We start from the raw sequence: 49,992 nt of genomic DNA, 5'->3' as shown, positions 1-49,992 counted from the left end.
GACGCTTCCCGGCATCCGCGGCTTTTATATCCGCCTCTATCTGACCGAGTCGTTGCGGGTGCTGGGGCTGTCGCTCAGTCACGGTGTGCCTCTGGTTACCGCGCTGGACGCCACCCGCGATGTGGTCGGCAACCGACAGTTTCAACAGTTTATCGGCCAGCTGCAGCAGAATGTCACCGAAGGCAAGGGCTTGTCCTACGGCTTTGAAAAGGCCGCCTGGATACCCTCTCTGGCGCGTCAGCTGCTGCGTACCGGCGAAGACACGGGCAACCTGCCCAAGGTCATGCTGCGCCTGACCGAACATTATGAAAGGGAACTGCGCAAGCACCTGAACACCCTGACCAAGCTCGCTGAGCCGCTGATGTTGCTGGTGATGGGGCTGGTCGTCGGGGTATTGGTCAGCTCGCTGATCCTGCCAATCTTCAAGCTGTCCCGGGTCGCACACTGAGTGGCCCGCCCGAACAGGTATGAAACAGATATGAAAACGGAGGGCCGTCAATGCATCAATAACCCTGTCCTTTAATGGAGATTTTCAGGCCTTTGACTACAGTGAAAACAAAAGACCCATATGCACACCTTCATGCGCTAATGTTAATAAAAAGAGGCTGTACCATGAACATAAAAAAGAAGCTAGTACAAGGCTTTACCCTGATTGAACTCTTGATTGTGGTAATCATACTGTCGATTCTGGCCGCCATCGTCATACCGCAGTTCAGTGCCTCCACCGACGATGCCAAAACCGCGTCTGCCCAGAGCAGCCTGTCCAACCTGCGCTCGGTTATCGACCTCTATTACCAGCAGCACGGGGAATATCCAGGTGCCAAATTAGCCACGGGCTGTGGTAATGGTAGTACGGCCGGCACAGGCGCTGCCCATTCAGCCTCTGCAGCCATCTCACAGCTGACTCTTTATACCGATGGCGAGGGTGTGGCCTGTTCAAAAAGTGGCGGCGGTTATGATTTCGGGCCCTATTACAAGAAAACAACGCTGCCCGGTGATCCATTCACCAATAATAACGTACTGGTTGTGCTTGACGCCGCAACGAGTGGCGACCTCAACATGAACGCAACCGGTACAACTGCAGGTGGATGGAAGCTAGACCCGTTAACAGGCAAGATCCTCATCAATCATGAAGATCATGACGACCTGTGATTGGTGATTGGTGATAGCCATGTCGGTGGTGCCGGTGCGGCTTCGGGGCAAGAGCCTGGCCGAGCTGCTGCTGGTGGTCACCCTGCTTGGCGCCCTGGCGCTGGTGGTGATGCCCTCGCTGACGGCGCTGGGGCCGGAGCGGGTGGAGCTGGCCGCGGTCGAGGTGGCTGGCGCCATCCGCTTTGCCCAGAGCGAAGCGCGGCGCAGCGGGGCCGAGCACGGTGTTCTGCTGAACACCGCCACCCAGCGGCTGCGGGTGTACCGCATCGACGATTCCGGCCCCTCGCCGGTGGTGGTGTTCGATGTCTATCATCCGCTCGACAAGCAGCTCTATGATGTCAGCTTCGCCACCGATGCCCGCTACCAGCCAGTCCGGCTCGACGAGGCGACCTTCGTCTATCAGGGCGTCGCCGGCAGCCAGCAGGACATCGGCTTTCTGGCCAGCGGCGAACCCCGCTATCTGGATGGCATCACGCCGCGGTTGCTGGTCAGCGGCACCGTCACACTGAGCGACGGCAACCATCAACAGCAGCTGAATGTCGCCCCCATAACCGGTCGGATCACCCGGCAGTGATCCCCATGGCAAGAACAAACACAAGAACAACAAAAACAAAACAACAACAAAGAGTGCGCGCATGGACAGCAGAACAGGATACACAAGGTCGTCGTCCCAACGAGGGTTTTCCTATCTCGAGGCCCTGATCGCGACCTTTATCATCGGCCTGAGCCTGGTGCCGGCCATGGAGGCCCTGCAATCCGGCAGCCAGGGGGCCGCCATCAACAAACAACAGAACATAGACAGGCCCTTGCTGGCCGGCAAGATGGAGCAGCTACTGGCCAGCGACTACGGCCAGCTCGGTGCCGCCGTGGCCGGCACCACAACGCCCAGCAGCCTGTCCGACAGCGTGGTCAGCAGCGATGGCCGCAGTCTGCAACGTCAGGTGTATCTGGCCTTTTATGACGGAGAAACCGGCGATCTCTTTGCCAGCGCCGACACCGGTCTGTTGTGGCTCAGGGTCGAACTGGCAGGCACAGCCCAGTCCCTGGAAACCCTGGTCAGCCAATGAAGCCGCTCGCAGTTGCCTCTCGTCTGCGCCAGCAGGGTCTGACCCTGCCCGAGCTGCTCGGTGCCGTGGCGATACTCTCGCTGCTGATGGCCGGGCTCGGCGGCCTGGTCGGCTCCGCTCTCGAACTGCAGAGCGAAGGCCAGACAAAAAATACCCTGGCTCATGAGGCCCGCTTTGCACTGGCACGCATGGCCGAGTCGGTGCAGAACAGCCGTCGTCTGCTGTTGCCGCTGGCCGACAACCCCGGCACCAGCTGGTCCGAGCATATTCGCGTAGAGACGGTGCCTGCCTTGCCCCCCGAAGGCAGCAGCACCCTGGCCACAGCGCTGCTGGCGGTGACCCTGAGCCCGCGTCAGGATCTCGATGGCGATGGCTGGGCCGACGCCAACAACGACAAGGACTTTCTCGACCGCAACAATAACGGGCAGCGCGACCCGGGCGAAGCCGAGCGCATCGACGAAGATCTCGATGCCGATAATACGCTCGACGGCGCCCCCGGCATCATCGGCATCGACGACGATGGCGATGGCAGCGTCGACGAGTCCTCGGCCATCAATCCGGCCAGAGACAACGACGAGCAGGGCAGCGACGGTGATGACCCCCAGGGGAACGGCGATCAGGATGGCGACGGCAGCATCGACGAGGATATGCCGGCCGATATGAACAATGATCAGAAGCCAGGCCTGGCCGGCATCGACGACGACTTCGATGGCCTTATCGATGAAGGAATCATCAATCATGACGATGACGAAGACGGGCTGGCCGGGGAAGACAACTTCGAGCCGGTGGTCTATTACCTCAACGGCAGCCAGCTGATCGAACGCTGGCCGGCCTTCAGCGACCAGAACGGCGACAGCCAAGTGGATGGTCGCGACTTTACCGAAAGCGTGCTTACCGAAGGCGTGACCCTGCTGAGAATCGAGCGGGTGCCCCTGGGTGGCGGTCGCGCCCAGCTGGTGGATATCACCCTGACGCTGACCCATGATGCCGATAACAGCATCAGCCTGCAGCGCCGGGTGCGGCTGGGAGGTGGACTGTGAATCGCAACTATCGGCACCGGCACCGGCGTCACCAGCGCGGCTACCTGCTGCTGCCGGTGGTGATCACCCTGGCCTTGCTGGCCAGTATCTCCTATCTGCTCAGCCACGACACAGCTCTGCATCTGGCCGGTAGCCGCGGCGAGGCAAACAGAACCGAGGCGCGTTATGTGGCCGAAGCCGGCCTCAACCATGCCTTTTGGCAGGCACAGCAGGCCAACTGCACCGCCTATCCCAGCCTCGGCAATCAAGCGTTCGGCAGCCACAGCTACAGCACGGTGATCAGCCCCACCGGTGGCTCACCCGTCAGCATCACCGCCAGCGCCCTGCTGGCCGACGGCAGCCGCTACAGTATCAGTCGTGACGCGGTCGATACCTACGAGTCACCGATCACCCAGACCCTGGTGCTGGGCACGGACCCGGGGGGCGACGTCCTGCTCGACAAGTTCTACCAAAACCAGAATTTCGGCAACTACGAGCTGCAACTCAGCGGCCTGTTGAGCTGGACCCGCCGCAGCCTGCTGAACTTCGACCTCTCGGCCCTGCCCAGCGGGGTTCGTCTGATCGGCGCCGAACTGCAGCTCTATCAGCTCAATACGCTCAGTCTCGGCGGTAGCCTGACGGCACACAGGGTCACCCGCAGCTGGGTGGAAGGCACCGGCCAGGGCACAGGCAGCCCGAACGGCGCCACCTGGAATACCCATGATGGCAACAATGGCTGGAGCAGCCCGGGTGGCGATCATCAGGCCACGCCCATTGCCAGCGCGTCGGCCCGCCTGGCCCCCGGCTGGGTCAGCTGGAATATTGCCCCCCAGGTCTCACGCTGGCTCGACGGCACCGACGTCAACTACGGCCTGCTGTTGAAAACCGGCCTACTCTCAGCCCCGCGCTTCGCCTCGAAAGAGCACACCGACGCCAGCCTGCGCCCACGAATGGTGCTGACCTACGCCTGCCCCTGCGACGCCGGCGCGACCGGTACCAGCCTGGTGCTGCAGCCTGCCGCCGCCGCCGGCAAAGACACCTATCTCGATGACGGCTCCCCCGGCACCAACTGGGGGGCCGTGCCCGAAATGCGTATCAGCAACAAGACCAACGTTCAGAAACGTGGCCTGCTGAACTTTGACCTTTCCGGCATCCCGACTGCCGCACTGATCACCTCTGCGACCCTGGAGATGAACCTCGAAGGCATAGGGTCAGGTAGCATCGCCGCCATCGATCTGCACCGGGTCACCCGTGACTGGCATCAGACCCAGGCCAACTGGAACCAGGCCCGAACGTCGGTCAACTGGACCAGCCCCGGTGGCGATGTCGACCCCACGGCAATCACCAGCGCCGTGATTGACCCGCTCGCCCCGGGAGCCACCCAATGGGACATCACCGCCCTGGTCGGCGACTGGGTCGCGGGCACTCAGAACAACTACGGCCTGATGCTGCTGGGCAGCCCCGGCGTCAACCATGCGGACTTCAGCAGCAGCAACCACGCCACGGCCGCCCTGCGGCCGAAACTGACCATCCGCTATCACTGCCCCTGCGGCGCCCAATGCACGGCGCCCGAACCCCAGTCCTGCAGTGCCTTGTTCATTCCCGACAGCGTTGCCGGCGAATTCAGCACAACGGGGCAGGCCTACCGCTACAACACCGGCATCACCCCGGTGCCGGAAGGCATGCCGTTCAATGGCACAACAGTACCGGCCAGTGGCGGCTGGGTCGCGGTGGGCGGCTCCGGCCGGCTGGTGCTGCTCGACCACGCAGGCCAACTGCTCGACGATACCTTCACCACCGGCCTGTCCGGCCTCGAGGGCGTGGCCTATGTACCCTCGGGAGAGCTGGCCGGTAAGCTGCTGGCGGTCAAGGCTGGCAGGATCTACCTGATTGACCCGACCCTGCCGCCAGGCAGCAGCTATAGAACTGTGTCGGTCGACTTTGCATCCGATCTGCGCGGCGCCAGCTACATCAAGGGCGGCAGTCATGACGGCCATATCGCGCTTGTCGATAAAGCCACAAACCGGCTTTTCATCATCGCGCAGGATTTCACTCTGGTACAGAGTCGCGACCTCATCGTCAAGCCGGGGGCACCCTCAAACTACAGCGGCAGCATGGAAGGTATCGCCCACCTGCCCGACACCGACCAGTTCTGGGTCACCGACATCACCCTCGGTTACGCGCACCTTTACTCGGCACAGGGCGCCTGGCTGGATGGCTACCCGATAGGCGGGTTCGGTATCTCCAAACCCACCTCGGCGGCCATCGACCCGCAGACCTGCGCCCATGTGTTTGGCAGCCACCCCGACGATCGATACTGGCTGCTTACCCGCACGAACCAGGACGACACCCGACAAATCATCCTGCCCCCCGCCGGCGACACCTTCATCCTCGAAAGCAACCAGACCAACAATATGGGCAGCGAGCCCGGCCTCCAGGTTGCCATGGATAACAAGGGCTATCGGCGGGCGACCCTGCTGCGCTTCGACCTCGGCGACCTGCCGGCCGATGCCCTGGTCGACAGCGCCAAGCTACGCCTGTACGCCCACACCCGCGTCGGCAACCAGAGCTGGAACCTGCAGGTACACCGCATCATGGAAAGCTGGACCGAACAGGGCGCCAGCTGGCTCAGCCGCGACGGCAGCCACAACTGGAGCGCGGGGCCAGGCGGCAGCTACGATCCGACGGTGGTGGCCTCTCTGCCCATTGCCGATACCGGCTGGTATGAATTCGATGTCACAGGGCTGGTGAAGGAGTGGCCGGGCGGCGTTTCCCCCAATCACGGCGTGCAGATCATCGCCGATGTTCCGAACAAAAATGGCCTCGAATTCTACTCCCGGGAGGGCACTCATGCACCACAGCTGGTTATTGTCTATGGCCAGTGACACGCGGCTCTGCCTCCCGTCCGGCGCTTGCCCCGGCACCGGCCTCTTTGGCCTCTGCTCGGGTCGTGCCCATGTTTGACAACAGGAAGTATGACTATGTCTATGGCTATGCCCATGTTTGACGAGAGGAAGTATGGCTATGGCTATACCCAAATCCATGGCATTTAACATGCCGGTTGCCACCTGGTTCAGGCGACCCCGTACCCATACCATCGGGCTTGAACTGTCACTGAACCGCCTCAACCTGGCCCAGTTCAAGTCGCAGACCCCTGGCGCGTCGCCTATTCTGCAGGCGGCCTGCTCGCTCCCCTACCCAGCCGACCGGGATACCCTGCTGGCCTCGCCACAGAGCCTGAAAGCCATGTTGGCCAACGCGTTCAAACAGCATCCCTTTCGCGGCCGGCGCGTCAGCACACTGCTGCCCGCAGACAAGGTCAAAACCCTGTCGCTGAGCTATCAGCTCAAGCCCGGCCAGGATGAAACCGACATCATACTGACCACCCTGGCCCAGCGGCTGAACGAACGACTCGAGGATCTGATCGTCGACTATGTACCGATCCGCACCACCGATGACAGGCCCGAACGACTGGTACTAATCGCCATGGCCCGCCGCAGCGAGGTGATCGACTACCTGGAGCTGCTGCGCCGGGCCGGGCTGGACGTGGCCTCGGTTGAAATCGGTCAAACCGCCATCAGCCGTCTGATCCTCTGGCTCAATGGCCATGTTCCGGACCGTAACAGCCTGGTGATCAATTTTGGCAACGACAACAGCTACCTGACCATGATTGCGGGCCGGCGTCTGGTGATTGACCACAGCATCGGTTTCGGCGAAGCCGCTCTGCTCAAGCGATTGGCCTCGGAGCTGGATATCTCCAGCCTGCAGGCCCGGGCCCTGATGTGTTCGGCCGATACCGATGGTCAGTCGGAACACTGGTCTACCGCCCGGCCCTGCAACGACAAGGCTCGGGCACTGGCCCTGGACATACTGCTGCCCGACCTGATGCAGCTCAAGGACGAGATCCACCGAACCCTGATCTATGCCGCCTCGGAGCTGCATGGTCAGCCGGTGCACAACCTTTATCTGTTCGGCAGCCTGGCCCGCTGGAACGGCCTGCGCGAGCACCTGCAGGGCCTGATCGAGATTCCGGCACACTATCCGGACCCGCTGGGCGCATTTCAGGGGGAGCGGTGGCACACACCGGATGGCCAGCAGGATCTCTGTATTGCCACCGGCCTGGCACTGAAGGAGCTGACACCCCATGCATGAACTGGATCTCATTCCGCCGGACTACCGCGCCGGCCGGCTGATGATACGTCGATGCTTTTTCGGCTTCGCGATACTGGCGGCGACCATACTGCTGCTGATGCTTGCCGTATTGCTGCTGTCACGTCATAACGACCGGCAAGAAAACCGGATCTTCGCCATGCAGCAGCAGCAGAACGACATTCGCTACCAGCAAAACCAGCTGCAGGAACTGATCAAGGCCAAGGGCTCCCTGCAGCGAGAATTGCGTTTTCTCGAAGGCCTGCGCAGCGGTGTGGCTGTGTCCGATCTGTTTGATGCCGTCGACAAGGCGCTGGGTGACAACCCGGTCTGGTTTCAGGAATGGAGCTTTCGGCGGGCCAGCAGCCTGGTCGACAAGCCACCGGGTACCTCGACTCAGGGGTATTTCATCCTGATAAAGGCCGAAGACAGTTCCGCCACCCGGCAGGAAGCGCTGAAGCTGGACATGAACATGACGCTTCGCGGTCAGTCGGACGATCACCGGGCGCTGTCTCATTTTTTGCGCCAGCTGTCCGAACAGCCCCAGGTTGCCGAGGTCAATCTGAGCCGTACCAGTCTGCGCCGCTACACCAGTGGCGAGGTGCTGGACTTTGAATTAACCGCACGACTCAGCTCGGGGGAGGCACCATGAAACCGGACATAAAGTTCGATGGGAATCCATCAAGAACCTTGCTGCTGACGCTGGCCGGGGGCGGTCTCTTGCTGCTGGTTGCGCTGGTCACCTACCTGCTGCTGCCGGAGCTGAAACGTTACGGTGTGGCGAGAGACACCCTGATGCTGCACCAGGGGTCGCTGCCGGAGGGGCAACAGCTCGGCAGCCAGCTCGACCAACTCCGCACCGAGGTGGAAACCCTGCGGCGCACCATTCACGGCGACATGGCTCAGCGCCCGGCCAAGCAGCTTGGCAGCCATATTATCGAGTCGCTGCAGAATCTTTCCTGGAAAAACCGGATGCAGCTGACCAGTCTGGTGCCTCGCACGGGCAGCCGTATCGACGTATTTCAGGAGCTGATTTTCGATATCGAGCTCAGTGGCAGCTACATGGACTTTTATCGCTGGAACCGTGAACTGAACGACCAACTCGGTTTTGTGGTCATCTCCGCCTTCGACATGAGGCCGGTCCGTACCCAGAACGATGACACCCGCATCGATATCAAGCTCACCATAGTGGCCTACAAGGCGGAATCATGAACATGAAGCCTCTCTACCCACTCAGCCTCTGGCTGCTCGCGACCACCGCCCTGGCAGACACCGGCATGCCATTGCGGGATCCTTTTGTCAGGCCACAGACCGAGTCGCCGGCCCGCGCCACGACGACGCAGGCCGAGCCGGCCCCCAGCTTCACGCTGCGCGCCCTGCTGGTGGCCGGTGATACCTCGCTGGCCAATATCGACGGCACCATACTGGCACTCGGTGACGAATTCGACGGATATCGATTGATTTCAGTCACTCAGGAAGAAACCCTGTTCGAAAAAGGCTCAAACAGATATCGTATCTCTCTCAAGGAACGGACGTCCCGATAACGCAATAGAGAAGCAGGAGCTTCAATCACTATGCCTATGATTCATCTTTCTCCGGCCATCAAGCGCCTGATCCCCTTTCTTATTCCCATTCTCGTTTTCATCAGCCCGGCCGCGCTGGCCAAAACGGTGTCTCTCAACGTCAACAATGTCGACATTGCCGAAGTCATGGACATGCTCTCGCGTCAGCAGAAATTGAATATCATGCTGGCGACCGGGGTATCGGGTGAGGTATCGGTCAACCTCTACGAGGTCGAAGTATCCAATGCCATTCAGATGATCGCCGAGTCGGCAAACTTCGTGGTGGAGCGTCGCCATGGGAGTTATTTCATTCGCAAGCGCGAAGATGTCGGCAAATACAGCTACAACAACCTGACCAGGCTGAAAACATTCAAGGTCCAGTATTCGGACCCGGTCGCCATTATGGATATTCTGAGCAAGTATATTTCCAGCTACGGCAATATCACCGCCCTGCCGGAGCGCGGCCTGCTGGTGGTGGAAGACAAGCCGGAATTTCTCGAACGCATCGGCGAACTGCTCGCGGAAATCGACCGTCAGCCACGACAGATACTGATTGAAGCCAAAATTTTCGACGTTACCCTGACCGACTCCGATGTCTTCGGCATCGACTGGGCCAAGCTCTTTAAAGGTGGCGAGGGTATCGTCGGCACCTCCGGGCTGGTGCCGGGTACCGACGGCATTTTCATCGATCTGGTCACGCCGAACCTGGAGGTTTTCTTCAACGCCCTGCAAACCAAGAACCGGCTGCATACCGTCTCGACGCCCAAGATACTGGCACTGGAAGACCGGGAAGCCAGCACTGTCATCGGCGACCGCCAGGGGTTCAAGGTCACCACCACCATCAACCAGATCACCACCGAAAGCATCGATTTTCTTGAGTCCGGCGTGATCCTCAAGGTCAAACCGGCGGTCGACGAAGCCAACCGGATCCTGCTGCAGATCCACCCCGAGGTCAGCACCGGAACCGTCAATCAGCAGGGAATTCCCTCTCAGAGTACCACCGAGGTCACCACCCAGATGCTGGTCAACAGCGGTCAGACGGTATTTATCGGTGGGCTGATCCGACAAACCACCGAAGAAGGGGTCAAGGGCGTGCCTATCCTGATGCATATCCCCTTGCTGGGACGCTTGTTCAAGCAGTCAACCTATACGGACGTGCAGACCGAAACCGTGGTGCTGATCACCCCTTATCTGGTTCAGGATGGCATGCCGCCACCCGCCTCTGCGACGAAGCTGTCGATGAGCATCTCACCCTGATACATTCAGACCGGGAGAGTTGAAGAGATGAGTACCGCTGTTCTCGTGAGTCTGATCATCCTGTGTGGCCTGCTGCTAGGCTGGATACTGCATGGCCGGGCAACACGCCACATAACCCCCATGCTGAAACGGCTGGCCGCAGAAACCAATGGCGTTGTGACCTCGAACAGTCCGTTTCTGATGCCGCAACTCCTGTATTCCCATTCCGGCATCGAGGTGGAAGTGTCCAGCGCGTCCACGGGCATCGACGGTCAGTCCATCGAGTACACATACGTGTTGTTCAAGGGCCTGCCGCCACATGATTTCGATTTTCGCATCCGGCCGCGAACCATCACCACCCGGGTGGATGAATGGATTGGCTTCCGGCAAGCCAGCACCCTCGACACGGGTCGGCTGAAAAACCGCCTTGTCATACGCACCAATGACGATGAACGGATGCACCGGCTTCTGGCCGACCACATAGCGGTCGATTTGTTATTCTGGGCGGAGCAGAAAACAAACCGGCTGAGCGACATCCGCACCTATGACGACAAGCTGATATATTCCATCATCGGCCTGCCGGATGACGTCCACGAGTTCAAACGGCTGCTGCACAGCGCCAGCCGCTTTATGGATGCGCTTGCCAGGGTGTTGCCCCGGGAGAAACAGGGCCGCAGATAAACCCGGAGCGGCATGCCAACAAGGTTGCCGCGCAGGCGGCAAAAACAGCGGCCGGACGGCTTAGGAAACACGTAATTTTCACACTTTTGGGCACTTTTAAAGGATAACCAATGCAGAACGTCAACATCATCGCCTACGACAACGAACACCAGCCACACATTCGCGCCATCCGCGAGGCGGTATTCATGCAGGAACAGGGGGTCTCTCCCGAGCTGGAGTTCGATGGCCTGGATGCGTCGGCCATGCAGGTGCTGGTGGCGGTAGATGGTAAATATGTAGGTACCGGCCGCATGCTGGACGATGGTCATATCGGTCGCATCGCGATTTTGCGGGACTATCGGGGCCTGGGGCTGGGCGGCCGCGTGGTGCAGGCGCTGGTGGACGAAGCGGCACGCCGGGGTTATCCGAGGGTGTATCTGGGCGCCCAGACACACGCCGTCGACTTCTATACCAAGCTGGGCTTTACGCCTTATGGTGACGAGTTTATGGATGCAGGGATCCCGCATCTGGCCATGGAAAAGTCGTTAGTCTGAACAGCCCCTGGCGCAGCGGCCATGAAGCGACATCGTTTTCGATGCCGCCTGTGCGATAATGGCGCTCTTTGTTGCCAACGTGACCTGCCATGCGCCTCGATAAATTCATCTGCAAGAGTACCGAGCTGAGCCGAACCGAGGCCAGACGGGTCATCCATGCCGGCGAGATCTTCGTCAACGGGGCAGCGGTAACCGATGAGGCGACCCAGGTACATGAAAACAACTGCATTACCCTTGCCGGACAGCGTCTGGTCGCTCGCCCCTCCCGTTACCTCATGATGCACAAACCGGCCGGCACCCTGTGCTCGAACGTGGACGGTGTCTATCCGTCGCTGTTTCATCGGCTGGATATCGATCGGGCCTGTGATCTGCACATCGTCGGCCGGCTGGATGCGGACACCACGGGTCTGGTGCTGCTCACCGACGACGGCCGCTGGTCGTTCAATATCATACGGCCGCAGCAACAATGTGAAAAAACGTACCGGGTCGGCCTGCGGGACCCGCTGGCAGAAGAAGTGGCCACCAGCTTTGCCCAGGGCCTGCTGTTGCAGGGCGAAACCTCCCCCACCCTGCCGGCCAGACTGGAATCCGTCGGCCCCAGAGAGGTGCTGCTCACCATTACCGAAGGCCGCTTTCATCAGGTCAAACGCATGTTTGCGGCGGTCGGCAACCGGGTGGTCAGCCTGCACCGGGAGCAGATAGGGGGTGTTCGCCTGGATATTCCGTCGGGTCACTGGCGTCACCTGATAACAGATGAAGTCGGCTGTTTTGAACCAAATCCAAGCCCAAGCCCCGCAAACCCATCAGAAGGAGGAGCCCATGCTGTTCCCCGTTATCTTGGCCGGCGGCCATGGCTCCCGCCTCTGGCCCCTGTCGCGCCAGCAGCACCCCAAGCAGTTCCTGCCACTGATAGAAGAATCGCTGTCGATGCTGCAGGCCACCCTCAAGCGGCTGGACGGACTGAGTTCGGCACCGCCCCTGCTGCTCTGCAACGAACAACATCGCTTTCTGGCCGCCGAACAGGTGCGACAGATGAAGGGGCTGCAGGCGCAAATCATGCTGGAGCCGGTGGGCCGCAACACGGCGCCGGCCATCGCCCTGGCGGCGCTATTTTCCAGTGAACAGACTGCCGGTGAACAAGCGGAAGACGCCGTGTTGCTGGCGCTGCCCGCCGACCATGCCATCGAGGATGTGGCTGCCTTTCATGCCGCCGTGAATGCGGCCCTGCCCCTGGCTCGGGCGGGCAAGCTGGTGACTTTCGGCATTCCGCCTACCCGTGCGGAAACCGGTTATGGCTATCTGCACAGGGGCACGGCCATCGGCCAAAGCGGCAGCTTCGAGGTGGCGCAGTTTGTCGAAAAACCGGATCGGGCAAGGGCCGAGGCTTATCTGGCCGCCGGCGATTATGACTGGAACAGCGGCATCTTCCTGTTTCAGGCCAAACGTTATTTGCAGGAGCTGGCGCGCTTTCAGCCCGAGGTGTTGGCCGCCTGCCAGGCGGCACTGGCCGGCAGCGAGCGGGATCTCGACTTTATCCGGCTCGACGCCGAGGCCTTTGCCACCTGCCCGGATATTTCGGTCGACTATGGGGTGATGGAGCACACTACTTCCGCCGCCATGGTGCCGCTGGAGGCGGGCTGGAGCGACGTTGGCTCCTGGTCGGCGCTGGCCGGGGTGCTGGGCCGGGACGAACAGGGCAACACCCTCTGCGGCGACGTGCTGACCGAAGGGGTCGACAACTGCCTGATCCATGCCGAAAGCCGCCTGGTCGCCGCACTGGGGGTAGAGAATCTGGTGATAGTCGAAACCAAGGATGCGGTGCTGGTCGCTCACAAGGGCAAAGAGCAGGACGTAAAGCGGCTGGTGGAGCAACTCGAGGCACAGGGCCGCAAAGAGCACATCATCCACCGCGAGTGTTATCGTCCCTGGGGAAAGTTCGATGCCATCGACAGCGGCAAACGTTATCAGGTGAAGCGCATTACCGTTAATCCCGGTGCCCGCCTGTCGTTGCAGATGCATCATCACAGGGCCGAGCACTGGGTGGTGGTCAGCGGCACCGCCCGGGTTACTCAGGGCGATCAGACCCGGCTGCTCACCGAAAATCAGTCGGTGTACATTCCTCTGGGGCAGCAGCACGCGCTGGAGAATCCGGGCAAAATACCGCTGGAGCTGATAGAGGTGCAGTCCGGCACCTATCTGGGCGAAGACGACATAGTCCGCTTTGAAGACCACTACGGTAGGGGCTGAGCTGGAGTGCAAAGAGACAACAGGGGTCATCTCCCCCGACACGCTCAAGCACATCCATGTGACGCTCGACAAATGCCATCTGACCGCCAGGGATGGCGGGAATGCCGGAACGGCAGGAGCATTTTCCGGCCCTGGCATTTCGCGGTCGTGGGAGGCAATCTCTGTTTCCTCTTCTGATACACCGAGTTGCCTGCAGACAGTGCCAACAGGCGACTCTGCTGCATCAAGGAGGACAAAGGGATCTGCTCCGCCGACCATCACATGACAGGGATGTCATGTGCTGAGCGTCACAGGGAGGTGCTTGAGCGGGTCGGCGGAGCGGGCCCTTTGTTCGGGATTGGTAAGTGACATTTCACCGAAGCTTGTCGGAGGAGGCAACCCTGTTTCCTCTTTGACTACAGCAGAACACAGCAGAACACAGCAGAACACAGCAGAACACAGCAGAACACAGCACAGTGATAAATCCGAACACCTTCATCAGGTGACGACAGGAAAACAATGACATGAAAAAAGTACTGGTGATTGGCTATGTCTGGCCCGAGCCCAATTCTTCCGCCGCCGGCAGCCACATGTTGTCTATTTTGCGGCTGTATAAACAGCAGGGCTGGCAGGTGGAGTTCGCCACCCCGGCTCAACGTACCGAGCACATGGTCGACCTGGCCGCCGAGGGTATTTCCAGCCGGAGCATAGCGCTCAATTGCGACAGTTTCGATGCCTATGTCGCCGAATACGGGCCGGATATCGTTATGTTCGATCGTTTCATGATGGAAGAACAGTTCGGCTGGCGGGTCGAGAAAAACTGCCCCCGGGCGCTCAGAATACTGGATACCGAAGACTTGCAGTGCCTGCGTCATGCGCGCCATCAGGCGCACAAGGCGGGCCAGGCCATGACCACCGCCGACCTGTTCAATGACATCGCCCGACGGGAAATCGCCGCCATTTTGCGCTGCGACCTGTCGCTGATTATTTCGGACTTTGAAATGGCGCTGCTGCAAGAGCGCTTCAAAGTAGATAGCCGCCTGCTGCATCATCTGCCCTTCATGGTCAATCTGGAGCGCCTTCCCGCTCAGACCGCCGATTATGCGAGCCGTCGGCACTTCATGACCATCGGCAACTTCCGTCACGCCCCCAACTGGGATGCGGTGCTCTACCTGCAACAGATCTGGCCGCTGATCCGCAAGCAGCTGCCCGAGGCCGAACTGCACATTTACGGCTCTTACCCGCCACCCAAGGCCACGGCGCTGCACAACCCCAAAACCGGCTTTCTGATCAAGGGCTGGGCGATTGATGCCTTTGTGGTGATCGAACAGGCGCGCATCTGCCTGGCACCGCTGCGTTTCGGCGCCGGCATCAAGGGCAAACTGCTGGATGCCATGATGATGCAGACACCGAGCATCACCACACCAATTGGCAGCGAAGGCATGCACGGCGATGCGCCTTGGCCCGGCATGATCGCCGATGATGCCGACTCGTTCGCTGCGGCGGCAGTGGCGTTATACAAGGATGAGCAAGCCTGGCAGGTCGCGCAGCGGCAGGGTACCGAGCTGCTACACAGCCGTTATGACGGGAAGATGCTGGGTGCGCGACTGATCGAACGCATTCAGGACACGGCGGCCAGTCTGGACGAGCACCGGCTGCACAACTTCACCGGCAGCATGCTCCGCCACCACAGCATGATGAGCACCAAATACATGTCCCAGTGGATTGCCGCCAAGAACGCCGGGGCCCTCAGGGGCTGAGTCCGTTACGACCAGGGCACCGCTCAACCCGGTTTATGCCATATCATCCGTATCTTTCGACACCGAGAGTGCCGGCACCACTAAGAACCCCTGCTTGCCGGACTGTTTGACTTTATACATGGCGCTGTCGGCTGCGGCCAGTGCCTGATCGTGGTGACGGACCCCCTGGTGCAACAGGGTAATACCGATACTGACGCCCAGCTGACACCGCTGACCGGCAACCTCGACGGGCGGCACAAAGGCGTCCAGGATGCGCCTGGCCAGGGTGTCGATATCCCCCGATCTGAGCGGGCCGGACGCCAGAATGGCAAATTCGTCACCGCCCATGCGAGCCACCGTATCGTAAGGTCGCACACTGTGCTGCAACCGTCGCGCAACTTCTTTCAGTGCGGTATCGCCGGCGTCATGGCCAAGCCTGTCATTAATCGGCTTGAAGTTATCCAGATCCATATAAAACAGCGCCGCGTCGACACCGCTGCGCCGGCTGCGCTGCAGTTCCCCGTCCAGGGTACGAGTGAACAGAGCCCGATTCGCCAGCCCGGTGAGAAAGTCGAAATTTGCCTGCTGATGCAGCTTGCGCTCCGCCTCTATCCGCTTGTTCAGGGTGTGGCAGAACAACAGAATACCGATGGCGGTCAGCACGGCAAAGAACAGCGAAATCACCAACAGCAGATTGCGGATCCTGGCCATGTCCTGTGCGAAGACGCTGCTGTCGACAACGGAGATCAGCCACCACTGAGGCGGCTGCAGCCCGGCCTCGTCGGACGCCATGGCGCCGAGCCCCGAGTGATCGCGCGCAGTCAGCTTCTGGTAGGCATAAAGCCCCTCGGGGGCCCGGATAAATCCTTCAGGCTGCCCCTGCATCTGTTCCCAGACGGCGGGGTGACTGCTGGCAAAGCTGTGCTGACGCCGCTCGTCAAGCACAAAGCCCCAACGCCGCGCTTCTTCAACGCCATACAACCAGAAGCCCTCATGGTGCAACAGCATCAGCCGCCCCCGCAGAGGCTGTCTCTGCCTGGACAAGCCCTCCAGCAAACGCTCCGCCATCAGGTTGACGATAACGATGCCCTGCTTGCTGCCTGCCTCATCGAAAAAGGGCGTCGCCAGCCGAATGACAGGATTGCTTGGTATCTCTACCTGGCCATGTTCAATATTCAGATCCACCCCCGAGATGTAAATTTCACCCCTGGCCGCCTGCATGGCCTTGCCGAAATAATCACGCTGCCGCTTGTTCTGGCGTTTTTCGGCGGGTATCGCTACCGGTTTGTCCTGAGCGCGCTCCACGCGGATCTGCTCCTCGCCCTGACGGTCAATCAGTCGCAACTGGGCATAGTGGCGCCTCACCTTAAGGTAAGTCAGGTAATCGGCAGCCAGCTGCTGCTCGTCGAAGCCGAGCCCGGTTTGAGTAACAAACCGTTCCGCCTGGCCGGCAAGCAGGATGATGTCGAGGGCCGCCTCGTGCAGGTTGGCCAGCAGTTCCTGCCTGACGCCGTCGAGATGGTACATTTCAGCCGCACCGACCTCCTCATATCGTTGCTGCTGCTGTTGCTGATAGACGGAGAACAGTATGATGCCGGCACAGGTCATCAAACTCAGATACGTGAACAGCGCTCCCCAGACAATGGATGAAGAGGCCTCGGAGGCTTGAGTCTTCTGGCTGCGCTGCAAGGGCAGCAAAACCTGCCAGTAAATCAGAAAACCGCTGACGGCAGACAGTAAGGCGGCATCAAGCAGGGCCTGCGGCCAGCCATGAGCAGCCAGCGGAAACAGCAGCATGATCAGCAGCTCGGTCACAAACACGATCGCCCCGGCCTTCAACTGGGCATCGGGCCTGAGTACACCGCCATGGTCCTGGTCACGACTCGTCAGGCAGAAGAGCAGGATAATGGCCGTCAGAGACATGGCAGTGGCATCAAACACCGCAACCAGCCAGAATCCCAGAATGTCCAGCCCGAGCCACTCCATCATCAGCATGAGCATCAGCTCGGCCAGAACCATCATCGCCATATAAGGTAGCAGCACCCTGCCGTGATTCAGCAACATGGCTTAACGTCCCGCTCTGTGCTGGCTTCCCCGGCTCTCGCATGCAACTCTGATCTGCCTGGGCATGACAAGGCCCTCTGCGGCTCTTCCTCCGGTGCCATCGTCACTCGGCGTTCGAACTCGTCCAGCGGCATGGGCCGGCCAAACAGATAACCCTGAAAATGCCGGCAGCCAATATCCTGCAACTGCTTGTGTTGCTCCTCCGTCTCCACACCTTCGGCAATCACCTCCAGCTGCAGGCTGCCCGCCAGTGCACAGATGGCCCGGATAATCGCCAGGCTGTTGCCGTTTTCTGGCAGCTCGCGCACGAAGGACTGGTCAATCTTCAACTGATCCAGCGGCAGTGTCTGCAGATAGGCCAGCGACGAATAGCCGGTGCCGATGTCATCAATCGAAAAGCGTATGCCATGTTCCCTGAGTTGGTGCATGCGGGCAACGGCCGCCGGCATGTCGTCGAGCAGCATGGTTTCGGTCAGTTCCAGCTTCAGCCGATACGGATCGGCACCGCTCAGCTCCAGCAGCTGGAGCAGCTTGTCGACGAAATCGGCTTGATAGAGCAGCCGGGCGCTGAGGTTGACCGCCAGGCTGAGCGAGGCGGTAGCAGGCGATTGTCGCCACACTGCCAGCCGATGGCAGGCTTGGCGCAGCATCTGAAAGTCTACCTGCTCGACCAGCCCGGCCTGTTCGGCCACCTCGATAAAGACCCCCGGACCGAGCAGGCCGCGCCGGGGATGCTGCCAGCGCGCCAGTACTTCGGCACCGACCACGCGGCCGGCCTCATCCAGCTGCGGCTGCAGGTAGGGGATGAACTCTTCGGCCTGCAACCCCCGGCGAATGTCTTCTTCCAGGCGTAGCCGCGCACTGACCGCCTTCTGCATGGCCGGATCAAAGAAACGCATGGTATTCTTGCCCGCCGCCTTGGCCTGATGTATGGCCAGCTCGGCCTGCTGTATCAGCTCGCTGGCGGTGCTGGAGTCGTCGTTGAACAAGGTCACACCAATGCTGGCACCGATGTGCAGTTTGAGTGCATCGAGCTGGTAGAACTTGCCCAGTGTGATCAGCAGCTCCTTGGCAAACTGCTCGGCCTGGGTGGCGGCCTCCTGGTGCTCGCCGGCCAGACTCTCGATCATCACCACAAACTCGTCGGCACCGAGCCGCGCCACCGTATCGCTGGCGAATGTCGCGTCACCGAGGCGTTCGGCGACCAGGCGTAACAACTGGTCACCGGTGTGGTGGCCATGCAGGTCGTTGATACTCTTGAAGCCGTCGAGGTCGAGAAACAGCAGGGCTGCATACTGGCCGCTGCGTGCGCCCGTGTTCATGGCGTACTGCACCCGGTCGAGCAACAGGCTGCGGTTGGCCAGGCCGGTCAGCGCATCGAAGAGCGCGAGATGCTGGATGCGTGCCTCGGCGGCCTTGCGTTCGGTGATGTCGTCCATCGATGCCACATAGTGGGTGAGTTGGCCCCGGGGGTTACGCACCGCGCTGATCGACAGCCATTCGGGGTATATTTCGCCGTTCTTGCGCCGGTTCCATACCTCGCCCTGCCAGCGGTCTGTTGCCGCTAGCTGCTGCCACATCGCCTGGTAGAAGGCGGCATCATGGCGCCCGGAGCTGAGCAGGCTGGCTTTTTTGCCGACAACCTCCTCGGCACTGTAACCTGTGATGGCACTGAATGCCTGATTACACCGCAGAATGCGGCTACTCGGGTCGGTAACCAGCATTCCCTGCCGGGTCTCGAAGGCGGTGGCGGCGATGTTCAGCTCCCGCTCGTCACGACCCCGCCGTGCTATGTCTGCGAGCATCCAGCCCAGCCAGACGGTGGCAACGGGCATCACCAGCAGCATGGATACACTGGCTTGCCATGCGGCATTGGATATGGGCTGCAGGTTAAACAGTAACAGCATCAGGATATGCACGAGCAGGCCGAAGATCAGCAGCGCCCCGGGTCCCCTGCCGACCTTGCCGCGCAGGTGGAAATATCGGTACCCCAATCCCAGTAACACGGACAGCACTATATCACCCAGGCCTCCCCACATGCCGGCGCCGCCCAGCCAGAGGCGATAGGCAGCCGCGATCAGGCCGGCGATACCCGAAACCAGGGCGCCGCCAAACAGCGCGGCCATGCTCAGTACCACGCTGCGGGCATCGAATATCAGACCGCTCTCCGGCTCGAGGGCTATCATCATGCCAATCACACAGGTAAAGCCGAACAGCAGGCCGGACATCAATTGTGCGGCGCTATAGTTCCTGTCCCAGAAACGGTGATTGAGCGATTGCAGCCAGCACAACGACAGCAGCAAGGCCGCATTTTGAACAAGGTGGATAATCAAAAAAGAGGGCCTCCTGGGTCCTGGACGATACACAGTGCGGAAATATGTCGATTATGAAAAATGACGGCCGAGTATATGAGCATATTTTCCGGCAACTTTCATTGTTCCGGGTCAATCAGCCGTGAATCCCCTCGGGATCCACCAGGTGGTTCGCTGCCTTACATTCTTCTGGCTGGTTCACTCAACTCAGCGCGAGAACTGCGCGTAGATGGGGTTGTGGTCCGACACCGTGGGGGTATTGATGGCGGTGGCGGAGTGCAGGGTCAAGTCCCGGTAGAAGATAAAGTCCAGCGGCTGGCGCAGGTAGCTCTTGATGTGCTGCGCGTCTTCCATCACCGCCTGCTTCAGCCCCATGGCCCGGCAGAACTGGGCCAGATAAAGGCGCCGGGAGCGGCTCCAGACGTTGAAGTCGCCGGCGACGATCAGCGGCCCCTTGTGCTGCAGCAAGGCCTGCCGGAGCACGGCAATCTCGTGGTAAAACTGCCCGTGGCGCACGAAGTTGATGGCGTGAATATTGGCCACCAGCAGGGTGTCGCCACCACTCAGGGGATGATGGGTGAGGATCTGGCTTTTATGGGTGGCGAAGCGCAGCTCCCGGTTGTGACTGAGCAGAACGGTAATGTCGTCGAAGGCGCACTGACCGGCGGTCAGCACCCCGAACAGATGGAACGGCGTCTGAATATTGGGCGATACCGCATAAGACCAGCCGTCCAGCTGCAGCCGATGGCTCAGGGCCAGCTTGGCTTCCTGCAACAGCAGCAGCCGGGTAGGAAACTTCGCCAGCAGCTGGGTCAGACACAGCTGAAACTCGGGGCTCAGGGTCAGCTTCTGGGTGTTCCAGCACATCACGCCCAGCATGTTGCCATCCAGCGGCTGATGCTGATGAACAAGCTGATGCGGCGTTACTCGGGGGCGAAGCATAAGCGAACATCCTGCCTTGACGGAAAAATGTCATTCCATCTTAGCAGAAGGGGCTGCCATTCTTCCCTCTGCTTTACGCCTGAAATACACCACTTTTGGCCGACTTTTGGCCAAACTTCACTTTTTAGTGCTGTTTCTGTACAATTGGCGCGTTCATGCATTGAACAAAGTGAATTGATGAAACCTCCTGAATCCCGAACTTCCGAAAGTCGCCTCGTCGCCAGCCTCAGCGGCGGCTTCCTCCTCCTCTTCGTAGCGCTCGCCCTTTTCGACCTGCAACAAATGACTCACTGGATCAATCTCAGCTTCGCCTGGGTGGTCGATCTGTTTGGTCCTCTGTGGCAGGTCTGGATGCTGGCCAACCTCATAGTGGCCCTGGTGCTGGGCTTTACCCGCTACGGTGATATACGCTTGGGGGGCAATGTGCGCCCCGACAGCTCCACCTTTCGCTGGCTGGCGGTAATCATGTGTACCCTACTGGCCGGTGGCGGAGTGTTCTGGTCGGCAGCCGAACCCATGTATCACTACATCACCACGCCGCCTAACTTCGCGGATGCCGAATCCGGCGTGTCGGCGGTATCGGCGGCGCTGGCCCAGAGCTTCATGCACTGGGGCTTTCTGGCTTGGGCTTCTCTCGGCACCCTGTCGGCGGTGGTGGTGGTCTACGCCCACTATCACAAGGGGCTGGCCATGCGGCCGCGTACCCTGCTCTATCCGCTGATGGGCGAACGCATCGAAACCCACTGGCTGGGCACCCTGGCCGATGTGGTTTCCATTATCGCGGTGGCTGCGGGCACCATAGGTCCCATCGGCTTTCTCGCCACTCAGCTGGGCTTCAGCTTCGAATCGCTACTGGGCTGGGAAAACAACTATGGCCTGCAACTGGCCATACTGGGCGGCCTGGTCGCTATTTACACCCTGTCTGCCTCTACGGGGATTGAAAAGGGCATTCAGTGGCTGTCCAGCGCCAACGTGGTACTGGCGGTGATCTTGCTGGCCACCATATTGCTGGCCGGCCCCGGCAGCTTTATCATCGATTCCTTCCTCAACGGCATGGGTGTTTATCTGCAGGACTTCATGCCGATGGCGCTCAACCGGCAGGATGACGCCTGGCTGGGCTGGTGGACCGTGTTCTTCTGGGGCTGGTTTATCGGTTATGGCCCCATGATGGCGCTGTTTATCGCCCGCATCTCCCGCGGCCGTACCCTGCGCGAGCTGGTGATGGCCGTTGCCATCATGGCCCCACTGGTCACCAACTTCTGGTTTGCCAGCCTAGGCGGCGCCGGCATCTTCTATGAACAGGCCCTGCCCGGCGTGGTTTCCGCTCCCTTGCAGGATGGCGGCTTGCCGGCAGCCCTGCTGGCGGTAACCCAGCAGCTGCCCCTGGCGGCGCTGATGGTGCCCGCCTTTCTGGTACTGACGGTGATCTTCGTGGCCACCACCGGTGATTCCATGGCCTATTCCATCGCCATGGCCATCAGCGGCGACCACACGCCGCGCACCCGGGACCGTATCTTCTGGGCCCTGACCATGGGTGTGGTGGCGGCGGTATTGCTGAGAATGGGTGAAGGCGGCATCAATGCGCTGCAGTCCTTCATAGTGATCACGGCGGCACCGGTGTCACTGCTGCTGTTGCCGGTCATATGGACCGGGCCCAGAATGGCCCACGCCATGGCCTATGAGCAGGGGATCGTCACCCACAAGCTGCGCAGCGAAGAGCTCACCAAACCGGCGTCCTGAACACCCCTGTGTTCTGAAACGTAACGACACGACAACAAGGGCCGCTATGGCCCTTGTTTTCTTTTTCCCCCTATGTAGCCATAACGTGCAGAAAAAGGTACCCGGCTCCGACTAAGCTTGAACTGTTCCCCGCCATTAACAGGAAGCCGGTGCCATGTCCGCCTCTCATTCGCTGATTGCCATGGAAATGGGCATAGATACCCACCAGGAGCCGGTGGTGTTCATGCGTGCCGACTGCGAGGTGTGCCGGGCCGAGGGCTTCAACGCCAATACCCGCATCCAGATAGGTCTGGAAGACAACACCCTCATCGCCACCCTCAATGTGGTCACCGAAAAGGTGCTGCCGCCCGATCATATCGGCTTCTCGAACATCGCCTGGCAACGGATGGCGCTCAAGGGGGGGGAGCGGGTGCAGATCAGTCATGCGCCCCTGCTTCATTCCATGAGCGCGGTCCGCAAGAAAATCTACGGCCATACCCTGTCATCCCGTGAAATTCACGACATAGTGGCCGACATCGCCGCTCACCGTTATTCGGACATGCAGATTGCCAGCTTCATCACCGCCGGGGTCGACTGCCTCAACACCCAGGAAATCATCGCCCTCACCCAGGCCATGGTGGCCAGCGGCAAACGGCTGACCTGGCCCGACACCCCGCTACTGGTCGACAAGCACTGCATCGGCGGCGTGCCCGGCAACAGAACCACGCCCATAGTAGTGGCCATCGCCAGCGCCGCCGGCCTGGTTATGCCCAAGACCTCGTCCCGGGCCATCACCTCCCCTTCGGGTACCGCCGATACCATGGAGGTGCTGACCACGGTGCGCCTCAGCCTGGAACAGATTCAGCAGACAGTACGCAAGGTCAATGCCTGCCTGGCCTGGGGCGGCGCCGTCAACCTCAGCCCCGCCGACGACATGCTGATCCGCATCGAGCACGCGCTGGACATCGACGGCGTCGGTCAGCTGGTGGCCTCTGTGCTGTCCAAGAAGCTGGCCGCCGGCTCCACCCATGCGCTGATCGACATTCCCGTGGGGCCGACCGCCAAGGTACGCAGTCAGCACGAGGCCAGACACCTGGCCGGCCTGTTCGACACCGTCGGCAAGGCGCTGGGGCTCAATATGCGCTGCCTGATCACCGATGGCGCCGAAGCCATCGGTTATGGCATAGGGCCGGCTCAGGAGGCGCAAGACATTCTCGCCGTGCTCAACAACGAGCCCGAGGCTCCTGCCGACTTGCGCGAGCGGGCGCTGTTTCTCGCCGCCAACCTGCTGAATCTGGCGGGCGGCGCCTCCCTTGAGGTCGCTCAGGCCCGGGCACAGGAGCTACTGGCTTCGGGTCAGGCCTGGGAGCAGTTCAAGCAGATTTGCGACGCCCAGGGCGGAATGAAGCAAATTCCGCAGGCTACCCACCAGCTCGAGCTGGGGGCCCGGCACAGCGGCACCCTGCTGGCCATGGACAACCGGCGCCTGTCACGGCTGGCCAAGCTGGCCGGCGCACCCATTTCTCCGGCCGCCGGCCTGCGCCTGCATATCAAGCTGGGCCAGGCTCTGGCGCAGCATCAGCCCTTGCTGACCCTCTACGCCGACAGCCGGGGCGAGCTGGACTATGCGGCGGCCTATTACGCCAACAATCACGATATGTTCATGATTGGAGAAGCCCCATGATGCCCTTGCTGTTTTCCCTGGATGACGCGCATCCGCTGCTGTCCCCCCTGTGCCGGGGCCTGCACGCCGACGCCGGCCGGCTGGAACGGCGCCGTTTTCCGGATGGCGAAAGCTACCTGCGCATCCACAACGAGGTAACAGGCCGCCCCGTACTGGTGCTGGCGGACCTGTCCCACCCCGATGACAAGTTTCTGCCCCTGAGTTTTTTGTGCGACACCCTGAAGGAGATGGGCGCCAGCCAGGTAGGCCTGGTTGCCCCCTATCTGTGTTACATGCGCCAGGACTGCCGCTTTCATTCCGGCGAGGCGGTCACCTCGCGCACCTTCGCCCGGCTGTTGTCGCAACAGGTCGACTGGCTGGTCACGGTCGACCCGCATCTGCATCGTTATCACAGTCTGGACGAAATCTATAGGGTGCCGAGCACTGTGGTGCAGGCCGCGCCCTTGCTGGCCGACTGGCTGGGTGAGCGGCAAGAGCCGCTGCTGCTGGTGGGGCCGGATGCGGAGAGCGAACAATGGGTGTCACAGATCGCCGCGCGTAGCGGCCATGATTATGTTGTCGGCAGCAAGGTGCGCAGCGGCGACCGCCAGGTAACGGTCCAGCTGCCGGATCTGTCCGCCTGGCACCGGCACACCGCCCTGATCATCGACGATGTGATCTCCAGCGGTCAGACGGTGCTGCGCTGCCTGCAGGCATTACGCGCCCAGGGCCTGAACCGGGTGGACTGCGCCGCCATTCACGGCCTCTTTGCCGACCGCATCGAGCAGCAGCTGACCGACAACGGGTTGCGCCGGTTGATCACCACCAATGCCATTACCCACCCCTCCAACACCATCGATCTCAGCCCCTTGCTACTGGCACCCATCCGGAAACATCTGGCCGCCTCATAGCCACTCATCACGCCCTTCACGGCAGCCGTTCGGGCCCCCTCGGCACACTCGATGGGCGAATGAGGGTGGCTTTCGGAACCAACTTTGTTCTATCTTGTCTGCAGTTATTACCCATTCTCATGATTCCCATCCAACACTGGAGTACCTGCATGTCCTGGACTTTAGAACAGCTGCACGGCCTGCTGGCCACCCACGAAGGCTGGCAGAGCAAGCTCGAAAACGACTCACTGCTGATCACCAGTACCGAGGGGCTGGAAGCCTATCTGGCGGTAGCCGGCGAGCAGATCATCGTCGAGACCCTGCTGTTTCCCGCCACCCAGGTGACCGACGCCGCCACGCTCAACGACACCGTATTGCGTACCCATCAGCTGTTTCCGCTGACCACTATCGGCATCAGCAAGATCAACGGTGATGACTATTACATCGCCTTCGGCTCCCTCTCTGCCGGCTCGAAGGAAGAAAGCGTGCTGATCGAGGTGGAAACCCTGTTCCGCAATACCGAAGCCTTTCTCGACCTGTATCAGGACTATCTGCAAGGAGTAACCGCATGAGCGTATGGAAAAAACTGGTGACCGCCATCAAGGGTGGCGCCAACGAAGCCGCCGAGGCCGTGGCCGATAGCCAGGCGCTGCGCATTCTGGATCAGGAAATTCGCGAAGCCAAACAGGAACTGCGCCGTTCCGACGAGGCCCTCACCGGCATAATGGCCAAGCGCAAGCTGGCCAAACAGAAGGTGGACGCCATCGGAGCCAGCATCGCGGAATATGAAGCTCACGCCCGCGCCGCCATGACCAAAGACAACAAGGAGCTGGCGCTGGAATGTGCCCAGCGAGTTGGCGAGCTGAAAAACGAGCAGGACGGCGAGCAGAGCTACGTCGACCAGTTTGCCGCCTCGGAGCAGAGCCTGAAAAACAACATCACCACCGCCAAGGGCCGCCTGCGTCAGCTGGAACAGCAACTGGACATGGTCAAGGCCACCGAAAGCGTACAAAAGGCCCAGTCGGCGGTATCGTCCCGCCACAGCGGCGCCAACACCAAGATGACAACGGCGGTAGAATCGCTGGATCGCATCAAGCAGAAGCAGACCCAGCGCCAGGCCGAGCTGGACGTGGCCGCCGAGCGCGCCGCCAGCGAAAGCGGCGACGCCCTGGAGCAGAAGCTGAAGTCCGCCGGCATTACCGGCAGCCAGTCTGCCGGCGCCGAGGATGAACTGGCCCGCATTCTGGGCAAATAATGGGTAAATAAGATGTTTGACTGGCTGAAGAAGAAAATGCAGCCGCCGTCCGTTCAGGCCGAACCGGCACCGGAAGTACTGGGGCTGCGCCTGGGCGGCGGCTTCGAGCTGGATGCGCTTAAGCTGTCGTTGCTCAACGACAAGGTGACCTTCGAGGGCGCGGCCAGCACCCAGATCATCCAGGCCGTGGGCCGGGTCATTCTGGACGAAAGCCATCAGCTGCTGCGTTTCTATACCGACGACGACGGCTTTGTTCAGGTATTGCTGAGTGGCGGCACCACCGACGACTGCGTGGCCGAGGTCAAGCTCTGGTATTTTTACCAGACCCGGCCGGTAGACGGCGATGCCGCCTGGAACAGGCTGCTCGACAGTGAGCTGGTACAACCGGAGTGGAGTCTGGATGGTCAGGTCTTCACCAAGGCCTGGGACAACACCCGGCCGGTGGCCATGACCGAAACCACCTGGCTCAAAGACGGCAGCCGCAGCGACACCGATCAGTTCGTGATGATCTACGAGCGGCCGCTCGCAGACACAGAAGATGAAGTGGAGGTGTTGATGGTGGCGGCGGAAGAAAAAATTCTGCACCAGCGCGCCGAACGCAGTCTGATATTCGCTACCGGCATCGATCTGAGCCCGACCGATTTCAGGTTTGTGAGCTGACAAGGCGCCGCTTTAGCTGGCGCGAAACCATCGGCGACGCTGTTGTCACCGGCTTGCTGCGCAAGCCCTTCCGGCTAAAGCGGCAGCTACAGGTGTCAGCATTGATCAGACAACACCGATGCAACCCGAAGCAGCAACAGGGATTGCCGTATTCGACCGTCAAATGCCATGGAAGGCATTTGACGAGCGTCCCATGGATAGGCTTGAAGCGTGTCGAAGGAGATAACCCTGTTGCTGCTTCGCCTGGCAGATTCTGCCAGCAATTTGCAGCTTTTCATTTTCAGAACGGAATAAAAGGATACTTATGGACGCTTTAATCACTTCACTCTCGGGCCTCGGGCCCTTCTTGTTGTACTTTTCCCTGTCCATTCTGATGCTACTGCTGTTCAAGTGGCTCTATGTACTGGTCACCCCCTGGGATGAATGGAAGCTGATCAAGGAAGATCAGAACCTGGCCGCGGCCATCGCCCTGGTCGGCGCCTTTGTCGGCTTCTCGCTGGCGGTCGCCAGCGCCGCCGCCAACTCGGTATCGCTGCTGGACTTCGCGGTCTGGGGCCTTATCGCCCTGGTGGCCCAGCTGCTGGCATTCGCCTTGGTGCGACTGGTGTTTCTGCCCAAAATCGCCGAACGCATAAACGAGGGTCAGGTCTCGGCCGGCGCCGTGGTTGGCGGCCTGTCGATCGCCGTGGGGCTGCTCAACGCCGCCTGTATCACCTACTGAGGAGGCCCTATGAAACGTTCCAAACGTCAGCTGCTTTCTCGCATGGCGGATCGCATCGGCAAACCGGTGGGCGCGGCCATCGCCGGATCCGTGCTGCTCAGTGCCTGCGGCCAAAGCGACACCGAGGTGCAGGTTTATCAGTCACAGGATGACTGCCGCAACAGCAACCCCGATCTCGCCGAGCAATGCCAAGCCGCCTATCAGCAGGCGCTGGCCGAGTCGGCAGAAACCGCGCCCAAGTACGACAGCCGCAACGACTGCGAAGCCGACTTCGGCGGCGGCAGCTGCACGCCCTATCAGTATCAGGGCAATAGCTGGTTCATGCCGGCCATGGCCGGTTTCATGTTCGGGCGCATGCTGGACGGCAACCGCTATTCTCATACCCCAGTGTATAGCTCCCGTAACCCCTACTCGCCCTACTATGGCCAGTGGAGCACCGCCAACGGCCATCGGCTGGGCAAGGCCAGCTACGGCAAACGCATGTCGGTCGGCAAAGAGGCGCTGGCACCCAAGCCCAAGGTCACCCGCACCATTTCGCGCGGTGGCTTCGGCTCGTCCGCTCAGGCCAAGAGCAGCTGGAAGAGCAACAAAAGCAGCAGTCGCTCCCGGGGCTGGGGCGGCTGATGCTGCGGGTCAGCCATAAAGAGCGCCCGAACTGGCGCGCCCAGGCCGAACAACTGGGCTTTGGTTTTCATACCATGTATGGCGAGCCCTACTGGGACGAAACCGCCTACTACCAGTTCACCCTGGCGCAGATAGAGCGGGACATAGAAGACCCCACCGCCGAGCTGCACCAGATGTGTCTGGAAGTGGTGGACCAGGTGGTGCGCGACGAACAGCTTCTTCGGCGCTGCCGCATTCCCGAGGCCCGCTGGCAGGATGTACTCGACTCGTGGCAACGGCGAGACCCCAGCCTCTATTCCCGACTGGATCTGGCCTACGACGGCCGGGGCCCGGCCAAGCTGTATGAAAACAACGCCGATACTCCCACCAGCCTGTTCGAAACCGCCTTCTGGCAATGGCTGTGGCTGGAAGACAACGTCGATGCCGGCCGGCTGCGCCGGGACGCGGATCAGTTCAACCTGCTGCAGGAGCGGCTGGTGGCCCGCTTTGCGAGTATGGCCGCTCATTATCCGGGCCAGCGACTGCATTTTTCATGCTGCAAGGAGTCGATCGAGGACAGGGGCACGGTACAGTATCTGGAAGACTGCGCCCTCGAAGCGGGGTTAGACACCGCTTTCGTCCATATCGAAGACATCGGTCTGGGCGAAGGCGGCTGGCTGACCGACACCGACAGCCACACCATCGACTGGATGTTCAAGCTCTACCCCTGGGAGTTCATGTTTCGGGAGAAGTATGCGGAACATCTGGCCTCCAGCCGGGTCAACTGGCTGGAGCCGCTGTGGAAGTCGGTGCTGTCCAACAAGGCGCTACTGCCCCTGCTCTGGCAGCGTTTTCCCGACCATCCCAACCTGCTGCCCGCCTACTTCGGCGACGATCCCAAACGCAGCGCGCTGCAGGAATATGTGCAGAAACCGCTGTTTTCCCGCGAGGGCGCCAACATCAGCGTGATGCGCCACGGCGAGCTGGTGGCGGAAGTGGACGGTCCCTATGGTGAAGAAGGCTTTATAGTGCAGGCCTGGCACCCGCTGCCGAAATTCGGCGACAACCACGCTCTTATCGGCAGCTGGCTGGTGGACGATAAACCCGCCGGCATAGCGGTGCGGGAAGATACCGGCCTCATCACCCAGGATCTGTCTCGCTACCTGCCCCATATCATTCTCGGCTAGGCGGCAAATAGCCGCCTACAGCGTTAAAACACGCTGATATTCGCCGATTTCGACCTGATAAGAGGTAGTGCGGCGCAGGTGATCACGCATCGCTTCCAGCGCTTCGGGTTCGCCGTGCACCAACTGAATACGGGTGTCGGCGGTCAGCGCCGAGGCCTCCAGCCATTGCTGCAGCTCCACATAATCGGCATGTCCCGACAGTCCGTGCAGCATCTCGATACGGGCGCGGTTGGGCACCCAGTCACCGTGAATTTTTACGCTTTCCACTCCCTGCGACAACTTGGCTCCTCGGGTACCCCCCACTTGAAAACCGGTCAGCACCAGGGTGGTTCTATGATCGGGCAGCAGCCGCCTCATGTGGTGGAGAATGCGCCCTCCCGTAACCATGCCGCTACCGGCAATGATGATGTGAGGGTGGGCCTCGTCGGCCAGCGCCCGAGACTGATCCATGCTGCGGGTAAAGGTAATAGCCTGATTCATCTGCTGAAAATCGCCATGGCTCAGCTTGTGCTGGTCGGCAAAGCGCGCATAGATGCCGCTGACATCGATGGCCATGGGGCTGTCGAGAAACACCTTCATCCGGGGGATACGCTCCTCAAGCATCAGCCTGGTCAGCAGATACTGCATGGTCTGCGCCCGGCCGACGGCGAAGCTGGGGATCAGCATGACACCGCCGCCGGACACTGTGTCGTTGACCAGCTCTGCCAGCTGATCGAAGGGATCAGTGTCCTCATGGCGGCGATCACCGTAAGTCGACTCCAGCAACAGCAAATCCAGTTCGGGCAAGGGTTGCGGCGGCCGCATGAAAAGATCGTTCGGGCGGCCCACATCGCCGGAGAACCCCACCCGCTTGCCTTCGGCTTCGAGGATCAGACTGCCGGCCCCGAGAATATGACCGGCAGGCTGCAGATGTACCCGTATAGAGCCAATATCCAGCTTGCGATCAAACTCGAGCGGTTTGAGCAACGACAGGCTCTTCTCTGCCGTTTTCCGGTCATACAGGGGTTCGGGTCTTTCATGCTTGCTTAATTTATGGTGAGCGTAGAATTTGGCGTCTTCTTCGTGAATATGACCGCTGTCCGGCAGCAAAATGCCACACAGGGCCTGGGTGGCGGGATGGCAATAAACGGGCCCGCGATAGCCCTGCCGGTACAGCACCGGAATATAGCCGGAGTGATCCAGGTGGGCGTGGGTCAGCACTATGGCATCGAGCTTGCGCATATCCAGCGGCAACGGCTGCCGGTTGCGTTCGCGTAACCATTGGTAGCCCTGATACAGGCCGCAGTCCACCAGAATCTGGGTATCGCCGCTGCTGACCAGAAATTTGGAGCCGGTGACCGTCTGGGTCGCGCCGAGAAAGGTAATTTTCATCCGGGTTCCCTCATGTTGCTGATGCAGAATCGGGCTGAACCATCACGCTGTCGCTGCCTGTCAAACCGCGCCTGTCCCGACCTTGTTCTATCAGTATCCGTCAGTTTGTCAGGCTTTGCCGGTTGCCGGGCCAGAGCGCCACCGAACAGGTGTCTGACTATAGTTAACTCTGGTTTATCCCCATAAAGGAGCAGGACGATGAAAGGTAATGCCGTAGTCTGGTTTGAAATCTATGTGGCGGATATGGCGCGGGCGCGTAAATTCTACGAGGCGGTGCTGGACGTGAAGCTGGAACAACCGGACAAACTGGAAGGAGACTGGCCGGAAATGTGGATGTTTCCGGGAGAAGACGAGGGTAACGGCGCCTGCGGCGCCCTGGTGCAGATGAACGGCATGTCACCCGGCGGTGGTGGAACCCTGGTGTATTTTCGCTGTGACGACTGTGCCGAACAGGCCCACAAAGTAGTCGCCAGCGGCGGACAGCTGGCACGCGACAAGTTCGCCATCGGCCCCTACGGCTTTATCGCCCTGGCCGTCGATACCGAGGGTAATATGATCGGCCTGCATTCCATGAGCTAAATGGGGAGCAGCTCGAAAAAAGGCCAAAGTAGTTGGATGAGCTGCTTTGGCCAAAAGGGAGAAACATGAAAAGTGTTAGTGGTTTAATACCAGCAAGGCATCGGGCACCACCCTAAAATCCAGCGCCATGGTCACGCTGATGGCGGTGATGGTGATGATCGACAACACGAAGACTCGACGGGCCCAACCCTGTTCCTCAATACCCCGGCGATAGCCGTTGAAGGCCATCACCAGCCACCACAGGCTGGTGGCGCAGGACACCGCCATAAAGGTCAGCCCCGTGTAACCACCCAGCGGCAACAGGGCGGTGACCAGACAGAACACCGCGATGTAGAGCACTATCTGGCGCTTGGCCTTGGCGATACCCTCGGCCACCGGCAGCACCGGTATCTTCGCCGCCGCATAATCGTCGTAACGAAAAATAGCAATGGCGTAGGAATGGGGCATCTGCCACAGGCTGAACATCAGCAGCAGAATGGCCGCCCCGGCGTCGAACTGGCCGGATACGGCGCAGTAACCCACCACCGGCGGCACGGCACCGGACAGGCTGCCGATCTGGGTGCCGTACACGGATTTACGCTTCATCCAGAGGCTGTACAGCCCCACGTAAACCGCATAACCGAAGACGGCAAAGCCCACCGCTACACCGTTGGTGCGAACCGCCAGCAGGCCGAAGCCCAGCACACCCAGCAGTAAGCCATAGATCAGCGCCGCCCGCCCGGACAGCTCGCCGGTGACCGTCACCCGGTTACGGGTACGGCGCATATGAACGTCGATGTCACGGTCGATGCAGTTGTTAATGGCGCAGCCGGAGGCGACGACCAGAGACAGACCGAGCACTGTGGCCCACATCAGCGACCAGTCGATGTCGCCGCGAGCAGCCAGAAAAAAGCCCCCCGCCACCGAGATCAGGTTGCCCATGATAATGCCCGGCTTGATGACCTTGAGGTAAGGCCGAATCATAAAAGCCCCTTGGGATATCGAGATCCCGTTATGCTTGCAGAAAGTAGACTGTTCGTGCGATGAAGTCGGGCAAAGGGCCCACTCCGCCGACACGCGATGAATACATCCATGTACGCTCCCCGTTTCATCCCTGAAACGGAAGGTCGGCGAACTGGTTCCCTTCACCTTCTATCAGATGCATCAGCGTCCAGGAGGAGGCTAAAAGGATCTGCTCCACCGACCGTGACATGCCATGGATGGCATGTCCGAGCCCCCAGGGATGGGTTTACGGCGTGTCGGAGGAGCGGACCTTTTGGCCTCGATTCCCAGATTTAGCAGACGCACTGGTTACATCATCATCTCGTTGGCACTGAGGATGATCCATACCGACAGGCCTACTACCATCACGATGACCAGAGCGGTAAACAGAAAGGCCACACTGTTTTCACGGCCGCTCAGGCTGAAGTTCAGGTGCAGGAAGTACTTGAGATGTACCACTATCTGCACGATAGCCAGGCCGACTACCGCCGCCATCGTCAGGCCCGGGCTCAGCTGCCCTGTCATCACGGCCCAGAACGGAATGGCGGTGAGGATCACCGACAGTACGAAGCCCAGCAGATACGATTTTACGCTGCCGTGATCCTGCACGGCACCGTCATGATTGTGGCTCATGCCATTACTCCCATCAGATACACCACGGTAAACACACAAATCCACACCACGTCCAGGAAGTGCCAGAACATGCTCAGGCAGCCCAGTCGGGTCAGAGTGCGGGGACCTGTGCCCCGCTTCATCAGCTCGACCATCAGCACCAGCATCCACACCAGGCCGGCGGTCACGTGCAAGCCGTGCATACCCACCAGGGCGAAGAAAGCGCTCAAAAAGGCGCTGCGGCTCGGGCCGGCGCCTTCGGCGATCAGGTGCTGGAACTCATGGATTTCCATCGCAATAAAGGCCGAACCCAGCGCGAAGGTGACCAGCAACCACAGCAGGGTCAGACCACGTTTATGCTGATGACCGGCGAGCATGGCAAAACCGTAGGTGATGCTGCTGACCAGCAGCACCGCGGTTTCACCGAGCACGAAGTTCAGATCGAACAGGTCCTTGCCGGACGGGCCGCCGGCGGTGTTCATGTAGAGCACCGCATAAGTGGCAAACACGGAGGCAAACAGCAGGCAGTCGGTCATCAGGTACAGCCAGAAACCGAACAGGGTGTTCCCCCCTGTGTCGTGGTGTTCTTCATGAGCCTGGTGGTCATCATGGATCTGGTGCTGTTGCGCCAGTTTGAGATCTATGGATACGGCTTCCATTACGCCTCCTTCATCATGACGTTGCGCAGGTGGGCCTGCTCGATGCGCTCGACTTCGTCGGGCTGCACGTAATAGTCGGTGTCGTTGTCATAGGCACGGCACAGGAAGATCACGAAGCTGGCCACCAGACCGGCAATCACCATCCACCAGATATGCCAGATGGCACCAAAGCCCGCGGCCGTGACGGCAGCAGAAATCAGCACACCGCAGGCGGTGTTCTTCGGCATGTGAATGGGCTGGTACTCCCCCTGCACTTTGTACGCCTTGCCCTGTTCCTTCATGTCGGTGAAGGCGTCGATGTCGTTTACCTGCGGCAGCTTGGCGAAGTTGTAGAACTGGGGCGGTGACGAGGTGGACCATTCCAGGGTATGGCCGTTCCAGGGATCGCCGGTCAGGTCGCGGTTTTGCTCACGCTCGCGGAAGGCCTTATAGATCTGAACAAACTGCAGCGCTATGCCCACCAGAATGAAGACGGCACCCACGGCGGCCAGATAGAGCCAGAAGTTCCAGGCCGGGTTGTCGGTGTGGTTCAGACGACGAGTCATGCCGAGGAAACCCAGCACGTACAGCGGCATGAAGGCCACGTAGAAACCAATCTGCCAGCACCAGAACGAGGCCTTGCCCAGTTTTTCGTCCAGATGGAAGCCCATGGCTTTCGGGAACCAGAAGGCGAAGCCCGCCAGATAACCGAACACGGCACCACCGATGATGGTGTTATGGAAGTGGGCGATCAGGAACAGGCTGTTGTGCAGCACGAAGTCGGCGCCCGGCAGCGCCAGCAGCACGCCGGTCATGCCACCTATGGTAAAGGTGGTCATGAAGCCCAGGGTCCACAGCACAGGTACCGTCAGCCGCAGTCGGCCGCGATAGATGGTGAACAGCCAGTTGAACAGCTTCACCCCCGTCGGCACCGCGATGATCATGGTCATCACCCCGAAGAAGGCGTTGACGTTGGCGCTGGAGCCCATGGTGAAGAAGTGGTGCAGCCAGACGATGAAGCCCAGCACTGAGATGGCGCCGCTGGCCCATACCATGGAGGTATAACCGAACAGGCGCTTGGAGGTGAAGGTGGAAATCACTTCCGAGAAGATGCCGAAGGCCGGCAGTATCAGTATGTATACCTCGGGATGACCCCAGGCCCAGAACAGGTTGATATACATCATGGCATTACCACCACCTTCATTGGTGAAGAAGTGGAAGTCCAGATAACGGTCCAGGGTCAGCAAGCCCAGCACTGCGGTCAGGATGGGGAACGACGCTACTATCAGAATGTTGGCCCAGGTACAGGTCCAGGTGAAGATCGGCATCTGCATCAGCTTCATGCCCGGGGTGCGCATCTTGAACACGGTCACCAGGAAGTTGACCCCGGTGAGCAGGGTACCGATACCGGAAATCTGCAGAGCCCAGATGTAGTAGTCGACCCCCACGCCCGGGCTGAAATCCAGCTCCGACAGCGGCGGATAGGCCACCCAGCCGGTCTTGGCGAATTCACCCAAACCCAGAGAGATGTTCACCAGTACCGCGCCCGACACCGCCAGCCAGAAGCTGAGGTTGTTGAGGAAGGGAAAGGCCACGTCACGGGCACCAATCTGCAGCGGTAGCACTATGTTCATCAGGCCGATCATGAAGGGCATGGCCATGAAGATGATCATGATGACACCGTGAGCGGTGAAGATCTGGTCGTAGTGTTCCGGCGGCAGATAGCCATCGGCACCGTTGGTCGACAGCGCCAGCTGGGCACGCATCATGATGGCGTCGGCAAAGCCGCGGATCATCATTACGAAGGCCAGCACTATATACATGATGCCGAGGCGCTTGTGATCCACCGAGGTGATCCAGTCGCGCCAGAGCACAGTCCATTTTTTGTAACGGGTAATCAGAGCGGCAATGGCCACGCCGGCGATTGCCACCAGCGCCAGCGTGATCATGATAATGGGTTCATGATACGGCACTGCGTCCAGTGTGAGTTTTCCTAGAAACGACATATTATTTCTCAGTCTCCATGGTCATCTTGGCGCCCATGGCATGCTCACCATCGGCGTGCTTGTCGCCGGCGTGATCGGCATGCATGAACTGCATCAGGATGTGGTGGAACATGCCGGGCTGAACCTGACCGAAATATTGCACCGGGTTGTTTTCACTCGGTTTGGCCAGGGCCTGATAGCTGGCCGGATTCAGGGTCTGGGGCTGCTGCTTGAGCTTGTTCACCCAGGCGTCGAAGTCCGCCTCGTCTTTGGTGGCAATGGCCTTGAACCGCATGCCGGTAAAGCCTTCACCGCTGTAGTTGGCGGAGAAACCGTCGTAACTACCCGGCTCGTTGGCAATCAGGTGCAGCTGGGTTTCCATGCCGGCCATGGAGTAGATCTGGCCGCCCAGTTGCGGAATGAAGAACGAGTTCATGGTGGTGTCGGAGGTGATCTTGAACTCGACCGGCACATCGGTCGGGAACGCCAGCTCGTTGACCGAGGCCACACCCTGTTCCGGATAAATAAACAGCCACTTCCAATTGAGCGACACCACTTCGACGGTGAGGTGCTCTTTCTCGTGAACCAGTGGTTTGTAGGGATCCAGATCGTGGGTGGAGCGCCAGGTGATGACCCCCAGAATGACGATGATGATGATCGGTACCAGCCAGACCACCAGTTCGATTTTTTTGGAGTGCGACCACTTGGGCGCGTAGATCTCGTGATCCCGACCTTCCCGGTATTTCCAGGCAAAGAACAGCGTCATCACGATCACCGGTATCACCACCACCAGCATCAGCAGCGTGGCCACTATGATCAGATACTTTTCATCGACGCCGACCTGCCCCTTGGGATCAAGCACGCCGCCCTGGCAGCCGGCCAGCATGACTGACGCCGTCCCGGCCAGAAGTACGTTAATTAGCTTTCGAATAAACAAAAGGAACCCTTCCCCTATCCCTCAAGGACTTACCTTGCCACCCTCGGCGACAAGACCATTATTGATACAAAGATTGGTATCAATGTTGGGTATCACAGATACCCGGGAGCGGGATCAGAACGTCAAAAAGCCCTGGCCGGCAGCGCCTGACGGCGTACCAGCAACACAAACAAAGCGATGTGCATGATTCAGATCCCGGAAAGGGAAACAGGTGGGGCGCGGCAGCCGTTGGCGGCACGCAGTACACAGTCGTGCTGTGCGGGAGCGGAAAAGACGGGCTTGTTCTGGCCCAGTCGAGGCCAGTTCAGCGACTGCAGCAACAGGTGCAGCAGCAACAGCAACCATTGCAGCAGCTGAGGCACAAACACCAGCAGGCTGGTGAGCACCAGAGACTTGATGGCCTCGGCCGGCAGCAGGTCCGCCAACTGGGCCTGATATTCCAGCACGTCGCCGGACAGTCCGGTCCAGGACAACAGCCATTCGCCGACCAGCTCCAGCATCATGATGGCGCCGAGAACCCCAAATCCGTCCACGCATGATTTGGACAACAACGCCAGGTCGTGCCATTTATCAGCAAAGGTGAGATGTAGGATCGGATTCAACAGCAGGGTCCGCCGGGCAACAAGGTTCAGGAGATGAGTTGGTCCGGTACCGGGCCGCTCATTTAACCGCCAAAGGCTACCAAACTTTGATCCGGCGCACAACCTCGGCAGCCCTTCCCGGGTATGGAATTACACTCGGATAATATCCGTAACCATCTGGTAACAAATGAAAATATCAGCAGGTGCCGAACGAATGGCCTCATATGAGGTCTAGCTACAACACCACTTTCAGGGCCAGCGCCAGCAGCACCAGCCCGCTCAGTTTGTCGATCAGTCCCGACCTGGCCTTGAGCCAAATCAGCACGGGTCCGCGCGACAGCAGCAGCGCCACCAGTACATACCAGAGCGCATCAATACCACCGGCGGTGAGCATCATCACTCCCCCCTGCTGCCAGCCGGTGTCGGCCTGTACAAACTGGCTGAACAGCGCCACGAAGAAGATGGCCAGCTGAGGGTTCAGGAACGCCACCATAAATCCCTCGAAGGCGCCCTGACGACCACGTACCCGGTGCTCGGTAGTGGCGGCCTCATCGGTCGTGGGTTTGGCCAGCAGCGCCTTGATGCCCAGCCAGGCGAGAAAGGCGGCACCACCGTAACGGATGACATCGAACAGCATGGGGTTACGGGTGATCAGCAGCGCCAGCCCCAGGGCGGTGATCAGCGCATAAAGCCCCACCCCCAGGCCATGACCCAGGGCGGTGAGCACCCCATGGCCCTGGCCGCCCTTTACCGTATTACGCATCACCACCGCCAGGCTCGGCCCGGGGCTGATGGCGCCCATCACGCAAATGGCCGCCAATGCCAGCCAGCTGGAAAATTCCATTCTTCTCGCCTCGTTATCGCAATTAAATAATGCCTTGAAAACTCAGCGCTTATCTTAAGGCAGAAGCCGGCACCGGTTTAAGCGGAATTTGTATGCGCGGTTGTGTTTGCTCGGCCAATATCCCTACACTGAACACTTTTCTGCTGGCTGCTGCCATAAAAACCACAAAATACGCTGGAGCAATAAAAGCATGCACTATCAATGGATACTGTTCGACGCCGACGAGACCCTGTTTCATTTCGATGCTTTTGCCGGATTGACGCAGATGTTCGCCACATTTGGCGTTAACTTCAGCGCGCAGGACTATCACCAGTATCAGACGCTCAGCGCACCGCTGTGGGTGGATTACCAGAACGGTGACATCAGTGCCGAGCAGCTGCAGCACCGGCGCTTTCAGCATTGGGCCGACCGGCTGGCCGTGACCACTCAACGCCTGAACAGCGACTTTCTCGCTGCCATGGCAGACATCTGCACCCTGTTGCCCGGAGCCCGCGAGCTGATCCAGTCACTGCAAGGCAAGGCGAAGCTGGGCATCATCACCAACGGTTTTACCGCCATGCAGCATACCCGGCTGGAACGGGCTGGCTGGCAGAGCGCCTTCTCCACTCTGGTGATCTCGGAACAGGTCGGCATCGCCAAGCCGGATGCGGGCATTTTCGAGCATGCTTTCGAGCAGATGGGCCACCCGCCGAAAGAGCAGATTCTGATGGTGGGAGACAATCCGCACTCCGATATTCTGGGCGGCCTGAATGCCGGCATAGACACCTGCTGGCTAAACAGCGCCGGTCGCGCCACACCCGCAGGTATTACGCCACACTTTGAGGTGAGCTCTCTGAGCCAACTGCAGCAGCTGCTGCTAGGGTCTGTTGAACTTTCGCGATGATTTTTACCGTCTCTGCAGATTATTGACACAATGCAGACGTATACCGTGCAGGTGCTCTGCATAAACAAGCGATGGCAGAGGCTGATACACCTTATTCGTTTAATGCGGCATGCAACATGTCAATGAAGGCTCGAGTTTTGGCGGGCATTAGACGTCGGCCGGGAAACACCGCCCAGGCAATGTGCTCGGGCGCACTCCAGGCGGATAACACCGGGCGCAGCTTGCCTTCCTGCACGCTGGTTAGTACAAATTGATGCGGAATTTCAACAATACCTGCGCCGGTGCAGGCCAGACGCATTAACAGCTCTGGCGAATTGGCAGTTAAACGCCCCAATGGCACGCCTTGCCACTGTTTGGCACCGTTACGCAAATGCCACATGGCAGGCTCGCCGGTACGTGTGAGTAAACGCACGGCCTGGTGTTGCTGTAAATCCTCCGGCTGCTGGGGCTCGCCCTGTCGTAATAAATACTCGGGGGCGGCATACAGACCGCTGGAAAATACCGTGAGGCGACGGGCGGTGAGCAGGGCATCATCGGGCAAGGCGCCCATGCGTACCGCCAGATCAAAGCCTTCCCCAAGCAAGTCGACCCGTCGAGCAGACAGATCCAGATCTAAAGACACCTCGGGGTGCAGGGCAACAAACGCCGCCAGCATGTCGACCAGAAACAGGTTGGCGAAGTCACTGGCAATAGACACCCGCAATCGCCCACTCGGTTGCACCTTGCGCTGTTCGCTCAGCGCCCAGGCCGCCTGTACTTCTGCCGTTATGTGCTGGGCATGATCCAGCAACTGTTCGCCAAATTCGGTTAACGTCATACGTCGGGTCGTCCGCACAAACAGCCGCTCACCCAGTTGCTCTTCCAATAGGGTAATACGCCTGGATACCGTCGACTTGGGACGACCCAGCCGGTTGGCCGCCTGAGTAAAGCTGTGTAACTGCGCCACTTGCGCGAAGATCAGCAAGTCATCCGCCGATAATTGTTCTGGTAGTGGAACAATGTTACTCATTTACCCCGCCTAATCATTGATTGGTCGATGATATAGAGTAATCACATCTTATTCAGGAGGCCATTCAAAATGAAAATCTTACAAGTTAATGCCAGTGCTCGCGCCACAGATGCCAACTCGACTCGCGTTGCCAACCGCATTGTAGAGCGGTTGCTGGAAAATAATCCCGATGCCACAGTGCAGGTGCTTGATTTGGCGACTCATCCTGCACCGGCACTGGATAACGAGGCCATTACCGCCTTGTTTACGCCCGCCGAGCAGCGTAACGCACAGCAAGCAGCCAGAGTCGAGCAAAGCACGGCCCTGGTGCAGGCGCTACAAGACGCGGATGTCCTGGTGCTGGGAGTGCCCATGTATAACTTTGGCATTTCTGGCCAGCTGAAAAACTGGATTGATAATGTCGTGCTGAACGGCGTGACGTTCCGCTATACCGAACAGGGGCCACAAGGCTTGCTGCAAGGCAAACAAGCCTATATTGGTTTTGCACGTGGCGGCATTTATCGCGGCACCGAGGCAGACAGCCAAACGCCTTATTTAAAAACGCTGTTAAAGTTTATTGGTATTACCGACCAACACTTTATTTATGCCGAAGGGTTAAACATGGGAGAGCAAGCCGCGCAAACCGGTTTTACTCAAGCCGAACACGACCTGGGTCAGGCCTTAAACGCATAACCTTCAGGAGCCTTATCATGTCGACTCTGCAGCCATCGGACCTTATCTCGCACTCACGTTCCATTGAGCAAGTGATCACCGGACGCGCTACCTCTGATGGCGCAGGGGTCACATTAACGCGCTATCTGGATGCTGCGTTGCAGCAACGACTCGATCCTTTTTTAATGCTGGATGCATTTGGCAGTGATGATCCCGACCACTATATCGCGGGGTTTCCGGACCATCCCCATCGCGGCTTTGAAACCATTACCTACATGTTGCAAGGCCGCATGCTGCACCGCGACAGCGAAGGCAATGAAGGCTTGCTGGAGTCCGGTGGTGTGCAATGGATGAACGCCGGGCGCGGTGTGATTCATTCAGAAATGCCGCAGCAAATCGCGGGCCGCATGGCCGGTTTTCAACTGTGGTTGAATTTGCCCAGCCATGAAAAGATGAGCGCCCCCTGGTATCGGGATCTGGACGCCGCCAGCCTGCCACGTTTGGTGACCGACTCGGGCGCACACATTAGTGTGATTGCCGGTAACAGCCATGGCGTGCAGGGTGCGATACAACGCCCGATGACCGAGCCCCTGTATCTGGATGTGCATCTGCCGGCAGGCAGTCATTTGCAACAACAGATTCCCCCTGCGCATAACGCATTTATCCAGCTGTATCAGGGTGAAATAGGCGTGGCGCAGCAAACCATGCAAGCGCCCGGCATGGCGATATTGAACACGGGTAACGACTGCGATGGGGTCCGTGTTCAGGCGTTGCAAGACAGCCGCTTTTTGTTGATTGCCGGTCGGCCACTCCATGAACCGATTGAGCAGTACGGGCCCTTTGTGATGAACACGAAAGAAGAAATCTATCAGGCGGTGCAAGATTTTCGCCATGGCCGATTGGCCTGACACTAAAAAGGGCAGCCCCCGGGCTGCCCTTTTACAATCATTAGCTAGTGCTGCTTACTTGCGGTTGCCGCGATAGGCAGGTGAAGAGTTCAGCACCATGTGACGGTTAACGTCTTTGTACAGCAGGTAGCGGAAACGAGTCGGGCCACCGGCGTAACAGGCTTGTGGGCAGAAGGCGCGCAACCACATGTAGTCGCCTGCTTCCACTTCAACCCAGTCCTGGTTCAGGTGGTAAACCGCCTTGCCTTCCAGTACATACAGGCCGTGTTCCATAACGTGAGTTTCGTCGAACGGGATCACGCCGCCAGACTGGAAAGTCACGATGTTCACGTGCATGTCGTGACGCAGATCGGTCGGATCGGTGAAACGAGTGGTTGCCCAGGCATCGTTGGTGTCCGGCATAGGAGTCGGCGCTATGTCATTCTCGTTGGTGACGAAGGCTTCCGGCACATCGATGCCGTCTACAAATTCGTAGGCCTTGCGCAACCAGTGGAAGCGAACCGCTTCACCACTGTTGTTCTTGATGGACCAGTTGGCTCCCGGCGGCAGGTAGGCGTAGCCACCCAGCTCCATGTGATGCTCTTTGCCTTCCAGAGTCAGGGTCATTTCACCTTCAACGATGAAGATAACGCCTTCGGCACCGGAATCCAGCTCAGGCTTGGTGCTGCCGCCCTGCGGAGACACTTCCATTATATAATGAGAGAAAGTTTCGGAGAAACCGCTCATCGGACGGGCGAGAACCCACAGACGAGTTTCATCCCAGAATGGCAGGAAGCTGGTAACGATGTCGCTCATTACACCCTTGGGGATGATGGCGTACGCTTCAGTGAACACAGCGCGATCGTGGATCAGCTGAGTCTGGGGCGGCAGGCCACCCTTGGGAGCATAATAGGTATTACGGGCCATGGTATCTGTCCTTTAATACGAGAGAGTCGGCTGCTCGCCGACAAAAGCCACGCCGTCCGGCATGACTGTATAAATGATGAACACCGCTATTGTAGAACAATGCCGTATGATTTATAAATTAAATAATTTAATGCCGACTAGTGGATTTCCCACTGATGGAAACATAATGAATCTTAATGTCACCCTGGATCCGGTATTGCTGCGCAGTTTTATCGCCGTGGTCGACACCGGCAGCTTTACCCGTGCCGCCGACAGCACCCACCTCACCCAGTCTACGGTCAGTCAGCAGATACGCAAACTGGAAGCCCAGCTCGGCTGCGAGCTGCTGCATCGCAAGGGCCGCTACATTACCGCCACCCTGGAGGGTGAGCGGGTGCTGAGCTATGCCCGCCGCATTCTTCAGCTGATGAACGAGGCCGTGGTTCAGACCAGCGTCAGCGCCGAGCAGCAAAAAATACGTCTGGGGGTGCCGGAAGACTTCGCCACTCACGCCATCATGCCTACCCTCTCCGCCTTTTCCAGCGAATATCCGGGCATTAGGCTGGAGGTGAAAAGCGGTCTGTGCAGCGACATCTGGCGCGAGTTTCAGCGGGGCGATATGGATCTGGCCCTGGTCAAACAACGCCAGGGCAGCGTGCCGGGCCTGGCCAGCTGGCCCGAGCCCCTGTGCTGGATCGACAGCCTGCACAGCAATAATCTTGATAATCATCCTGTTCCGCTGGTTACCTTTCCCATCGGGGGCCTCTATCGCAGCGAAATGGCCCACACCTTCGACCGGCTGGGCCGCAGTTGGCGGCTGGCCTATGTCAGCACCAGCCTGTCCGGCGTCTGTTGCGCGGTGGAAGCGGGCTTTGGTGTCTCGTTATTGCCTCGACGCCTGGTGACGCCCGAGCATAGAATCTTGAACGAACAGGACGGCCTGCCCCCGGTACCGGATCTGGAGCTGACCCTCCACGCCCAGGACAAGCTGTCGGCCCACAGCAAGATTCTGGCCGACCGGCTGATCAGCGCCTGCAACGACATTTGCCGGCAATAACGGAGATCATCTTCCGGCTCTCACCGGCGACGAACATAAAAAAACCCTCACGGGGAGGGTTATTCATTCATCGGTGTGCGCGGGCATCCATCATGATGCCGGCTCAGAGTTCGGCAAAAATATTCTTCAGGTTGACGTCTTCTTCGGCGGCGGGCTCCAGCTGCAGCTGGGCTTCAATTTCATTGAGGTGGTCAATCATCAGCTGCACCGCCTTGTCGACATGATGGCCGGCAATGGCGTCCAGCAGGGCATTATGCTCACTGCACGACAGACCGGAATGACGGGCCTTGCCCTTGCGCGCGCCTGCATCCTGATAGAGCGCCACTATCAGTGACGAACGAGGAATAATCTCGTGCAGGAAGGAGGTCAGCACCGGCTTGTTGGCCAGCTTGCCGATCAACAGATGAAACTCGCCGGACAAGCGAATACGCAGGCTCTGCTCGCCCTGCTCAATCGCCTGATGCTCCCGCTCCAGATGTTCCAGCAGCAGCTTTTTTTCGCGTACCGTGCATTTGCTGGCCAGCTCGCGTACCAGCTCGGCTTCGATCAGGCGGCGAGCCTGAAAAATGTCCCGCGCCTCTTCCGGCGAGGGCTCGGCTACAAAGGCGCCGCTGTTGGGCACCAGGTTCACCAGCTTGTGGTAAGACAATTGCAACAGCAGCTTGCGCACGAAGCCCCGGCTCAGGCCAAAGGTTTCGCTCAAATCTTCTTCTTTCAGACGGGTGCCGGGCAGCAATTTATGCGCCACTATCGCTTCCCAGATGCGCTGATAGACAGTATCCAGATTATTGGTTTTATTATTCATGCTCTTGGCCCTGTTTCGTCCGACAAGGCGGCGCCCTGGTCACCCTGTCGGTATCCCGCTACCGGAAGCACAATGCACCGGTAGATGACTCACAGAGTAACACAGGGATATATTGTCAACAATAAAGCAACATGTCGTTAAAAAGGGGCCTGAGCCCCTTATAATCACCGTTTTGACCTCGCCCGTCTACGGCTATTCGATGGCGTTGACGGCGGCCCGGGCGGCCGCATTCACCGCCACCAGCAACGGTACCTCGAACTGCGGCTGCAACCTGATGGCAGCGGCCGACAGCGGCCCGCCCCCCATGATTACCGCCTGGGCTGCATCCTGTTCGATGGAGGCTTTAACCGCAGTGGCCAACGCCGCATCGAGCCGGTCGGGAGAGGCCACCAATTCCAACGGATCACCCGGCGTCACCCGGGTACCACGATACTGTTCGGCGTAACCCAATTCGGCGGCCTTCCGCTCAAAAGAGGCTATCAGCTGCTCGTCCGGGGTCACGGTCACGATACCGAATGCCCGGCCACCACGGGCCGCCTCATGAAACACCGCCTCGCCGATACCGAACACCGGAATCTGCACCCGTGCCCGCAGCTCTTCCAGACCCGGGTCGCTGAACGCCGACACGATCAGCGCCGCTACCCGTTCATCGGCCGCCGCTTCCACTCCCAGCGCCACCACGCCCTCCGCCGCCTCGCGCATGTCCTGTGGCGTGGTCAGCAGCGCCGGCGCCGTCGCATTGCTCCTGCCTTCCAACTGTGCCCGCGCGCCGACTTCGCGTCGGGCCAGATCGGTCATGGAGGCGGTCGCCTCGGTATTGGAGTTGGGATTGATCAATACGATAGTTTTAATGGGGTTCTCCTGCTCCGGCGGCGTGATGGCCGCCTCATTCTGCCCGGCCTGAACGGTCGATGTCAGCAAAAACAGGCTCAACGCCCAAGGACGGGTACTGCCGGATCTGAACAAGGATAAACAGGATATCTGCATCAGGGTTATCTCCTGGAAATAAAGAATCATTACCAATCAAAAAGAACCATCACCGATAAAAAAGGCCCCGAAAGGGGCCCTTGATTTACTGGCGGAAGCGTTGGCAAGGCTGCCAGTACTGCATCAGCAGGTAATAGATGATGCCGGCGGGCAACAGGCTGGCGTACCAGGACACGGAAGAGAAGGTCAGGGCAACCATGGCGCCGGACAGGGCCGCTATGATGGCACCGTAGTTGACGCCTTTATAAGGGCCGTTCTCATCATAGAGCTTGTCCAGATCCAGCTTGCGACGACGTAGGATGAAGTAGTCCACCACCATGACCGCGAAGATGGGACCGAGGAAGGCCGAGTAGGTCTGCACGAACACCTGCAGGCCGGCGGAAGACTCTTCCTTGACCAGTTCCCAGGGGAAGGTGCAGAAGGCCAGCAGACCCACCAGTATGGTGGAGGTACGGAACTTCAGCTTGAACACATCCATCAGGATATAGGTCGGCGGTACCACGTTGTTGAGCACGTTGGTGGTCACCTGGGCGAAGGCGATGAACAGCAGGGTGATGACCAGCAGCGGCGTGTTGTCGACGGCACTGGAGAATACCTGAATGGGATCAGTCACCCCGGTAGCGCCAGACACCATCAGACCAATCAGACCCATGAACAGGGTGCATGGCAGGATGGACATGGCGTAAATCACCGTCAGCAGACCCGGCTTGGTGCCTTCTTTCAATTCGCGGGAATAATCGCTGACGTTCAGCATCATGGTGCTGTAGATGCCCAGGAACAGCATGGTGGCACCCCAGAATGGCATACCCCAGGTACCTTCGACGTTCACCAGGTTGGTGGTGATTTCTTCACCGTAACGATCGATCACGCTGTAGAACATGTAGACCAGCGCCAGCAGAATAAAGCCGCTGCCGATGTTCTCCAGCCACTTGATGCCCTGGAATCCGAAGATAGACAGGCCAATCTGCAGAAACTGGAACAGTACGAAGTAGAGCACCAGGTTATCGAAACCGAACAGGGTGGCAGACACCGCGTTCAGGGCGCCGGCGCCGATCCAGCTCTGAAAGCCGTACCAGACGATGGCCGGTATCGCCCGCACCAGCCCCGGAAAGCGGGTACCGGCAAAGCCGAAGGCGCTCCGTGCCTGTACCATGAAGGGAATGCCGTATTTGTAACCGGCGGCTCCGTTAAATGCCAGGGCGATACCGATAACAAAACAACCGATGGCAATCGCCACACAGGTCTGCAGCAAGTTGAGGGTACCGACGATACTGGAACCCATGGTAAAGGTACCGATAGAGACGCAACCACCGAACCAGGCCAGCAGGTAGGAAAACCGCCCCATGATCCTGTGCTTCTGCGGTGCCAGTGATTCTTCGCCGGCTTTCTTGTCGTGCGAGCTGGCCGCTCCGGCCGGCTGGGTGCCATTATTCATGGGAATGGCGCTTTCGCTGTTTGCATGTTGCATTGCCATTGGTGTGTCCTCGGTATTCCATCACTATAGTGGCAGCTTGTCACCGCCACCGCCTTCCTCTGCCGGCTACCCTGAGCCGTGCATGTGTTGTAACAGGCAGGCGCTCTGCCTGTCACGATATCGCATAGATCCTCAGGCGATATTGAGTTGTCGCCCCGGGTGAGCCATTTCCGGCCGGGGCCAGTTGAAGGTCAGCACCTTACTGGTACCCAGTTTCATGTCCACCATGGCCTCACAGAGTTTGACTGCTGCCACTGTGCCATCGATTACCGGAATGCCGATTTCCTGTTCGATATACTCCCGATACTGGGACATACCGGCGCAGCCCAGCACTATGGCTTCGGCATGGTCTTCTTCCCGCGCTCGCACGCATTCGGCAACCACCTTGGCGATGGCTTCATCCGGCGAGTTGGCCAGATCCAGTACCCGCATCGGCGTGGTGCGGATTTTTTTGCACTGCTCGCCAAAGCCGTAGCGGCTGACCAGGTGCTCGGTCATGAAGCGCACCCGGGGCGCCGTGGTCACCACGCTGAAACAGGCACCGCTCAGCACCGCCATGTGAAAGGCCGCCTCGGCAATGCCCAGTACCGGCTTGTCGGTCAGCTCCCGGGCCGCATAGAGACCGGGGTCGCCGAAACAGGCCAGAACATAGGCGTCGATATTTTCTTCCCGATCGCCTTTTGCAATCTCTTCCAGCACGCCGGGTACCGACAGCGCCTCGTCGTAGAAGCTTTCGATGGAAGCCGGGCCGCTGGCCGGGCTGACCGCCAGAATGTCGGTATCGGGTCGAGCCACCTTGTCGGCCAGCTTTTGCAGCGCATCGGTAAACGACTGGGTGGTATTGGGGTTGATGATCTTGATTCTCACTGCGCGCTCCTTGTTTACGAATCAGCAAAGTTATTGTTAACGATCAAACAATAGATCAGTCGTTAACGATCTGTAAACATTTTTAAACACAACTTTATGCGGCAAATCTTGAGACCAGGCTCATCCCGCTTCCTTATCGCCTCACCCAACACGAACCTATTACCATGATTAATAACTAAATTATGAACACTCTCATATACATAAAGCCCCCTTACACAAGACAAAAGAGAGTCAGGTGGGCCACAAATTGTGCACCATATTATTTTTGTTTGTTATCGAAAATGTGATCTTACGCATGTATTCCGAGCATAAAAAAACCCTCCATGGTGGAGGGTTCTCTCAATCATCGCTTGCTCTGTCGCGGACGCTGCCGGCTCAGTACTCGGCGTTGTGGTACACGTTCTGTACGTCGTCCACATCGTTCAGCATGTCGAGGAAGCGCTCAAGCTGGGCCACATCGTCACCGGTCACTTCAACGGTGTTCTGGGGCACAAACTGAATGGTATCTACTTCAAAATCGATGTCGCCAAAGGCTTCGGTTAACGCCTGCTTGGTCTTGAAGTATTCGGTGTGAGGAGCAAATACGGTAATTTTTCCGTCTTCCTGCTCTACATCGGTCACATCCACGTCGGCCATCATCAGCGCTTCCAGCACGGCGTCTTCGTCATCGCCGGCAAAAACCAGAATGGCGCAGTGATCGAACATGTGACTGACGGTGCCCGAGGTACCGATCTTGGCCTTGACCTTGTTGAAGCACTGGCGCACGTCACCGATGGTGCGGTTCGGGTTGTCGGTCAGACAATCCACTATCACCAGGCAGTTGCCGGGGCCGAAGCCTTCGTAGCGAGCCGGTGAAAAGTCTTCGCCGGCGCCACTGGTGGCTTTTTGCAGTGCTTTTTCGACGACATGGGCAGGTACCTGATCTTTCTTGGCGCGCTCGATCAGGCCACGCAACGAGAGGTTGCCGTCTGGGTCGGCGCCGCCGGACTTGGCTACAACGTAGATTTCACGGCCGTACTTGCTGTAGACCTTGCTCTTGGCATTCGCCGTCTTGGCGATGGATTCTTTGCGGTTCTGGTAGGCTCTGCCCATGGGATGGTCTCGTTGTTCATCGGAAGAGGCTGAATTTTACACACAGAAAAGCGGCAGATCTATTTTCCTGTCCCCTGCCGCCCGGTTTTACTGCCAATAATCATCAATAACCGGCAAATTCCTCGGTACGCAGCTGATCTTCGGCGACACCGGCATCAACAAGCATACTCTTCATCGCCGCCACCAGACCGGGCGGCCCGTCCAGATAATAAACGGGCCTGGTCACATCCGTCAGATAGCGGCCCAGCATGGCCCTGTCTACATAGCCGCGCTCCCCTTGCCAGTGTTGTGCCGACTGCTCGGCCTGACTCATGGTCGCTACCAGGGTACAGTGAGGATCGGCGCCGCAGGCCTGGGTCAACTCGTCGAGAAAGGCGGCATCTTCCGGCCGGCGATTGGCATAAAACAGCGTCATCTGCCGGCCCTGGTTCTCGACTATGGCCTGCAACAGCATGCTTCTGACCGGCGTAATGCCGATACCGCCGGTAATGAATACCAGTTCTCGGGCCGGGCCGGCGGGCAGGGTAAAATCCCCGTAGGGGCCTTTAAGGGTGAGTTCGGCCCCGGGCATCAGGGTGCTCAGCACCCGCTTGAAGGCACTGCTTCTGATGCGGGTGGCCACCATCAGTTCGGGCTCGGCGGGGGTTGAAGCCAGGGACAGGATACGAGCGTTGCCCTCATCGTCGGTTTCGGGCGGATCAATCAGCCCCAGGCGGACACACTGACCGGCCTTGAAACTGAAATCATCGGGCTTGTCGAAATACAATGCCAGGGTACCTTCGGCAACCTGCTGCTTGCGCTTGAGTTTGAGCTGATAACCGGCCATGACCGACACTCCTTCTACCCGGCTCAGGCTTCAATATCCAGTTCGATGCCGGCGTGCTTCTCCGGGCTACGGCAACGCCGGTTAATCACATCGAGCCACAGATGATAACCGAGCCCTTACTATAGGTCAGACCGCCTTTACCGGCCGCCGTCATTGAGCAAGAAGGTCCGGATTCTGTCAGCGGTGGCATCCGGGTGAGAAATAAAGGCCGCATGAGACGCCCTGGGTTCGATATGGCTCTGGCTGTGCGGCAGCAACGCATCCACCAAGGCGATGGCTTTTTTCGGCACCAGGCCATCGAGCCGACCATACAATCGCAACATGGGTAACTGCAGCTGGTTCAAGCGGGATCGCAAGTCCACTTCTCCCAGCAGTGTCAGACCGGCGGCCAGTGCTGCCGGGTCCGGCGCCGGCTTTTCGGCCAGGCTCTCGCGCAGCTGACGAATATCTTCCCGGGCATGCTCACTGCCCATGGCCTGGAGCGCCAGAAAACGATTGACCACCTGTCGGTGATCCTCTGCCAGTTGCTGCTCAAAGGCCGCCAGCACCCCGGGCTTGATGCCGGGCCAGTCGGCCTCGGCGACAAACCGGGGTGAGCTGGCCAGGGTGATCAGGCTCTGCACCCGCATTGGCGCCTGCA

49 protein-coding genes and 1 pseudogene are annotated in these 49,992 nt (G+C 59.4%); 30 read left to right on the top strand and 20 right to left on the bottom strand.

The genetic code is table 11. From position 1 onward, the window contains the following. From UN63_RS10625 to UN63_RS10550, 16 genes and pseudogenes are all read left to right on the top strand, one after another. The coding region (locus tag UN63_RS10625; RefSeq protein ID WP_181068229.1) for a type II secretion system F family protein at positions 1-448 on the top strand (448 nt) is incomplete at its 5' end. A gap of 164 nt (positions 449-612) precedes the next feature. Next, positions 613-1,152 (top strand): type IV pilin protein, encoded by a 540-nt coding sequence (locus UN63_RS10620; RefSeq protein WP_181068228.1) that lies wholly within the window; start codon positions 613-615, stop codon positions 1,150-1,152. Positions 1,153-1,171: 19 nt separating this feature from the next. Beyond that, complete coding sequence (locus tag UN63_RS10615; RefSeq protein WP_104486736.1) at positions 1,172-1,726, top strand: pilus assembly FimT family protein; 555 nt, start codon at positions 1,172-1,174, stop codon at positions 1,724-1,726. Positions 1,727-1,787: 61 nt separating this feature from the next. Next, positions 1,788-2,219 (top strand): type II secretion system protein, encoded by a 432-nt coding sequence (locus UN63_RS10610; protein WP_104486735.1) that lies wholly within the window; start codon positions 1,788-1,790, stop codon positions 2,217-2,219. Further along, on the top strand, positions 2,216-3,259 hold the full coding sequence (locus UN63_RS10605; RefSeq protein WP_104486734.1) for a PilW family protein: 1,044 nt from the start codon (positions 2,216-2,218) through the stop codon (positions 3,257-3,259). Before UN63_RS10610 ends, UN63_RS10605 begins: the two co-directional genes overlap by 4 nt. Continuing rightward, positions 3,256-6,123 carry a DNRLRE domain-containing protein gene (locus tag UN63_RS10600; RefSeq protein ID WP_104486733.1) on the top strand — a complete coding sequence of 956 codons (2,868 nt, stop codon included), beginning with the start codon at positions 3,256-3,258 and terminating at the stop codon, positions 6,121-6,123. Before UN63_RS10605 ends, UN63_RS10600 begins: the two co-directional genes overlap by 4 nt. A gap of 139 nt (positions 6,124-6,262) precedes the next feature. Further along, positions 6,263-7,390, top strand: a complete 1,128-nt coding sequence (gene pilM / locus UN63_RS10595; protein ID WP_181068227.1) for a pilus assembly protein PilM — start codon at positions 6,263-6,265, stop codon at positions 7,388-7,390. Continuing rightward, positions 7,383-8,039, top strand: coding sequence for a PilN domain-containing protein (locus tag UN63_RS10590; protein ID WP_104486731.1), 657 nt, complete (start codon positions 7,383-7,385; stop codon positions 8,037-8,039). Before pilM ends, UN63_RS10590 begins: the two co-directional genes overlap by 8 nt. Beyond that, entirely contained in the window at positions 8,036-8,599 is a 564-nt protein-coding gene (gene pilO / locus UN63_RS10585) for a type 4a pilus biogenesis protein PilO (RefSeq protein WP_104486730.1), read from the top strand. Before UN63_RS10590 ends, pilO begins: the two co-directional genes overlap by 4 nt. Continuing rightward, a complete protein-coding gene (locus UN63_RS10580; RefSeq protein ID WP_104486729.1) occupies positions 8,596-8,931 on the top strand; it encodes a hypothetical protein in 336 nt (111 codons plus the stop codon). The genes pilO and UN63_RS10580 overlap by 4 nt, the downstream gene beginning before the upstream one ends. A 30-nt stretch (positions 8,932-8,961) precedes the next feature. Beyond that, positions 8,962-10,206, top strand: coding sequence for a type II secretion system protein GspD (locus tag UN63_RS10575; RefSeq protein ID WP_104486728.1), 1,245 nt, complete (start codon positions 8,962-8,964; stop codon positions 10,204-10,206). A gap of 27 nt (positions 10,207-10,233) precedes the next feature. Continuing rightward, positions 10,234-10,866, top strand: a complete 633-nt coding sequence (locus UN63_RS10570) for a hypothetical protein (RefSeq protein WP_104486727.1) — start codon at positions 10,234-10,236, stop codon at positions 10,864-10,866. 110 nt (positions 10,867-10,976) lie between these two features. Next, complete coding sequence (locus UN63_RS10565; protein ID WP_104486726.1) at positions 10,977-11,399, top strand: GNAT family N-acetyltransferase; 423 nt, start codon at positions 10,977-10,979, stop codon at positions 11,397-11,399. 89 nt (positions 11,400-11,488) lie between these two features. Further along, positions 11,489-12,133: pseudogene (locus UN63_RS10560) on the top strand (pseudouridine synthase); the annotation flags it as partial. An 85-nt stretch (positions 12,134-12,218) separates the two neighbouring features. Further along, complete coding sequence (locus UN63_RS10555) at positions 12,219-13,646, top strand: mannose-1-phosphate guanylyltransferase/mannose-6-phosphate isomerase (RefSeq protein WP_104486725.1); 1,428 nt, start codon at positions 12,219-12,221, stop codon at positions 13,644-13,646. Positions 13,647-14,149: 503 nt separating this feature from the next. Then, the gene (locus UN63_RS10550; RefSeq protein WP_104486724.1) at positions 14,150-15,385 is read left to right on the top strand and encodes a glycosyltransferase; all 1,236 of its coding nucleotides are present in this window, start codon (positions 14,150-14,152) and stop codon (positions 15,383-15,385) included. A 33-nt stretch (positions 15,386-15,418) separates the two neighbouring features. Here UN63_RS10550 and UN63_RS10545 read toward each other — a convergent pair whose 3' ends face one another. The 3 genes from UN63_RS10545 to UN63_RS10535 form a co-directional block, all read right to left on the bottom strand. Further along, positions 15,419-17,428, bottom strand: a complete 2,010-nt coding sequence (locus UN63_RS10545; RefSeq protein ID WP_104486723.1) for a sensor domain-containing diguanylate cyclase — start codon at positions 17,426-17,428, stop codon at positions 15,419-15,421. Next, positions 17,419-19,761, bottom strand: coding sequence for a putative bifunctional diguanylate cyclase/phosphodiesterase (locus UN63_RS10540; protein ID WP_104486722.1), 2,343 nt, complete (start codon positions 19,759-19,761; stop codon positions 17,419-17,421). Before UN63_RS10540 ends, UN63_RS10545 begins: the two co-directional genes overlap by 10 nt. A 186-nt stretch (positions 19,762-19,947) precedes the next feature. Next, positions 19,948-20,682, bottom strand: a complete 735-nt coding sequence (locus UN63_RS10535) for an endonuclease/exonuclease/phosphatase family protein (protein ID WP_104486721.1) — start codon at positions 20,680-20,682, stop codon at positions 19,948-19,950. A 177-nt stretch (positions 20,683-20,859) separates the two neighbouring features. Between UN63_RS10535 and UN63_RS10530 the strand changes: the two genes are divergently transcribed. The 9 genes from UN63_RS10530 (at position 20,860) to UN63_RS10490 (ending at position 29,380) form a co-directional block, all read left to right on the top strand. Next, a complete protein-coding gene (locus UN63_RS10530) occupies positions 20,860-22,422 on the top strand; it encodes a BCCT family transporter (RefSeq protein WP_104486720.1) in 1,563 nt (520 codons plus the stop codon). Between the two features lie 154 nt (positions 22,423-22,576). Further along, positions 22,577-24,085, top strand: coding sequence for a thymidine phosphorylase family protein (locus UN63_RS10525; RefSeq protein ID WP_104486719.1), 1,509 nt, complete (start codon positions 22,577-22,579; stop codon positions 24,083-24,085). Next, positions 24,082-24,975, top strand: a complete 894-nt coding sequence (locus UN63_RS10520) for a ribose-phosphate diphosphokinase (protein WP_104486718.1) — start codon at positions 24,082-24,084, stop codon at positions 24,973-24,975. The genes UN63_RS10525 and UN63_RS10520 overlap by 4 nt, the downstream gene beginning before the upstream one ends. A gap of 149 nt (positions 24,976-25,124) precedes the next feature. Continuing rightward, positions 25,125-25,526, top strand: a complete 402-nt coding sequence (locus UN63_RS10515; RefSeq protein ID WP_104486717.1) for a DUF2170 family protein — start codon at positions 25,125-25,127, stop codon at positions 25,524-25,526. Then, positions 25,523-26,209 carry a PspA/IM30 family protein gene (locus tag UN63_RS10510; RefSeq protein ID WP_104486716.1) on the top strand — a complete coding sequence of 229 codons (687 nt, stop codon included), beginning with the start codon at positions 25,523-25,525 and terminating at the stop codon, positions 26,207-26,209. The genes UN63_RS10515 and UN63_RS10510 overlap by 4 nt, the downstream gene beginning before the upstream one ends. A 12-nt stretch (positions 26,210-26,221) precedes the next feature. Beyond that, the gene (locus UN63_RS10505; protein WP_104486715.1) at positions 26,222-26,869 is read left to right on the top strand and encodes a YjfK family protein; all 648 of its coding nucleotides are present in this window, start codon (positions 26,222-26,224) and stop codon (positions 26,867-26,869) included. 304 nt (positions 26,870-27,173) lie between these two features. After that, a complete protein-coding gene (locus UN63_RS10500; protein WP_104486714.1) occupies positions 27,174-27,590 on the top strand; it encodes a DUF350 domain-containing protein in 417 nt (138 codons plus the stop codon). A 9-nt stretch (positions 27,591-27,599) separates the two neighbouring features. Then, entirely contained in the window at positions 27,600-28,214 is a 615-nt protein-coding gene (locus UN63_RS10495) for a DUF1190 domain-containing protein (protein ID WP_104486713.1), read from the top strand. Beyond that, the gene (locus UN63_RS10490) at positions 28,214-29,380 is read left to right on the top strand and encodes a glutathionylspermidine synthase family protein (protein WP_104486712.1); all 1,167 of its coding nucleotides are present in this window, start codon (positions 28,214-28,216) and stop codon (positions 29,378-29,380) included. Before UN63_RS10495 ends, UN63_RS10490 begins: the two co-directional genes overlap by 1 nt. Positions 29,381-29,395: 15 nt before the next feature. Here UN63_RS10490 and UN63_RS10485 read toward each other — a convergent pair whose 3' ends face one another. Beyond that, positions 29,396-30,751: an MBL fold metallo-hydrolase gene (locus UN63_RS10485; RefSeq protein WP_104486711.1), complete on the bottom strand. Its 1,356-nt coding sequence runs from the start codon at positions 30,749-30,751 to the stop codon at positions 29,396-29,398. 198 nt (positions 30,752-30,949) lie between these two features. Between UN63_RS10485 and UN63_RS10480 the strand changes: the two genes are divergently transcribed. Next, a complete protein-coding gene (locus UN63_RS10480; RefSeq protein WP_104486710.1) occupies positions 30,950-31,330 on the top strand; it encodes a VOC family protein in 381 nt (126 codons plus the stop codon). A 75-nt stretch (positions 31,331-31,405) separates the two neighbouring features. Here UN63_RS10480 and cyoE read toward each other — a convergent pair whose 3' ends face one another. The 7 genes from cyoE to UN63_RS10445 form a co-directional block, all read right to left on the bottom strand. Further along, positions 31,406-32,293: a heme o synthase gene (gene cyoE, locus UN63_RS10475; RefSeq protein ID WP_104486709.1), complete on the bottom strand. Its 888-nt coding sequence runs from the start codon at positions 32,291-32,293 to the stop codon at positions 31,406-31,408. Between the two features lie 327 nt (positions 32,294-32,620). Continuing rightward, on the bottom strand, positions 32,621-32,944 hold the full coding sequence (gene cyoD / locus UN63_RS10470; RefSeq protein ID WP_104486708.1) for a cytochrome o ubiquinol oxidase subunit IV: 324 nt from the start codon (positions 32,942-32,944) through the stop codon (positions 32,621-32,623). After that, positions 32,941-33,582 carry a cytochrome o ubiquinol oxidase subunit III gene (gene cyoC, locus UN63_RS10465; protein WP_104486707.1) on the bottom strand — a complete coding sequence of 214 codons (642 nt, stop codon included), beginning with the start codon at positions 33,580-33,582 and terminating at the stop codon, positions 32,941-32,943. The genes cyoD and cyoC overlap by 4 nt, the downstream gene beginning before the upstream one ends. Beyond that, complete coding sequence (cyoB, locus tag UN63_RS10460) at positions 33,582-35,567, bottom strand: cytochrome o ubiquinol oxidase subunit I (protein WP_104486706.1); 1,986 nt, start codon at positions 35,565-35,567, stop codon at positions 33,582-33,584. Before cyoB ends, cyoC begins: the two co-directional genes overlap by 1 nt. Before the next feature lies 1 nt (position 35,568). Further along, positions 35,569-36,432 (bottom strand): ubiquinol oxidase subunit II, encoded by an 864-nt coding sequence (gene cyoA / locus UN63_RS10455; protein WP_181068226.1) that lies wholly within the window; start codon positions 36,430-36,432, stop codon positions 35,569-35,571. 239 nt (positions 36,433-36,671) lie between these two features. Further along, positions 36,672-37,085, bottom strand: coding sequence for a hypothetical protein (locus tag UN63_RS10450; RefSeq protein ID WP_229793487.1), 414 nt, complete (start codon positions 37,083-37,085; stop codon positions 36,672-36,674). Between the two features lie 214 nt (positions 37,086-37,299). After that, positions 37,300-37,908 (bottom strand): LysE family translocator, encoded by a 609-nt coding sequence (locus tag UN63_RS10445; RefSeq protein ID WP_104486703.1) that lies wholly within the window; start codon positions 37,906-37,908, stop codon positions 37,300-37,302. Between the two features lie 190 nt (positions 37,909-38,098). Between UN63_RS10445 and yjjG the strand changes: the two genes are divergently transcribed. Further along, positions 38,099-38,791 carry a pyrimidine 5'-nucleotidase gene (gene yjjG, locus UN63_RS10440; protein ID WP_104486702.1) on the top strand — a complete coding sequence of 231 codons (693 nt, stop codon included), beginning with the start codon at positions 38,099-38,101 and terminating at the stop codon, positions 38,789-38,791. 91 nt (positions 38,792-38,882) lie between these two features. Here yjjG and UN63_RS10435 read toward each other — a convergent pair whose 3' ends face one another. Next, positions 38,883-39,800 carry a LysR family transcriptional regulator gene (locus UN63_RS10435; RefSeq protein WP_104486701.1) on the bottom strand — a complete coding sequence of 306 codons (918 nt, stop codon included), beginning with the start codon at positions 39,798-39,800 and terminating at the stop codon, positions 38,883-38,885. A gap of 69 nt (positions 39,801-39,869) precedes the next feature. On the opposite strand from UN63_RS10435, the gene UN63_RS10430 reads away from it, so the two are divergent. Both UN63_RS10430 and UN63_RS10425 read left to right on the top strand, forming a co-directional pair. Then, the gene (locus UN63_RS10430; RefSeq protein WP_104486700.1) at positions 39,870-40,472 is read left to right on the top strand and encodes an FMN-dependent NADH-azoreductase; all 603 of its coding nucleotides are present in this window, start codon (positions 39,870-39,872) and stop codon (positions 40,470-40,472) included. A 17-nt stretch (positions 40,473-40,489) separates the two neighbouring features. Beyond that, positions 40,490-41,359 (top strand): pirin family protein, encoded by an 870-nt coding sequence (locus UN63_RS10425; RefSeq protein ID WP_104486699.1) that lies wholly within the window; start codon positions 40,490-40,492, stop codon positions 41,357-41,359. Positions 41,360-41,413: 54 nt separating this feature from the next. Here UN63_RS10425 and UN63_RS10420 read toward each other — a convergent pair whose 3' ends face one another. Further along, positions 41,414-42,265 (bottom strand): bifunctional allantoicase/(S)-ureidoglycine aminohydrolase, encoded by an 852-nt coding sequence (locus tag UN63_RS10420; protein ID WP_104486698.1) that lies wholly within the window; start codon positions 42,263-42,265, stop codon positions 41,414-41,416. 166 nt (positions 42,266-42,431) lie between these two features. Between UN63_RS10420 and UN63_RS10415 the strand changes: the two genes are divergently transcribed. Next, the gene (locus tag UN63_RS10415; RefSeq protein WP_104486697.1) at positions 42,432-43,301 is read left to right on the top strand and encodes a LysR substrate-binding domain-containing protein; all 870 of its coding nucleotides are present in this window, start codon (positions 42,432-42,434) and stop codon (positions 43,299-43,301) included. A gap of 103 nt (positions 43,302-43,404) precedes the next feature. On the opposite strand, the gene UN63_RS10410 is transcribed toward UN63_RS10415, so the two are convergent. The 7 genes from UN63_RS10410 to UN63_RS10380 form a co-directional block, all read right to left on the bottom strand. Continuing rightward, positions 43,405-44,106, bottom strand: a complete 702-nt coding sequence (locus tag UN63_RS10410) for a GntR family transcriptional regulator (RefSeq protein WP_104486696.1) — start codon at positions 44,104-44,106, stop codon at positions 43,405-43,407. 192 nt (positions 44,107-44,298) lie between these two features. Then, positions 44,299-45,093, bottom strand: a complete 795-nt coding sequence (locus UN63_RS10405; RefSeq protein ID WP_146084739.1) for an aspartate/glutamate racemase family protein — start codon at positions 45,091-45,093, stop codon at positions 44,299-44,301. Between the two features lie 85 nt (positions 45,094-45,178). Continuing rightward, a complete protein-coding gene (locus UN63_RS10400) occupies positions 45,179-46,567 on the bottom strand; it encodes an NCS1 family transporter (RefSeq protein ID WP_104486695.1) in 1,389 nt (462 codons plus the stop codon). Positions 46,568-46,699: 132 nt separating this feature from the next. Continuing rightward, the gene (locus UN63_RS10395; protein WP_104486694.1) at positions 46,700-47,434 is read right to left on the bottom strand and encodes an aspartate/glutamate racemase family protein; all 735 of its coding nucleotides are present in this window, start codon (positions 47,432-47,434) and stop codon (positions 46,700-46,702) included. Positions 47,435-47,809: 375 nt separating this feature from the next. Beyond that, complete coding sequence (locus UN63_RS10390) at positions 47,810-48,526, bottom strand: YebC/PmpR family DNA-binding transcriptional regulator (RefSeq protein ID WP_104486693.1); 717 nt, start codon at positions 48,524-48,526, stop codon at positions 47,810-47,812. A 103-nt stretch (positions 48,527-48,629) separates the two neighbouring features. Beyond that, a complete protein-coding gene (locus UN63_RS10385) occupies positions 48,630-49,352 on the bottom strand; it encodes a ferredoxin--NADP reductase (protein WP_104486692.1) in 723 nt (240 codons plus the stop codon). Between the two features lie 137 nt (positions 49,353-49,489). Continuing rightward, positions 49,490-49,992: alpha/beta fold hydrolase (locus UN63_RS10380; protein WP_146084738.1), on the bottom strand; the 503-nt coding region annotated here is incomplete at its 5' end.

This window comes from Oceanisphaera arctica, from assembly GCF_002936955.1.
GTDB lineage: Bacteria > Pseudomonadota > Gammaproteobacteria > Enterobacterales > Aeromonadaceae > Oceanimonas > Oceanimonas arctica.
The sequence above is the reverse complement of the archived record's forward strand: the minus strand, read 5'-3'. Positions and strand labels throughout refer to the sequence as shown.

Bases quoted from the DNA above. Each gene is read 5' to 3' on its own strand.
- cyoA (WP_181068226.1), bottom strand. From the start codon at position 36,432: ATGCTGGCCGGCTGCCAGGGCGGCGTGCTTGATCCCAAGGGGCAGGTC.
- yjjG (WP_104486702.1), top strand. From the start codon at position 38,099: ATGCACTATCAATGGATACTGTTCGACGCCGACGAGACCCTGTTTCAT.
- UN63_RS10490 (WP_104486712.1), top strand. From the start codon at position 28,214: ATGCTGCGGGTCAGCCATAAAGAGCGCCCGAACTGGCGCGCCCAGGCC.
- UN63_RS10435 (WP_104486701.1), bottom strand. From the start codon at position 39,800: ATGAGTAACATTGTTCCACTACCAGAACAATTATCGGCGGATGACTTG.
- pilM (WP_181068227.1), top strand. From the start codon at position 6,263: ATGGCTATACCCAAATCCATGGCATTTAACATGCCGGTTGCCACCTGG.
- UN63_RS10430 (WP_104486700.1), top strand. From the start codon at position 39,870: ATGAAAATCTTACAAGTTAATGCCAGTGCTCGCGCCACAGATGCCAAC.
- cyoD (WP_104486708.1), bottom strand. From the start codon at position 32,944: ATGAGCCACAATCATGACGGTGCCGTGCAGGATCACGGCAGCGTAAAA.
- UN63_RS10515 (WP_104486717.1), top strand. From the start codon at position 25,125: ATGTCCTGGACTTTAGAACAGCTGCACGGCCTGCTGGCCACCCACGAA.
- UN63_RS10520 (WP_104486718.1), top strand. From the start codon at position 24,082: ATGATGCCCTTGCTGTTTTCCCTGGATGACGCGCATCCGCTGCTGTCC.
- UN63_RS10400 (WP_104486695.1), bottom strand. From the start codon at position 46,567: ATGGCAATGCAACATGCAAACAGCGAAAGCGCCATTCCCATGAATAAT.
- UN63_RS10615 (WP_104486736.1), top strand. From the start codon at position 1,172: ATGTCGGTGGTGCCGGTGCGGCTTCGGGGCAAGAGCCTGGCCGAGCTG.
- UN63_RS10525 (WP_104486719.1), top strand. From the start codon at position 22,577: ATGTCCGCCTCTCATTCGCTGATTGCCATGGAAATGGGCATAGATACC.
- UN63_RS10590 (WP_104486731.1), top strand. From the start codon at position 7,383: ATGCATGAACTGGATCTCATTCCGCCGGACTACCGCGCCGGCCGGCTG.
- UN63_RS10500 (WP_104486714.1), top strand. From the start codon at position 27,174: ATGGACGCTTTAATCACTTCACTCTCGGGCCTCGGGCCCTTCTTGTTG.
- pilO (WP_104486730.1), top strand. From the start codon at position 8,036: ATGAAACCGGACATAAAGTTCGATGGGAATCCATCAAGAACCTTGCTG.
- cyoB (WP_104486706.1), bottom strand. From the start codon at position 35,567: ATGTCGTTTCTAGGAAAACTCACACTGGACGCAGTGCCGTATCATGAA.
- UN63_RS10620 (WP_181068228.1), top strand. From the start codon at position 613: ATGAACATAAAAAAGAAGCTAGTACAAGGCTTTACCCTGATTGAACTC.
- UN63_RS10410 (WP_104486696.1), bottom strand. From the start codon at position 44,106: ATGAATAATAAAACCAATAATCTGGATACTGTCTATCAGCGCATCTGG.
- cyoC (WP_104486707.1), bottom strand. From the start codon at position 33,582: ATGGAAGCCGTATCCATAGATCTCAAACTGGCGCAACAGCACCAGATC.
- UN63_RS10385 (WP_104486692.1), bottom strand. From the start codon at position 49,352: ATGGCCGGTTATCAGCTCAAACTCAAGCGCAAGCAGCAGGTTGCCGAA.
- UN63_RS10535 (WP_104486721.1), bottom strand. From the start codon at position 20,682: ATGCTTCGCCCCCGAGTAACGCCGCATCAGCTTGTTCATCAGCATCAG.
- UN63_RS10495 (WP_104486713.1), top strand. From the start codon at position 27,600: ATGAAACGTTCCAAACGTCAGCTGCTTTCTCGCATGGCGGATCGCATC.
- UN63_RS10415 (WP_104486697.1), top strand. From the start codon at position 42,432: ATGAATCTTAATGTCACCCTGGATCCGGTATTGCTGCGCAGTTTTATC.
- UN63_RS10575 (WP_104486728.1), top strand. From the start codon at position 8,962: ATGCCTATGATTCATCTTTCTCCGGCCATCAAGCGCCTGATCCCCTTT.
- UN63_RS10605 (WP_104486734.1), top strand. From the start codon at position 2,216: ATGAAGCCGCTCGCAGTTGCCTCTCGTCTGCGCCAGCAGGGTCTGACC.
- UN63_RS10425 (WP_104486699.1), top strand. From the start codon at position 40,490: ATGTCGACTCTGCAGCCATCGGACCTTATCTCGCACTCACGTTCCATT.
- UN63_RS10405 (WP_146084739.1), bottom strand. From the start codon at position 45,093: ATGCAGATATCCTGTTTATCCTTGTTCAGATCCGGCAGTACCCGTCCT.
- UN63_RS10510 (WP_104486716.1), top strand. From the start codon at position 25,523: ATGAGCGTATGGAAAAAACTGGTGACCGCCATCAAGGGTGGCGCCAAC.
- UN63_RS10555 (WP_104486725.1), top strand. From the start codon at position 12,219: ATGCTGTTCCCCGTTATCTTGGCCGGCGGCCATGGCTCCCGCCTCTGG.
- cyoE (WP_104486709.1), bottom strand. From the start codon at position 32,293: ATGATTCGGCCTTACCTCAAGGTCATCAAGCCGGGCATTATCATGGGC.
- UN63_RS10550 (WP_104486724.1), top strand. From the start codon at position 14,150: ATGAAAAAAGTACTGGTGATTGGCTATGTCTGGCCCGAGCCCAATTCT.
- UN63_RS10610 (WP_104486735.1), top strand. From the start codon at position 1,788: ATGGACAGCAGAACAGGATACACAAGGTCGTCGTCCCAACGAGGGTTT.
- UN63_RS10570 (WP_104486727.1), top strand. From the start codon at position 10,234: ATGAGTACCGCTGTTCTCGTGAGTCTGATCATCCTGTGTGGCCTGCTG.
- UN63_RS10445 (WP_104486703.1), bottom strand. From the start codon at position 37,908: ATGGAATTTTCCAGCTGGCTGGCATTGGCGGCCATTTGCGTGATGGGC.
- UN63_RS10485 (WP_104486711.1), bottom strand. From the start codon at position 30,751: ATGAAAATTACCTTTCTCGGCGCGACCCAGACGGTCACCGGCTCCAAA.
- UN63_RS10420 (WP_104486698.1), bottom strand. From the start codon at position 42,265: ATGGCCCGTAATACCTATTATGCTCCCAAGGGTGGCCTGCCGCCCCAG.
- UN63_RS10390 (WP_104486693.1), bottom strand. From the start codon at position 48,526: ATGGGCAGAGCCTACCAGAACCGCAAAGAATCCATCGCCAAGACGGCG.
- UN63_RS10530 (WP_104486720.1), top strand. From the start codon at position 20,860: ATGAAACCTCCTGAATCCCGAACTTCCGAAAGTCGCCTCGTCGCCAGC.
- UN63_RS10580 (WP_104486729.1), top strand. From the start codon at position 8,596: ATGAACATGAAGCCTCTCTACCCACTCAGCCTCTGGCTGCTCGCGACC.
- UN63_RS10545 (WP_104486723.1), bottom strand. From the start codon at position 17,428: ATGTTGCTGAATCACGGCAGGGTGCTGCTACCTTATATGGCGATGATG.
- UN63_RS10505 (WP_104486715.1), top strand. From the start codon at position 26,222: ATGTTTGACTGGCTGAAGAAGAAAATGCAGCCGCCGTCCGTTCAGGCC.
- UN63_RS10565 (WP_104486726.1), top strand. From the start codon at position 10,977: ATGCAGAACGTCAACATCATCGCCTACGACAACGAACACCAGCCACAC.
- UN63_RS10480 (WP_104486710.1), top strand. From the start codon at position 30,950: ATGAAAGGTAATGCCGTAGTCTGGTTTGAAATCTATGTGGCGGATATG.